This window comes from Lysobacter sp. Soil_N_51 (assembly GCF_057655755.1).
Genome location: NZ_JBDGLR010000002.1, coordinates 230,687 through 287,887, shown reverse-complemented (window position 1 = coordinate 287,887; position 57,201 = coordinate 230,687). Strand labels below are relative to the sequence as shown.

Genomic DNA, 57,201 nt, shown 5'->3' with positions numbered 1-57,201 from the left:
ACAGCTGCCAGATCAACGCCTCCTGGCTGAGCTCCTCGTTTTCGTCACCGGTGAAGTCGAAGCCGTCGTCTTCGTAATCGGATTCGTTGTCGGGTGAGGTCATGGTGGTCGCGTCGCAAGGGGAGTGCGCGCATGGTGCGACCTGGGGCGCGGCTTGAAAAGCCGGGCGGCGCAATCGCCGCGATCGGGCAAAGCGCGAGCGGCGAACTGCGCGGGCGGCGGGGCCGCGACCGGAAACGAAAAAGCCCGGCTTGCGCCGGGCTTTTCTAGCGATCCGCGGCTTGCGCCGCGAGTCGCGAGGTCATCACAGAACCGTCAGGTTCAGATGGCCTGGACCTGGTCGGCCTGAAGGCCCTTCTGGCCCTGGGTCACGACGAAGGAGACCTTCTGGCCTTCCTGCAGGCTCTTGAAGCCCTGGCCCTGGATCGCGCGGAAATGCACGAACACGTCATCGCCGCTCTCGCGGGAGATGAAGCCAAAGCCCTTGGCATCGTTGAACCACTTGACGGTACCGACTTCGCGAGCGTCCGACATATTGCTAACTCCTTGAAACATGGTGTTGGAATGCCGTTTTCACGGCGTTGGGGCTGGTAGCAAGGAGGAAGCGAGGTGGAACGATGGAGTGGATCTGTGAATCGACGATCTACGGCATCGGGTCACGGCCTACGGTGACCCTTGACTAACTCAGCTCGCACACCGTAGTAGCGTCTGACCCGAAAATCAATTGGCAAGGGCCACCGATGTTCAGCCGATTCGACAACTGGCGCACGGTTTGGCACATCCGTCTTTAGAACTCGGCCCGGTTTTCGCCCTGTTCCGCGACCCGCCCGCACGTCTAGCCGATTGATTTTGATGGCTTTAATTCCCCGGCGCCGGGCCGAAAAACCGATTTCGGCAAAGCCGGCGCGGCAGCGATGAATGAATGTGCCTGAACGGCACTAAAAATCGCCGGATCGGCGGTTTCGGGACAAATCCGCGCGGAACCGGTCGTCCCAGCGCGAACCGCGCACCCCGGCGTCCCGACCCGGCATCCGCGACGAGGCCCGGCTTGGTCGTGTGCCCGGCTCAGCCGCCCTCGCCGCTGTCGGCGTCGGCCCGGGCCTGGGCGCGGCGCCAGATGGCGTACTCGGCGCGGTTGAGGCGGAAGTCCTGCAGGGCGAAGGTCGCCGCGCCGCGGTCGGCGGCGCTGCTGGCCGGGTCGGCGGCGATGTCGAGCAGCGCCTCCTTGAGCCGGTCGCTGCGCAGGCGCGAGCCCTGCACGCCGGCGATCGCGCTGGCCCGCACCGGCGCGGACGGGTCGAGGATCGCGCGATGCAGCAGGTCCTCGGCCTGCTCGCTGTCGTCCCACTGCGCCAGTTGCAGCACCGCCTGCGCGCGCAGCGTCGGGTCGGGATCGCGCGCGAGCGCGGCCAGCTGCGCCACCACCGGCGCGGCGTCTTCGCTCGGCAAGGTCGCCGGGGTCAGCATCGCCACCAGTTCGGCCCGGCGCTGCGGATCGCCGCCCTGCTCCAGCTTGGCCAACAGGGTCTGGCGCACTTCGGCGCGGTCCATCGAGTACGCGCTCAGCAAGGCCAGGCCGTCGCGTTCGTCCTGCGCGCGGGTGCTGGCGCTCAGCGACAAAGCGAAGCGCAGCACGTCCTCGCCGGACACGGCGTTGAGCAGCGACAGCAGTTCGCCGCGCGCGGCCGGATCGGTTTCGTTGCGGAACCGCTGCAGCAGGTTTTGCAGGAAGGCCGGATCGCGACTGGCGCGCTGGCGCAGCGATTCGAAGCTGACCGGCGCGGCGCCGCCCAGCGACAGGTAATCGGGATAGGGCGAATGCGGCTGCGCGCCGTTTGCGCGATGCGCGTTCGCGTCGCTGTCGGCCACGGGCGGTTTCGCCGCGCTCGCCGCCGGCACCGTCGGCGCGCGATGCGCGACATAAGCGCCGCCGGCGAAGGCGCCGGCCACGGCCGAAACAACGGCGATCGACAGCGCGTGCTTGAAGTTCATCGGTTCGACGGCAAGGGAAGCGGATCAAGCATACCTGTCGCCTCGCGCGTCACGAATGAAAGGCCGGCGCAATGCCGCTGTTGCGAAAGCAGCGCGCGGCGGCGGCAGAGCATCCCCTCTCCGATGCACCGGAGAGGGGTGAGATGGAACCTTGTCCGGTTACTCAGCAATCCGGCGCGACCCGTCCGTCCGAGCCGGTGAAGGTATAGGCATCGGGAATGAAGCGGCCGCTGCCGATCCGGTTCCACAGATTGCTGGTGCCGTAGGTGCCGGTCACCGAGGTGCCGGTGGTCTGGCATTGGATCGTCACGCCCGCGCCGTCGCTGAGGCTGCCGACGATCGAGTACGAGGTGCCCGGGCCGGAGCGCACGTTGAGCGGGGTGCCGTTGGTGTTGACCGTGCCGCTCGCGCCGCCACCGCCGCCGCAGGAATTGCGGCTGGTGTAGTTGGCGGTGCCGAAGTAGGTGATCTGCGCGCCGTTGAACTTGATCTTCTGCGCGGTGCCGTTGAGGCGTTCCTCGAAATGCAGGTGCGGGCCGGTCGAACCGCCGGTGGTGCCGACCGTGCCGATCGACTTGCCGATCGCCACGCTCTGACCGACCGAGACCGAGTACGAATTCAGATGCGCGTACAGGCTGGTCCAGCCGCCGCCGTGATCGATCACCACGTACTTGCCGTAACTGGTGTTGCCCAGGTTGCGAACCACGCTGACCGTGCCGGCCGCGGCCGCGACCACGGTGTCGCCTTCGTCGTTGGCGCGGTTGAAGTCGACCGAGTTCTGCGGGCTGTGGTTGGTGCGGGTCTGGCCGGACCAGACCTGGCCGCAGGGAAACGGCATCTGGAAGGTCGGCGCGGCCTGCGCGGCGGTGCCGAACAAGGCGGCGAAAGCGAACAGCGCGACGGCGCCGGCGGTGCGATTGCGTGGATTCATGGCGGGATCACTCCGGATGAGGCCGCGCCGTTGCCGACGGCGCGACGGTAGGGACGAGACAACAACTCAGTGCGCGATCTGTACATCGTCGAGGTAGACATTGACGTCGAAGCTGGTCTGCTCGCGCAGCAGCCATACCGCATCCAGGCGAACGCCGGCGGCGTCGATCTGGCCGTTGCTCGCGCCGGCCCAGGCGTTCCACTGGGCCGGATCGTCCAGCGCCCATTCCAGGTAAGTCCATTGGCCGGTCGGGATGGTCCGCGCGATCGCGCGCTCGGTGCCGTCGCTGTCGTCGATGCTGAGCGACGCGCTCAGGCCGCTGCCGCCGGTGTAGATCCAGAAACCGACCTTGCCGCCGCTGCGGATCAATTCCAGATTGTTGGCCGCAGTGCCGCCGCCGGACAGCAGGCGCACCGCCCAGGCGGTCGCGACCGCCGGATCGTCCTTGAGCAGCACCCGCAGCGAACAACTGCCGTTCTTGCGCGTGGCGCAGTCCTGCTGGGCAAGCGAGGCGGTCGAGATGCCGGTGGTGCTGCCCGACAACGTCGGCGCACTGTTGAAGCGGCCGACGCCGCTTTCGAAGGCGTCGAACACGACAGCGTCGCCGCCCGGCGCGCCGCCGCCGTCGTTGGCGAGGAAGGCGTTGCGCAGGCCGGCCGGGCTGTTGTTGTTATTGAAGTAATGGTTGGCGATCCACTTCCAGTCGCGGCCGTTGTTGGCGGCCCAGCGCTGGCTGCCCCATTGGCTCATGCCGCGGCCGTGACCGAAACAGCCGCGCCCGCGCCCGACCTCGTCGGCGATGCACGGCCAGTTGTTGCGCGGCGAACCGTTGCGGCCGTTGCCGCAGCTCAGATCGTTGTTGACGCAGGACAGGCCGTCGCCCGGATCGTCCCAGGCGTTGTTTTCCGAGGAGTATTCGCTGAACGCCGCGGTCTGGCCGTCGCGGGTCAGCAGCACGCCGCGGGTGGCCGCGGCCGCGGCGACCGTCGCCGCCACGCTGTCGGCGCTGAACGCCTGGCACGAGGTGCTGCTGCAGATGTCGTAGCGGCTGTTGACCGGATGGGCGACGTAGTACGCGGCGTAACTGCGATAGGCGACCGCGCCGGCGGCGAGCGAATCGGGGTCCCACGACGGGATCCATTCTTCGTCGAGGCCGCGGCCGACATAGTCTTCGAACGCATACACCGAGACCCCGGTGCAGGAGCGGCCGGAGCAGTTGGTGCCGACGCGGATGCTGGACGGCACTGGCACGGTCGCGGCCTGCGCGGCGAGTTGTTTCGCGATCGCGACCGAGGCCGGCCGCTGTGGATCGAGCGCGGCATCGGCGTCGATGCGTTCGGCATCGGCCGCGTTGCGCGCCGCGTCTTCGGGCGAGATCGGCCGTTGTTGATCCTGGCGCTGGCGTGCCTGGGCCTGCACATGACTGCGATCTTCGCTCTCGCTGCCGGCGCCGGGGATCAGATCGACGATCAGATGGCGGCTGTCGTTGAGCAGCGGCAGACCGAGCAGGCGTTGGGTGCGGTGATTGGCCGCGGCGATGCTGAGTTCGATCGTCGCCGGCAATGCTTCGCTGTCGTGGTTGAGCGCGGCCGGCAAGGTGGCCGGCAGTTCGAAATAGCCTTGATCGTCGGTCTTGGTGCGCGTGCCCTGGCTGCTGCTTACCTGCGCGCCGTTGAGCGGTCGCCCACTGACTTGGTCATAGACATGACCGCTGAACATAGCGCAGCGCGCGCACGACGCGGCCTTGAGTGCGAGCAGGTCCAGCGCGTCGGACGGTTGCGACGGCGGCAGCCACAGCCTCAGCGGCAACGGCTGCGCGGCGTCGATGCTCACGCGCGTGCTCAGGCTGACGTGGTCGCTCGCGCTCACGACCAGTTCGTACTCGCCCGCGGCGAGGGTCGCGACGCGGCCGCCCGGACCGGTCACGCGCAGGTCGTGCACCCGCGCGGTGTCGCCGCGCGGGTGCACGAGCAGATTCGAGTCCAATGCGCGGCCGCTGACCGCGTCGCGCACGCGAATGTCGAGGCCGCGCTGGTTCACCGGCGCGGCGCGCGCGGCATCGGCCGGACTGGCGGCTGCGATCGTCGCGGGCGCGGCCGCGGCGCGCAGCCACTGCGCGAACACCGCGCCGGCGATCAGCAGCGCGAGGATCGCCAGCCAGGTCGGCATGCGCCGCGCGCGCTGCGGCCGGTCGCTGCCCGGATCCTGCGACGACGGCGGTGGGTTGGAGTCGTGCATCGGCGTTCCCCTGGAGGCCGGTCGGCGTTCATCGCTCGGCGCGTCGCGCATGATCGGCTTGCGATGTTGCAGTGGTGGCGGTGGCCGGGCATGCCGCGATTCGGATTGCGCGAAGCGCGACCCAAGTCACCCGGCGATCGCGAAGTCGTGCGTGCGTTGAAGCGAGCGCCCACGAACGACATCGCGTTCGCAATGCCACTGTCGCGTACGACGACGCTTCCCCGATTCCCGCGCGCCCATTCCACGACCGCGCATCCACCCGCCCTCGTTATGACCCAGACAGCGCGCGACCCGCCACCGGCGGATCGCGCGCCTCGACCTCAGTTCTTCACCTGCACGTCGTCGACGTACACGTTCACGTCGAACGAGGTCTGATCGCGGTAGAACCACACCGCATCGAGCTTCACCGATGCCGCGGTGATCGCGCCGTTGGCGCCGCCGACCCACGCATCCCATTGCGCGTCGTCGGTCAGGCTCCACTCCAGATAGGTCCAGGTATTGGCCGCAATCGCGCGGCTGAGCGAACGCTCGGTACCGTCGCTGTCGTCGATGCCGATCGCCGCGCTCATCCCGGTCGCGCCGGTAAACACCCAGAAGCCGACCTTGCCGTTGGCGCGGGTCAGGGCCGCGTTGCTGCCCGGATTGCCGCTGCCCGACAACAGCCGCACCGCCCAAGCATCGGCGCTGGCGGTGTCGTCTTTCAGCAACAGCCGCAGCGAACACTTGCCGTTCTTGCGCGTGGTGCAGTTGCGTTCGGCCAGCGAGGTCGCGGCGATGCCGGTGGTGCTGCCCGAATACGCCGGACTGGTATCGAAATGCCCGACCGTGCTTTCGAAACTGTCGATCACGCTGCCGCCGCCGGGCGGATTGCCCGGATTGAGCAGGTTGTAGTAACGCGCCCAATCCCAGTTGATGCCCGGATCGGTGTGGGTCTGGCTGCTGTAATGCTGATGGCCCTTGACCTTGACGCTGGCCGGCAACACGTTGATGCCGCTGCCGGCCGGGCCCTTGAACGCGCTCGCGCAGCTGATCGCGCTGTAGGTCGCGCAGAAATGCCGGGTCAACGCCGCCGAGGCGTTGTACATCGCCGCGGTGTACCAGCTGGCGTTGTTGACGAAGCCTTCGTGCTCGATGCCGAGCGTGGTCTTGTTATGCACGCCGACGTGATGGGCCGCGCGGTTCTCGCGCACCATCTGGGTGATCTGGCCGTCGGAGCTGCGGATCAGGTAATGCGCGCTGACGCTGTTGGGATTGTTCTGGAACCACGAGATGCTGCCAGCGTAATAGCCCTGCATCGTGTGGATGGTCACCGAGTCGTAAGACGTGCGCGTGGAGTGGTAAGGCGAAGCCACCCACAGCGCCGGGCCGTAATCGGTGCTCTTTTCGTCGGCCGCGCTCAGCGACGGCGCGCGCAGGGTTTCGCTGAGCGGATCGATCGCGAACGCGCCGTCGTCCTTCAAGCTACCGGCCTCGACCCGATCGCGGCTCACGTCCAGGCGCACGAACGGCGCGCGCAGTTGCACCAGCTTGCGCGCGTCGAAGGCGCGTTCCCACGCGACCGCGCGCATCGGCACGACGATGCCGCGATCGTTGACGCCCTTGTCCTGCGCCAGCAGCACGTCGAAGGCGAAACTGGAGCGGGCGTGATCCTGGATCGCGCTCTTGCCCGCGTTGCCGGCGAAACCGGCGTAACGCTCCAGCGCCGGACGCGTGGCTTCTATCGCCGACTTGGCGCCGACCGCGTCGGCGCGCAGCTCGCGATCGAGCAGCGCCGCCGAGGCGAGGATGTTGCTGAGCGGATCGCGCTGCACGCGCGCGGCCGGCACGCCGATCAGGCGCGCGCCTTCGCTGACTTGATCGGCGAAGCCTTCGCCGTGGTACAGGCCCATGACGCCGTACGAGCGCGGCATGTGCTGGTGCTGTTCGCCATAACCCGCGCCCGCGGCCGGGCCGGGTTGCAGTTGCTGCCAGCGGCTCATCACGTAGGCGACCGATTCCAGCGTGCCGACCGGGATCGACGGGTAACGCGCATAGGCCTGGCGGAAGTAGTCCGCGTACAGCGCGCGGTCGACGCGCTGCAGCGATTCCTCGATCTGCAGGCGCTGGGCCAGGGCGCGGTCTTCGGGCGCTGCCTGAGCTTGGGCCTGCGCGGCCCACGGCGCGGCGAGCGCCAGCAGGGCGACGGCCAGCGACCACGACAGCGAACGCACGCCGGTGCCAAGCCCGCGGCGCGCAATGGAATATTCGTTCATATCAAATCTCCCCAGAAGAATTAATAATTCCCTCGGGGCCCTTGTACTGCATTTGTCCGACCGGCAAGTGCTGTCAGGTCCGGTTTTTGTAGGGCGATTTCCGATCCGCGACCGCGATCACTTCGCGATTGCGCCGCACGGCCAATACCGCCCCCCAAACCGCCCGCCGCGGCCCTGTGGACGTGGTGCGCTGCGCCAAAATCATCGCGTTCACCCTGTTCATACTCGGGTTGGCCCCAGTTCCCCGGCGGCTCCGGCTTGCTTATCGTCTAGCGCTTACGCCGCACTGCGCGTGCGAAAACGACGACTTGAGGAATCAAAGAGATGAGCGGAATCGGTGGCGTCAGCTGGCAGGTCTACAAGAACCTCCCGCCGGAGGATCAGCAGGCGATCCGCGATGCGGCCGCCAAGCCGCCGCAGGTGCAGGCCGAACCGGCCGCCGACCCCGCGCCGCCGCCGGCTCCACCGCCGGCCAAGCCGGCCGATGCGCAGACCCCGCAGGAAGCGGTCGCCTCGATCAACGCCCAGCCGCTGCCGAAGAGCGACGATCTGGGCGGCATGCCCGGCCCGGTGTTCGATTCGATCTACAAGCCGCGGGTGGAGCAGTTCACCACCGCGCGCCGCGAGGACGCGCAGGCCGCGCTCGACCGGATGGAGCCCAAGATCGAGGACTTCCGCAACAGCGGCCTCAACGGCGCCACCGCGAACATGGAGTACCAGGAGTCGCGCAACGCGTTCAACAGCAATCCCTACGTCAAGGAATTGCAGCGCATCGTCACCGAGGCGACCGACAAGCCGACCCAGGTGCCGAGCTATCTGACCAATCAAAGCACCCAGGCCGATCCGAGCGCGGTGTCCAACCTCAAGCTCGACAGCGTGCGCACCGCGCTCGATACGCTCGGAGTGAAGCTGCCGGAGAATCCGACCCCGGAGCAGATCGCCTCGGGCTACGAACTGCTCGGCGCGTTGCCGCAGGACGTGCTGTCGTACGCGATCAATCCCGGAACCGCGGTCACTTACACCACCCCGGTCGCCGGCATCAGCACGCCGTCGTTCATCCCGGCCCGGGTCGGCGCCGACGTGGTGGTCGAGGGCAAGGTCGAGTTGTCGGACGTGCAGACCGGCGTGGACTTCAAGGAAACCCAGCAGTTCAAGGCCTCGGTGGAAGTGCGCGGCGAAGCCGGCCTGGACGTGGGCAAGACCCCGCTCAATCATCTGTACAAGGCCGCCACTTTGCTGCGCCAGGTCTCCGACGAGACCAAGCAGATGGTCGAAAGCTCGCCGCTGCTGCGCAACGTGGTCAAGGGCCTGCCGGTCTCGGGCCATCTGGTCGGGTTCGAAGGCACCCGCCTGAGCTACGAAGCCACGGTCACCCCGCAGCAGGGCGCCAAGCTCGACGCCGGCGACATGAGCGCGATGCCCAACCCGCTCGATCCGCAGGCGATGCCCGAGGGCACCTCGGTGCTGATGCGCGGGCAGAACCTCACCGGTTCGGACTTCGCCATCAACTACAAGATGTTCGGCGGCATCGGCGGCACCCACACCGAACTCGACGGCGCCGGTTTCGGCGTGCGCAAGATGGAAGGCTCGGTGGTCGAGGTCTACGCAGGTCCGATGGAAACGGTCGAGAACGCGACCATGTTCGGCCTGGGCAAGGTCGGCACCGCGTCGATCGGCCTGAGCGTGGAAACCAGCATGGAGAACCGTTCGCTGCAGACCGCGCGCATCGATCTGTCGACCGAGGAAGGCCAGCAGGCGTACCAGACCTTCATGAGCGGCGGCAAGATTCCCGACTGGAGTCCGCCGGGCGTGCAGCGCTCGGGCACCACCGAAGTGTTCAACGCCGAACACGCCGCGCGCCTGGGCATCGACCTCGGCCCGGTCTCGCTCGGCGTGGGCAACAGCAGCCAGCTCACCATCACCCGCAACGTCTGGCAGGACGGCAGCATCGACCAGACCAACAGCTATCAGGGCGCGAATCAGACCACCGAGGTGCAGTTCCAGGTCGGCGTCGACGGCAAGCCGGTCAAGGATTCCACCGAGTGGACCTTGGTGCTGTCCAACACCAGCGATGTCGCGGCTTCGTACTTCAACTCGTCCTATCGTCCGGGCGAGCTCAACAAGAAGTTCGACGGCGAGCAGCATCTGCAGTTCGAGTTCACCGACAAGGACCTGATGTCATTGCGCGATCGCGCCCGCGAGAGCGTGGGCAACCTGGGTGGCGACGAGCACGGCGGCGAGCGCCTGAAGGACCTGGATGCCGGCCGCATCACCCCGTTCCCGAACGACCTGACCGAGCAGATCGCGATCGCCAAGACCCCCGACGACGTATTCGCGGCGATCTCGCGCAGCGGCCAGGCCGGCTGCGAGGATTTCGTGACGATGATGATGTGGGGCGACCAGCGCAATACCGCGTTGCCGGGCACCTTCACCATCAAGGATGCCGGTTGAGTGCGATGAACCCATGCGGATCGCGCGGGTTGCGCGCGGCCGGATGAAACGCGAAACGCCCGGCGATGCCGGGCGTTTTGCCGTGCGGGGTTTGCAGGTTGATGGCGAACTGAGCCGAGAGCGTCGGGGCTGAAGCCCCTCCCACAAAAGTGGCCGTGGCGTACGAGGTCTTTTGTGGGAGGGGCTTCAGCCCCGACGCTCTTTTTTCAGATCGCCACGCTACTCATCGCCTCAAACCGGCGACGGATTGCGCTCGCCGAACCCGGCCTGGTGCCAATACGGATACGCCTTCGCCGTCGCGCTGGCCGCATCGAGCTTCGCGACCTGCGCAGGCGTCAGGTTCCAGCCGACCGCGCCGAGGTTCTGCTTGAGTTGCTCCTCGTTGCGCGCGCCGATTACCACGGTCGCCACCGTCGGCCGCTGCAGCAGCCAGTTCAACGCGATCTGCGCAACCGTCTTGCCGGTTTCCGCGGCGACCTCGTCGAGCGCATCGACCACGCGGTACACATACTCGTCCTGCACCGGCGGCCCCATGTCGGCAGTGACGTGCAGGCGGCTGTTGTCGGGCAGCGGTTGGCCGCGGCGGATCTTGCCGGTCAGGCGGCCCCAGCCCAGTGGGCTCCACACCACGGCGCCGACGCCCTGATCCAGGCCGAGCGGCATCAGCTCCCACTCGTAGTCGCGGCCGATCAGCGAGTAATACGCCTGATGGGCGACATAGCGCGACCAGCCGTGGCGCTCGGCGAGCGCGAGCGATTTCATCAGATGCCAGCCGGAGAAATTCGACACGCCCAAGTAACGCAGCTTGCCGGCACGGACCAGATCGTCGAGCGTGGACAGGGTTTCCTCGATCGGCGTGCGCGCGTCGAAGCCGTGCAACTGGAACAGGTCGATGTAGTCGGTGCCCAGGCGCTTGAGCGCGGCGTCGATCGAGCGGATCAGATGATGACGCGAGGAGCCGACTTCGTTCTCGCCGTCGCCGAAGCGGAAGGTGGCCTTGGTCGAGATCAGCAGGCTGTCGCGCGGGCGGCCCTTGATCGCCTCGCCGAGGATGGATTCGGCCGCGCCCTTGGAATAGATGTCGGCGCTGTCGAACAGATTGACCCCGGCCTCCAGGGCGATATCGAGCAGGCGCCGCGCGCCGGCGACGTCGGTCTGGCCCCAGGCCTTGAAGAAGTCGCCTTCGCCGCCGAAGGTGCCGGTGCCGAAACTCAACACCGGCACGCGCAGACCGGACGCGCCCAGAAAACGATGTTCCATGCCGCACTCCTGATGGGGGATAGGCGGGCATTGCACGCCAATGGGTGCGGGGGCTCAAGGGGATGGGTGGGATGGTGCGTTGTGGGATGGGCGGCCGGATCGGCCGGGCGGGTTGAGATGCGCTGGATGCGTGTCGGTCAAACCATTACGCACTCACCTACCGTCATTGCCGCGAAGGTGGGAATGGCGTTCTGGTGGGATGGCGCTTAAGACTTCGTGATGGCGACCTGAAGCGCCCCCCTCTACCTTGGAGGAGCCGAATGTCCAGCACCTTTAGAGTCATCTTTGATTCGTCATTCCCGCGAAGGCGGGAATCCAGGGACTTTCGTGCGAGAACGCATGAAGTCTTGGGGAAGAAAGTCGCTGGATTCCCGCGTTCGCGGGAATGACGAACTTGAGAGATGACGCTGAAGGCTCTGGATCCCCGCCTTCGCGGGGATGACGGGCTCAGGGGTTGCGGTTGCGGTTCAAACGATCTGATGACGCCACACGCTGGGAAAATGACGCTAAAGGCTCTGAATCCCCGCCTTCGCGGGGATGACGAGCCGAAGGCACGCGGTTACGGCCTCAGCGATCCGATGACGCCTTACTCCCCCGACACAAACTTCACGTCCGAAGGCGACACCGCCTCCATCGTCTGCATCGTCTCGCCCAACCGGCCGCTGCGCGGGTCGCGCTCGATCACCACCAGCGTATTGCTGTGCTGATTGGCCACCACCAGGTGCCGACCATCGGGCGACAGCGCGAACTCGCGCGGGCCCCGGCCTTCGGTGCTGCGGCGCTGCAGGGCGGTGAGCGTTCCATTGGCGGCGTCGACGGCGTACGCCGCGATGTGGTTGTCCTCGCCGCGGTTGCTTGCGTAAAGAAAACGGCCGTCGTCCGACAGGTGCAGGGCCGCGGCGGCGTTGCCGTCGCGCCGGCCCGGGTCCATCGCTACGGTCTGGACCGGCTGCAAGCGGCCGTCGTCGTAATCGAACACGACCAATTCGCCGGTCATTTCCAGGGTCAGGTACGCATGCCGCCCGGATGCGTCGAACAAAAGGTGACGCGGTCCGCTGCCCGGCGGCAGGTCCACCGACGCGGTCGTCGCGGCGAGCAACGGCCGCTCGGCGCTGCGGGCCGGATCGTAGCGGTACACATACACCTTGTCGGCGCCCAGGTCGGCGGCCAGCACGTAGCGGCCGTCGGGCGCGGGCACGACCGCGTGCACATGCGGCCCGAGCTGGCGTTCGCGATCGGCCTGGCTGGCGCGATGACTCAGCACTTGTACGCCTGCTTGCAAGCGGCCTTCGCGATCGATCGGCAACACCGCCAAGGTCCCGCCCGGCGATTGCGCGCCCGAGTAGTTGGCGACGAACAGGTAGCGGCCGTCGCGACTGACCGATGCGTGCGCGGGATCGTCGCCGAGGCTGTTGATCTGCGACAGACGACGCGACGCCGCCGACCCGCGCGCCAGCGCGAAGCTGCTCGCGCGTCCGACCGGATCGGCCGAGGCCGGGCCGTTCTCGTTGACCGCGAACAGCTGGCGTGCGTCCGCCGACAACGTCACCCAGGACGGATTATCGGTTTCGATCACTTCCAGCGGCTGCGCCTGGATCTGCCCGCTCGCGAGGCCGAAGCGGTAACGGCCGATGCCCTTGCAGCTCGCGCCGGTGTAGCAACCGACCAGCAGTTCGGCCGATCCCCCCGCCGTGCGCGGCGCGGCGTCGGCGGTGGCGAGGATCGAGGTCATGAGCAGACTCCAGGCAAGCAGGATGGATCGCGGGTTCATGGGGTTCTCCGGCGCGGCGGCGCGAGGGTCGATCCTGGAGCAGATGGGGGCAATAGCCAAGCCGCTTGGTTCGGAAATGCGTGGCGGTCGGGGGCGCGTGGGTGTCCGGATCGCAGTGATCACCCGTCACCGCAAAGCGCTTAGACCACGGCCGCAACTGCCACCACCGCACGCCCGCCCCCATCACCGCACCGCGCCGCCCGAGCGCGAATAGCGATACTCCACGTCGACCTGCGCGGTCACCTCGCCCGTCTGCGCCGGCGCCTCGGCCGCGTAGTTGTAGGCGCGCGCGCCGTACTGCCGCGCGGTCGGCGTCTGCGGCGTCCACCACGGCCGATCGTCCTCGAACTTCACCGCGGTGGCCGCGTCCAGCGTCCAGCCCAGTTCGGCGGCGATGAGCGCGGCCTTGCGCTTGGCATCCTGCAAGGCCAGGCGCCGCGCCTGGTCGGCGTACTCGGGCAGGCGATCGGACAAGGGACGCAGGCTTTCGAATTCGGCGACCCCGGCCTGGCTGAGTTGCTGTTGCAACAGCGCCAGGGCATCGTCGCCGCGCACCCGCAGCACGAAGCGGGTCGAGTAGCGATAGCCCGCCCCACTCCCATCGCCGCTGCGCGTGGTCAGGCGCGGCGCGTCGACCGACAGTTCGCTCAATGCGCTGCGATGCGCCTGCAGCACCTGCCGCACCGCGGCTACGACGGGCTGATGCTGTCGCAGGGCGGCGCTCGCATCGGCGGCATCGCTGACCACTGCGAACGACAGTTCGAACAGGTCCGGCTGATAGGCGACGCGGCCGAATCCGGCGACGTGGAAACGGCCGCCGTCGACGCCCTGCGCGCGGGCCGGCGGCGACAGCCACAGCAGGGCCGCGAGCAAGGCGAAGCCCAGGTTTTTCATCGGCGACTCCGGGCGCGGGCAATGGCCGGATTCTGCTGCCGGCGCGGGCCGGTGTCGATGCGCACCGGCGAATCGCGGGCATTCAACGCTCGTCCGCGGTCGGCCCGAGCCCGCCCGCACTGGGCCGCGCCGCGCCGCGCGCGTATCCTAGGCGCCGCCCGGCCGCTGCGCGCCCGCGGCCCTTTCGTACGTCCGCCTCAAGAGTCCCGCCATGACCGATACCCCGCCCGACCGCGTCTCCAACGATCCCCGCAGCCCGTTCTTCGATCCGTCCGTGGTCGAACGCGGCATCGGCATCCGCTTCAACGGCGTGGAGCGCACCAACGTCGAGGAATACTGCATCAGCGAAGGCTGGGTGCGGTTGCCGGTCGGCAAGTCGCTCGACCGTCGCGGCAATGCGATGACGATGAAGCACAAGGGCCAGGTCGAAGCCTGGTATCTGTCGCCGGCGCCGGACGCCGACAGCAAGTAAGCGCGGCTGGTTACGCGGCGACTTGAACGAAAAGCGTCGGGGCTGAAGCCCCTCCCACAAAAGGCTTTGCAGCCGCGCGGTTGGTTCGACAGCACCAACCCGGCTGGCGAAGCGGCGAGGTCTTTTGTGGGAGGGGCTTCAGCCCCGTCGCTTTCCTTTCAGATCACCCGAACCCACCCGGCTCAAGCCAAAGCGCTGTCGCGCAACTGCGCGCACAAGCGCCGCATATCGTCGGCCAGCACCGGCACCGGCTGCGGCAGGCGTAAGGCCGCCTCGATCGTCGCGCAGGCGCCGTCGCGGTCGCCCTCGGCCGCGGCGAGCAGGCCGCGCGCGTAAGCGCCGAGCGGGTCGGCCTGGACCAGCACCGGCTGCAACCACTCGCGCGCGTCCTTGGCGGTGCCGCGCATCACCAGCAACTGGGCCAGCTGGAAGCGCGCGACCACGAACTCCGGCACCACCGTCAACAGCGCGCGCAGGCGTTCCTCGGCGCGTTCGAACAGGCCGAGCTGGGCGTGCTGGATCGCCAGCAAATATTGCGCGTGCAGGTTGTCGGGCTCGCGCTCGAGCACGGTCTTGAGCAGACGCACGGCCTCGACGTCGCGCGCGCCCTGGATGGCGTCCAGCGCGTGACGCAACAAGGTCGCAGTGTCGGGCCGCTGATCGATCATGCGTGACTGCCGCGCCTGTCCGTCGCGGGCCGTTTCATGGCCGGGCATTGTGCCCCAGCCGGGGCCAACGAAAAACGACGGTCGTCATAACGAAAAGCGAAGACTCGCTTGCTTATGTTGCGCTCGCCTCGCCAAGGAATTCCCGACGGTCCAACCCCGTCGGGCCCCGGCCGGCGTTCCCAAGTCGCACAACCCGATCAATGGAGGATCACCATGTTGCTGCGCGCCACTCCCCGTACCGCCCCTGTTGCCGCGCTCGCGCTCGGCATCGCCGTCGTCCTGGCTGTCGCCGGCTGCGGCAAGAAAGTCGACCGCGCCGATGCGCCGGCGATGGATCAACCCGAATCGGTCGCGATGGCGGCGCCCGCGTCGGTCACGGAAACCTATTTCCTGCAGCAAGCGCCGGTCGCGACCAACACCGAAAACTACGAGAAGATCGCCGCCAACCCGATCCACCGCGTCGCCGAACAACCGGTGTCGACCTTCTCCATCGACGTCGACACAGGCAGCTACGCGAATGTGCGGCGCATGCTCGCCGCCGGCGAACTGCCGCCGAAGGACGCGGTGCGGGTCGAGGAACTGCTCAACTACTTCGATTACGGCTATCCCAAGCCGGCGTCCAAGGACACCCCGTTCCAGGTCACGACCGAGCTGGCGCCGGCGCCTTGGAACGCCAAGCACGTGCTGATGCAGATCGGCATCCAGGGCTACGACGTCGAGAAGGCCGAGTTGCCGCCGGCCAATCTGGTGCTGCTGATCGACACCTCCGGTTCGATGGACGAACCCGACAAGCTGCCGCTGCTGAAGAAGGCGTTCGCGCAACTGGTGCCGCAACTGCGCGCGAAGGACCGGATCTCGATCGTGGCCTACGCCGGCTCGGCCGGGCTGGTGCTGCCGCCGACCCCGGGCGACCGCGGCGGCGAAATCCTCGCCGCACTCGACAACCTGCAGGCCGGCGGTTCCACCAACGGCGGCGAAGGCATCCAACTCGCCTACGCCACCGCGCGCCAAGCCTTCGTCGACGGCGGCATCAACCGGGTGCTGCTGGCAACCGACGGCGACTTCAACGTCGGCATCGCCAACCAGGAAGCACTGGAAACCCTGGTCGCCGACCAGCGCAAGTCCGGCATCGCGCTGAGCACGCTGGGCTTCGGCACCGGCAACTACAACGATGCGATGGCCGAGCAACTGGCCGATGTCGGTAACGGCAACCACGCCTACATCGACAGCGCATTGGAAGCGCGCAAGGTGCTGGTCGAGGAGTTGGGTTCGACCCTGCTGACCATCGCCGGCGACGTCAAGGTGCAGGTCGAGTTCAACCCGGCCGTGGTCGCCGAGTACCGCCTGATCGGTTACGAAAACCGCATGCTCAAGCGCGAGGATTTCAACAACGACAAGGTCGATGCCGGCGAGATCGGCGCCGGCCACGATGTCACCGCGCTGTACGAAGTGGCCCTGGTCGGTTCCGGCGGGGAGTCGGTCGATCCGCTGCGTTACGGCAATGGCAGCGAAGCGGCCGAGGCGAAAGCGCCTCGCGCCGCGGCCGGCGATGCGAAGAGCGGCGAACTGGCCTTGCTGCGGCTGCGCTACAAGCGTCCGGGCGAGAACGACAGCCGTCTGATCGAAACCCCGCTGCTGCGCAAGGACATCGCCGGCGAACCCAGCGAACGCCTGCGTTTCGCCGCCTCGGTCGCCGCGTTCGGCGATCTGCTGCGCGGCGGCACTTACGTGGGCGATGACTTCGGCTGGAACGGCGTGATCGGCCTGGCCCGCGGCGCGCGCGGCGACGACCGCAACGGCTACCGCGGCGAGTTCCTGCAACTGGCGCAGACCGCGAGCAGCCTGCAAGCGAGCGGGCCGGTGAAGGGCGCGGCGGTCGCGGGCGAGTAAGGGCCCGCGTTTTCCAGGCGTACCGAAGAACGTTCAAGACCCCTCGGTCAATTCCTCTCCCGTTTACGGGAGAGGGTCAGGGTGAGGGCCGCTCCGGCCCGTACTCGAAAGCAAAAGCGCTCGCGCTGCGCGCTTCCCTCACCCCAACCCCTCTCCCGTAAACGGGAGAGGGGCTTTTAGAGACTCGACGATCAGGCCGACGGCGCCGCGCCATCGCGCTTGTTGATCCCGGTCGCGAAGTACAGCACCACCAGCAGGATCAGGAACGCCGGCCCGACGTACAGCGCCACGCGCGTATCCGGGAAATACGCCATCAACCCGATCACCAGCACCAGGAACGCCAGCGCGATCCACGAAGCGACCGGGTACATCGGCATGCGGAACGCCAGCGCCGCCTTGTCCTGCGCGCTCAGGCGCTGACGGAACTTCATGTGCGACACCAGGATCACGCCCCAGGTCCAGATCGCGCCGAAGGTCGCGATCGAGGTCACCCACACGAACACTTCCTTGGGCGCGACGTAGTTCAGCACCACGCCGACCAGCAACGCCACCACCGACACCAGCACCGCCGCGCGCGGCACGCCGCCGGCCGAGGTATTGGCGAAGAACGCCGGCGCCTGCTTCTGCTGGGCCAGGTTGTAGAGCATGCGCCCGGTGCTGAAGATTCCGCCGTTGCACGAGGACAGCGCCGCGGTCAGCACGACGAAGTTGATGATGCCCGCCGCCTCGCGGATGCCCAGGCGCTCGAAGGTCATCACGAACGGACTGCCGGTGGTGCCCAGTTCGTTCCACGGGTACAGCGACAGGATCACGAACAGCGCGCCGACGTAGAAGATCACGATCCGCCAGAACACCGAGTTGATCGCATCGGGAATCGACTTGGCCGGATTGGCCGCCTCGCCCGCGGTCAGGCCGATCATCTCCACGCCCAGGTAGGCGAACATCACCATCTGCAGCGACATCAGCACGCCCTGCGCGCCGTTGGGGAAGAAGCCGCCGTGCGCCCACAGGTTGCTGATGCCGATCGCCACGCCGTTGTTGCCGAAGCCGAACACGATCATCGCCAGGCCGGCCAGGATCATCACCACGATGGTCACGACCTTGATCATCGCGAACCAGAATTCGAACTCGCCGTAGGCCTTGACCGTGATCAGGTTCACCGAACCCATCGCGATCAGCGCGGCCAGCGCCCACGCCCATTGCGGCGAATCCGGGAACCACATCTGCATGTAGATGCCGACCGCGGTGATCTCGGCCACGCAGGTCACCAGCCACAGGAACCAGTAGTTCCAGCCGGTCAGATAGCCCGACAGCGGGCCGAGGTAATCGCGCGCGTAGCGGCTGAAGGAACCGGCGACCGGGTTGTGCACGGCCATCTCGCCGAGCGCGCGCATGATGATGAAGATCGCCGCGCCGCCGAGCAGATAGGCCAGCAGGATGCCGGGACCGGCGAGCTTGATCGCGTTGGCCGAGCCCAGGAACAGGCCCACGCCGATCGCCGCACCCAGCGCCATCAGGCGGATGTGGCGCTCGCTCAGGCCGCGCTGGAGTTGCTGTTGATTGGTCTGCATCCGCCGGACTCTCCGCAGGCTCCCGGCGCGACGGCGGCGCTGCGCTCAACGCGGCCGGTCCGGAATCGGCGAAGCATACTCCGGGTGTATCGGGAGCGGCGGATTTGCCGCGTCTGCCGCTTGCTCCCTCGCCTGCCCGCACTTGCTCCCTCTCCCGCCGCAGCTACTCCCTCTCCCGCTTGCGGGAGAGGGTTGGGGTGAGGGCACGCGCGCTGTAGTTGCGACGGCGCTCGCCCTCATCCGCCCTTCGGGCACCTTCTCCCGCCCGCGGGAGAAGGGACAACTTCAGCTCTTGAGCTTGTACCCGGTCCTGAAGATCCACCACACCGCGACCAGGCACACCACCATGAACCCGGCCGTCATGCCCACGCTCAAGACGATGTCCACATCCGACTTGCCGTAGAAACTCCAGCGAAACCCATTGACCAGATACACCACCGGATTGAACAGCGAGACCCCGCGCCAGAACGGCGGCAGCATGTCGATCGAATAGAAGCTGCCGCCCAGGAAGGTCAGCGGCATCACGATCATCATCGGGATCATCTGCAGCTTCTCGAAGCCGTCGGCCCACACCCCGATGATGAAGCCGAACAGGCTGAAGGTGACCGCGGTCAACACCAGGAACACCGCCATCCAGACCGGATGCACGATCTCGAAGTCGACGAAGCAGCGCGCGGTGATCAGCATCAGCAAGCCCAGGATCACCGACTTGCTCGCCGCCGCGCCGACATAGCCGCAGATCACCTCGACGAACGACACCGGCGCCGACAGCAGTTCGTAGATCGTGCCCGACCACTTGGGCAGGTAGATGCCGAACGAGGCGTTGGAAATGCTCTCGGTCAGCAGCGACATCATGATCAGGCCGGGCACGATGAAGGCCGCGTAGCTGATCCCGCCGATCTCGACCATGCGCGAGCCGATCGCCGAGCCGAACACGATGAAGTACAGCGAGGTCGACAGCACCGGCGTGGCGATCGACTGCATCAGGGTGCGGAAGGTGCGATGCATTTCGAAGAAATAGATCGCCTTGATCGCGTGCAGGTTCATACGCGCACCTCCCCGTTCGCATCGGCCGCGGACGCTTTGCCCGCGGGGTTCCTGTCCGCCTGCGGCGACTTGACCAGATTGACGAAGATTTCCTCCAGCGAGCTTTGGCTGGTGTTGAGATCCTTGAACTCGATGCCGTGCTCGGCCAGGCGCTTGAGCAGCGCGGCGATGCCGGTGTCCTCGGCCTGCGCATCGAAGGTGTAGACCAGTTCGTTGCCGTCGTCCGACAAGGTCAGCGCATCGCTGGCCAACGCCTGCGGCACCGCGTCCAGCGGCGCCTGCAACTGCAGGCTCAACTGCTTCTTGCCGAGCTTGCGCATCAGCACGCGCTTGTCTTCGACCAGCACGATCTCGCCCTGGTTGATCACCCCGACCCGATCGGCCATTTCCTCGGCCTCGTCGATGTAATGGGTGGTCAGGATGATGGTGACGCCGCTGTCGCGCAGGCGCGAGACCATCGCCCACATCTCGCGCCGCAGTTCCACGTCGACGCCGGCGGTGGGTTCGTCGAGGAACAGGATGCTCGGCTCGTGCGACAGCGCCTTGGCGATCAGCACGCGCCGCTTCATGCCGCCCGACAGCGCCATGATCTTCTCGCCGCGCTTGTCCCATAGCGACAGCTCGCGCAGGATCTTTTCCAGGTACGCCGGATTGGGCGGCTTGCCGTACAGGCCGCGGCTGAAGCGAACCGTGTCGTGCACGGTCTCGAACGCATCGGTGTGCAGCTCCTGCGGCACCAGTCCGATCGCCGAACGCGCGGCGCGGTAGTCGCGCACGATGTCGTGACCGTCGGCGAGCACCCGGCCTTCGCTGGGATTGACGATGCCGCAGACGATGCTGATCAAGGTGGTCTTGCCGGCGCCGTTGGGCCCGAGCAGGGCGAAGATTTCGCCGCGGCGGATGTCCAGGTCGATGCCCTTGAGCGCGCGGTAACCGCCGGCGTAGGTCTTGGTCAGACCCCGGATGGAGACGATGGAGGACGCATCCGCGGCTGGTGCGGCGGATGCACGAACGGACGTGGAATCGGACGGCATGGACTCTCCGTGGCGAAGGGTGCGTGGCGATGCTGCGCCGGAAACGGACGGTCGAGCGGAAGCGTGATGCGATGCGGGCGTGTATCGATACAGCGGCACGTCATTGCATCGCGATCGCGTGGGTGGCGGTCAGTGTACGGCTGACGCAGGGTAGAGCGATGCGACGACGGCGCGATTCATGCCGATGCGATGCACCGTTGCACGCATGGGCCCGACCGCGCTCAACGCTCGGCCAGATACGCGTCCAGGCGTTCGAAGCTTTCGCCCCAGCCCGCGACGATCCCGCGCGCCTGCGCCGCCTCGCGTTCGGCCTGGTTGGCGAACTCGATCCGCACGCTCAGCAGGGTCTGCTCCGGGCCGTGTGCGGCGAACAGCACGCTCACCCGCGACGGCTGCGACGGCCGCTCGTCGTCCCAGTCGTCGACGTAGACCAACCGCTCGGGTTCGACGACTTCTTCATAGAGGCCCTTGATCGGGTACTCGCTGCCGTCCGGGCCGACCGTGCAGATCCGGAAACGGCCGCCGACCGCGACGTCCATCTGCCGCACCACGCCGCGGAAACCGCGCGGTCCCCACCAGCGCGCGACATGGATCGGGTCGGTCCAGCCGAGAAACACCAGATCACTCGGCGCGTCGATGAGGCCTTGCACGGTGATGCCGCGTTCGTCGATGCGATGGCTGGTGCGCGCGAGCGCGGCGACGAGCGTGCCGGAACCGTCGGACGTCATGTCGAACTCCTGAGCTTGGATAACCGCGCCGGCCACGGCCAGGCCGCGGACCGCGCGCCGCGGCCGGATGCCGGCATGGATGCCGACGAGGAACCGGCCCGCTAATTAACCAATCGGGAAACTACAACCCGAAGGTGCAAGCGTCAAGCCGATCGGCACACAGAATCCACGTCTTCGTCCCACAGGCTGAGACGGAGAACCGCGGCGTTCGAACGGGGTGTCCGGGCATCGTGTCCAAGCGGGGGCATTGCCGCTTCCAGCACACAGGTGCGGGCCCGCTCATCGCGATAGCGGTCGCCCTCAATCCGCCGGCGTGGCCTTGCGCGGCCGCTTCGGCCCGGGCGCCGAATGCCGGCCCTGGGCCGCGTCGATCTCGTCGATCCAGCCCGCGCGCGATCCGGCGAAGGCATCGGCGTACGGCACGTACGGCTTGATATCGAGGATCGGCGTGCCGTCGAGCAAATCCACGCCGCGCACGATCAACGCCTGCGGCTCGACCCGCACCAGTTCCACCGCCGACAGTCCGAGCGGATTGGGCCGGTGCGGCGAACGCGTGGCCAGCACCCCGCGCTTTGGGCCGCCGCGCGGCGGCTTGACCTGGGGTGTCCAGCCCTGGCTGCGATGGAACGCGAAAATCAGCCAGATCCGCTCGAACCCTTGCAGATCGGCATACGCCAGCGCCGGCAGGTCGTCGACGAATTCCACTCGCGCCTCGATCGCTTCGCCGCTCTGCGTGCCCTGCACCACCGTCGATTGATGCGGCGCATCGATGCGCTGCGCATACGGCGAGCGCAGGTAGGCGATCGGGCGGCAGGTGAATGCGTCGGACATCGGGCCAGGGTTCGCTGCGGTGCGGCATGCATTGTCGCCGCCGCGAGCGCTCTTGTGGGAGGGGCTTCAGCTCCGACGCTGTTCGCTCAGCGACTTCGTACTTCCCGGCGATCTGAGCGAACAGCGTCGGGACTCAAGCCCCTCCCACAAAAAACTTCGAGCCTTATCGCAACCTGCGAGACCGCCGCGGCCCAGGCTGCGCCGCTCGACCCGCTCACCCACCGGCACGCCCGCCAGCGCATGCGTTTTGTCACTGCTGCACCCCACGCCGATGGCGGTATCCTCGGCGCCGAGCGCATGCGCCCCGGCCCCGCGCTGCCGCCTCCCCCGCCCGCCACGAGGACGCCATGAAATACCTGGTCATGATCTACAACGACGACAGCCTGATCGAAGCCCTGCCCGCCGGCGAATACGAAACCATGATGCGCGGCTGCATCGCCCACGCCGACGACCTGCGCGAGACCGGCGTGCTGCTGGATTCGCAGATGCTCGCAGCGCCCGCAAAGGCGACCTCGCTGCGCACCCGCAACGGCCGCACCACCTTCATGGACGGCCCCTACGCCGAAGCCAAGGAGTATCTGGGCGGCTTCAACCTGATCGAGGCGGCCGACATGGACGAAGCGGTCCGCGTCGCCCAGGAATTCCCCTGGAGCCGCACCGGCCGGATCGAAGTGCGCCCGGTGATGGATTTCGAACAAGTGCGGCTCGCGTTCGACGCCTGACCCGCCGGCACCACGTCACCACCGCGCACCACCCCAGCAAGCCGGCGCATGCCGGCTTGCTTGCGTTATAAGCAAGGCGGACGGACCCGCCGCACAGCCCGGTCCGGCCGAAAGGTCGATGTCGCGACACGGCATCGACCCCGAACCGCGACCCGGCGCGTTCGCAGTTGCATCGCGAGGCCGCCGACGCGCTTCGCCCACCGCCCGAACGCTACAAGGATGTCCGCATGAAACTGCCGTACCTGACCTGCTGGCTGTTGCTCGCCCTCGCCGCTTCGCTCGGCGCCGATCCGGCCGCTGCCGCGACCGCCGCCAATACAAAGACCCAGACGCTGCGCCCGTTCGCCAGCGAGCGCGAATTCCGCGCGTTCGTCGCGACCCTACGACGCAGCCAACCGGTCCACGAAGCGCCTGCGCCGCCGATGCCGGCGCCGATGCAGGCCGCACCGCCCGCGTCGGCGAAAGCCGAATCGACCACGCTCGACCGGATCCAGGTGACCGGCTCGCGCATCGCCGCCCCGGCCCCGGCCCCGGCTCCGGCCGCGGAATCGATCACCAACGTCCAGACCCAGGGCGTCGACGAAGGCGACATCGTCAAGAAACAAGGCGATTACCTGATCGTGCTGCGTCGCGGCCGCCTGTTCACCGTGCGCATCGGCGGCGACGCCTTGCAACCGGTGTCGTCGATCGACGCCTTCGCGCCGCATTCCGACCCGAACCACACCTGGTACGACGAAATGCTGGTCTCGCGCGACACCGTGGTGGTGATCGGCTACAGCTACGCCCGCGGCGGCACCGAGGTCGGCGTGTTCGATCTGACCGCGCAAGGGCAATTGAAGTACCGCGCCACCTATCAGCTGCGCAGCAACGACTATTACTCGGCCAGCAACTACGCCAGCCGCCTGATCGGCCGCACCCTGATCTTCTATTCGCCGCTGGAGCTGTACCCGGGCAGCGATCTCGCCCAGTCGATGCCGGCCCTGCGCCACTGGCACCGCGGCGCCACCCCGGCCGACTTCAAGCGCATCCTGCCGGCGACCCGCATCTACCGCAGCGCCGCGCCGGTCGACTACGACTACCTCACCCTGCACACCGTCGCCTCGTGCGATCTCGATGCCCAACGGATGCGCTGCACCTCCACCGCGGTGCTCGGGCCGGCGAGCCGCAGCTTTTATGTCTCGGAGGATTCGGTCTATGTCTGGACCTCGAGCTGGAGCCCGAAACCCGGCACGCCCAACGCCGCGATCCTGCGCATTCCGCTCGACGGCGCCGCGCCGACCGGCCTGCGCGCGAGCGGTTCGCCATGGGATCAGATGTCGTTCCTGCAACGCGATGGCTGGCTCAACGTGCTGGTCGGATCGAAAAGCGACGGCGAAGGCATGTGGTCCTCGCGCAGCACCGCCGGCGAACTGGCTTTGCTGCGGGTCAGGCTGGACAGCTTCGGCGACGGCCGCGCGGTCGCCGCGCGCAAGGCCTACCGCGTGCTGCCCGAACTCAATGGCGAAGACGCCGAGCTGCACGCGCGCTTCATCGGCGACTGGCTGGTGTATGGCGCCGGCGACAACTGGAGCCGAGAGGACGCGCCACTGCGCGCCTACGCCCTGCGCTATGCCGCCACCGGCCCGGTGGCGACGCTGGGGTTGAAGCACCGGGTCGAACGCGTCGACGCGCTCGGCGACGACGCGGTGCTGGTCGGCGGCAACGACGACGATGACCATCTGTATTTCAGCAGCGTCCGTCTCGACCGTGGCGCGCGCGTCGCCGACACCTACGTGCAACGCGACGCCAGGCAGGGCGACGAACGCACCCACGGCTTCTTCTATCGCTCCCAGGACGAGGAGCGCGGCATTCTCGGCCTGCCCGTGCTCAGCGAAGACGACAGCGACCGCGAGCAGGCCAGCGTGCTGTTCCTGCGCAACCAGCGACTCACGCTGAGCGCGCTGGGCCAATTGAGTTCGAAGAGCGACCCGAACGTCGACGACGGCTGCAAGGTCAGCTGCGTGGACTGGTACGGCAACGCGCGGCCGATCTTCATCGGCGAGCGGGTGTTCGCCCTGCTCGGCTACGAACTGGTCGAAGGCCGCGACGACGGCAAGCGCATCCGCGAGCGGCGCAGGACCGACTTCTCGCCGCAGGTCAAAGTCTCGCCCTGAGCGCAGGCGTGGCCGCCGCCCGCGCCGGGCCGCGTTGAACCCCCTGTCTCGCACTGATCGGGACAGGGGGACACGATGACATCGGTACGGATCGGATGGCTCGCGCTGATCGGGCTGTGTTGCGCGACGCAGGCCGGCGCACACGGCGGCGGTCTCAATGCCGAAGGCTGCCATCACGACCGCAAGCGCGGCGGCTATCACTGCCATCGCGGCCCCGCCGCCGGTGCGGCGTCGCTGCTGCCCGAGCCGACGCAGCGCCCGCGTCGGCCAATGTCGACGCAAGGCCTCGCACCGTCGGCGTTGACGGCCGAATCCGGCGCCGCCTACTACCGCAATTGCAGCGCGGCGCGCGCTGCCGGCGCGGCCCCGGTGCGACGCGGCGACCCGGGCTACGGCCCGCATCTGGACCGCGACGGCGACGGCAAGGGCTGCGAATGAATCGGGGCCCGGCGGCGCGACGATCGTGAATTCGCGGCAACGGCCGCGGCGTTTAACGCATTGCCGCTATGCAGTGCCGGTGGCGAGGCGGACAATCGGCCCGTCCCCACCGCATCGGAGCCCGTCATGACCCTCCGGACCGCATTCGCCATCGCCCTGTCGGTCGCCGTGCTGGCGGCCGCAGACGTCGGCGCCGCTTCCCGCACCGTCACCGATCCCGCCGCGCCACGCAGCCTGCCCGAGCAGGGCCCGGTCAGCGTGCGCTGGGAAGATCCGTCGAACTTCGCCGAGATCCGCCAAAGCCGCAACCGCTTCGACGCGCGCCGCGGCAACTGGGTCGAACAACTCGCCCAGCACCTGCGTACCCGCGCGCAGAAGCAGTTGCCCGAAGGCCAGACCCTGCAGGTCGACATCACCGACATCAAGCGCGCCGGCGACTACGAGCCCTGGCACGGGCCGCAGTTCGACGACACCCGTTTCATCCGCGACATCTACCCGCCGCGGATCGTGTTGAATTTCAAGCGCACCGACGCCAACGGCCAGGTGGTCGAGGAAGGCCAGCGCACCCTGCGCGACATGAGCTTCCTGATGGGCCCGCGCACCGGCACCGACAGCGACCCGTTGCGCTATGAAAAGCGCCTGATCGACGACTGGCTGTATCAGGAATTCAAGAGCCCGAGTGTGTGATCACGCCGAGGCCTCACCCGCCGGAGTCGGCCGCATGAAAAACCCCGCTCGCGCGGGGTTTTTCGTTTCCTGCATCGCCGCGCTTGGATCGCGGGAGCGCTTCAAGCCGCGCTGCCCGATCGGGGCGGCAACGAACGGCCGCAACCGTTCGCGCCGCCTCCCGCGCCGATCGCGCGATGGCTTACTGCTGCGCCGCGCTCGGGTCCGCATCCGGGTCCATGTAGAACACTTCCCAGGTATGGCCGTCCAGATCGTCGTAGGAGCGCTGGTACATGAAGCCGTAGTCCTTCGGCTCGTGCATCGTCGCGCCCGCCGCGGCGGCCTTCTCGGCCAATGCGTCGACCTCGGCGCGGCCGGGCAGGCTGACCGCGATCAGCGCTTCCACCTGCTTGCTCGCGTCGACCAGGGTCTTCTTGGTGAAGGACTGGAAGAACGGCTCGACCAGCAACATCACGAAGATGTTCTCGCCGACGATCATGCAGGTCGCGTTTTCATCGGTGAATTTGGCATTGAAGCTGTAGCCGAGCTGGGTGTAGAACTCGACCGCGCGCGGCAGGCTCTTGACGGACAGATTGACGAACAGTTGCGAGTGGGTGGTCATGGCGAGGGTCCTGGTTGGTGAGGATTGGATTGGCGGGCGGCGCAGGCCTGGATGACGCTGCGTTTACTGCCTGCTCCTGTTAGCGACGAGCCACGGTTGCGGGAATCGACAAGGCCGACAAAAAAATTTTCGCACCGGTTCCGGGGTCGGGTCCGGCCGCCGCGATCCGCCGGCCGCATCCACGCCCGCCCCCGCTCAACCGGCCGGAAGCGCTGTTTCTTCATGCGCACGCATCCGGCGCCCGGTCAGCAGTTCGGCCCAGCGCGTCAACAGCAGATCGGTATACGGCGCGGCGGCGATCCGGTACGCCCCGAGCGCATAGCCGTCGTTGACCTCGATCAGAGCGGTCCGGCCATCGGCCAGCACACCGAAATCGATCGCGTACGCCGCCGGCGCCTCGCCGCTGTCGCGAAAGGCCCGTACCGCCTGGGCGATGGTCCGGGCGCATGGTACGAGTTGCGCGTCGCCATCGTAGGGATCCAGCGCGACCACCTCAGTGCCGATCACATAGGCGCGGAATTCCGAGCGCCACTTCACTACCTGCGAGCACCACACCTTCTGCCGGCGCGACGCGGAACCAAGGAAATAGAGATCGGCGGTGCTCTCGAAGACGCGGCCGGTGAACGTCTTGATTCGCTCGGCCGGCTTGACGAACACCGGCTGCTGACAGTCGTCCCAGATCCGTTGTTCGATCTCGCCCAGGGTGGATTGCCAGACCTCGCGGCGCAGCAGATCGCGTAGCACCGGCGGATAATCGTTGGGTGGCGGCACCTCGATGCCGAGTTGTTTGATGGCGCCGAGCATCGCCGGCATCGCACCCATCACGAAACTGCGCTCGTCCAGCGGCAGGCTGCGCCGGTCGATCTGCTTGCGGGTGAAAAACTGTATGGCGATGCCGCGCCGCTGCAGCTCCCCGACGGCGCGCGCCTCCTCCTCGCCCAAGGGGCCGTTGCCCCGGCTCTCGATGTAGGCGATCTGGAACATGGCGCGGTTCGCGGCAGTGGGGCTGCATCCAGTGTAGCAACGGCTCAAGCGATTGTTCGGGCTTGACTGTGCGGCCCAAAACCGCTGGCCCGTTTGCGACGATGGCGACCCGAACCACGGGCCGCCATCGCCAAGGCACTACAGGTCATTCCCGCTGCTTCAGTTCTTTTCGATACCGAAGATCTTGCCGTTGCGCGGATCGAGCTTGAGCTTCACGTCGCGGCCGCCGGTGTCCTCGGCCTTGGCGTTCCAGATGCCCTCGTCGTAATCGACATCGTGGATGTCGGTGTAGCCGGCGCTCGACAGCGCCGCGCGCACGTCGCGCTCGCTCAACTGAGTGACCTGTTCGTTGGCGTACACCTTGCCGGTGCGCGGGTCCAACAGCACCTGCACGCGATTGCCATCGGCGCTGCGCGCATCGGCCTTCCACACGCCGTCGTCGAAATCGAGATCATTGACTTTGGTATAGCCCTGCTCGGCCAGGCGGGTGCGGATCTGATGTTCGGTCAGCGACGTCTGCGCCTGCGGTTCCTGCGCCGTGGCGGCGGCCGGAACGGCGATGGCCAAGGCCAGTGCCAGCATGATCGGTTTCATGGTGTGCTCCTGCTTGAGGAGGTTCCGATTGTGGCCAGCGCATGCAAACGCGAAATGAATACTCGCGTGTTCAGTCATGTCGAGCGCAGATTCGCCATGAGTGCTCACGGGTTGCATACGCGGTCCTTATCTCGAACTCATGCGGCACTCACCGCTCAATAACGTCTCACTGATTGGCGCTATGAAGTGGTCGCATCAGCGACAGGTGACGCGAAGCGGCCGCTGTCGGCCCAGGCGCTGCGGCGCATTGGCGCATTGACGCATTCGCCGTCATACCCACCACATGCGCCTGACTCGGCCGCGATCGGTCGCATTTCGCGGCATGGCAGGCACTCGCGATACGACTCGACCGCACCTGCTGACCCAGGCAACCGAAAACCCGTCCGCGCGACGCTTGGCTTCGCGCCCGCCAATGGCTAACGTGGCGGCAAGCGGCCGCCGGATGCGGCCCAGGGGAAAGGCAATGATCGCAAGGACACTGCTGCTGGCCGCGTTGCTGCTGCCAGCCGCCGCCGCGCAGGCCTGCATCAACTACATCGGCACCGATCACCAGGGATACGCGTTCTCACCGGACTGGATCGTCGGCGAGGAACTCAGCGAGCACTTGACCGAACAGGTGCGACGGCGCTGGCAGATGGAACGGGCCAAGGAGGTGATCGCCGACGCGCGCGCCAAGCCCACGTTCGAGCACCTCAACAACCTGGGCGTGCTGCTGATCTATCAAGGGCAGTACCCGCTCGCGATCCGGCATTTCCTGGCGATCGAGCGCTCCTCGCCGGGACGTTACGAGACCGCGGCCAACCTCGGCACCGCGCTGGAACTGGCCGGACACGATCAGGTCGCGCTGCGCTGGATCCGCATCGGCATGCGCCGCAACAACGACGCCCACCTGCGCTCGGAATGGCTGCATGCGCGGATTCTCGAAAGCAAGATCGCGTTGGCGCAGGATCCGAACTATCTCGCCAGGCATTCGGTCGCCGGAGTGAGCTTCGGCGATGCGCTGGTGCCGCCGATGCCGGCCATGCCGGCCGGCAACGACGGCACGCCAGTGACTGCGGCCATGCTGCAACGTTCGATGAGCTATCAGCTGTTCGAACGCACCCAGTTCGTCAAGCCGACCGATCCGATCGTCGCCAACGTGCTGCGCGACTGGGCGACCCTGCACCTGGTCGGCGGCTCGATCGAGAACGCGAACACGCTGTACGAACTCGCCGTGACCTATGGCGCGCCGCACGACGCGCTGATGAAACGTCGGCAGGCGCATATCCGCGCGATTCTGGCCAACCCGCGCAAGGACGGCGAGGACGGCTCGTGCGCGATCTGCGGCAGCCCCTTTTAGCCCCAACCCGCCGCCTTGATCGACCACGGCGCCCATTGCCCGTACTGGCTGAAAACGCCGCCGTGGATCGCGCCGCCAACCGACGACGCGACCTGACCACCCACCCGCGCCACCACCAAGGAACCGCCGCGATGATTCTTCGTACCGCTGTATTGACGCTGCTGTTCGTGGCCGGCGCGGCTCGCGCCGAGGCACCGGCCAAAGTCGCCGTTGCCGACAGCTATGGCCTGGCGAAGGAACAGGCCGTGGAGGTCTGCAAGCCGCGCGGCGAACACGAGTACCTCGCCCGGCTGGTCTGCCCGAACAGCGAGCATCCGACGTTCGACCGCCGCGGCAGTGTCGGCGAGCGCACGCCGCTGCCGGAGGATCTGAGCGAAGACGCCAGCAACCGGCTGGTCGAAGACATGATGGGCTATAAGGCCTTGCGCGCCGGCGAGACCGACTATCACATCGTCGACGGCTACGACGTGGTCTGCGGCGAGACCACGACCCGCGTCTACCTGGACATGTACCACTGCGATGCGCCGCGGCCGACGCGCGCGCCGTCGGGTTTCAGCATCATCAATTAAGCGCGCCGAAAATAAACATCGCGGCGCGCGATCCGGAATTACCGCGCCGACCAACCGCGTACCGACATCGAAAGCCACGAGCTATTCGTGGCTTGAGCGCAAGCTGTTGGACGCTACAAGCCCATCGCGACCCCGCGACTAAGCCACCGGCTCCTCATCGCCACGGCGCGTATCGATCGTCGCGCCCTCCTGCAAGGTCCGCGTCACCGGTGTCTTGCCCGCCACCTCAAGCAGACGCTGCCATTGCTCGTCGCTCAAGCCGGCGTCGCTATGCAGCACGCGTTCGATCCGGGTATCGCCTTCGCGATTCTTCAGCAACGTCAGTTCGACCCGCAGTTCGCCCAAGTCCCAGCCTTTGTTTTCGGCGTACATGCGCAAGGTGATCGCGGTGCACGCACCCAGCCCGGCGAGCAGGTAATCGTAGGGCGCCGGGCCGGCGTCCTGGCCGCCCGCGGCGACGGGCTCGTCGGCGATGAGGTCGTGCTCGCCGGTGCGGATGCGATGCCGATAATGCGGGCCGTCGGAGCGAACCAGCGCGGTCGAGATGGCTTTCATCCGCGTTGCGCCTTGAGATTGAGGTTGGCCGGCACCGGCGCGGGAATACGCTCCAGCGTGGTGCCGGGCACGTCGTCGAAGTAACGCCCGGCATTCCAGTCTTCGCTGGCCTGCAATACCTCCTCGGGCGTGCGCGCGACGAAGTTCCACCACATCAGCAAGTCTTCTTCCAAGGGTTCGCCGCCGATCAGCAACAACCGCGCAGCGCTGTCGCAGCGCAGCCGCAGCGTGTCGCGGCCCAGGCCCAGATACAGCAGCGTGTCGGCTTCGATGCGTTCGCCTTCGACTTCGATCTCGCCTTGCAGACACAGCACCGCGTGTTCGAATCCGGGCGTGAGCGGCAGCTCGGTGGCGGCCGCGGCGTCGGCAGCCAGATCGATGCCGACCAGCGGCGTGAACACCTGCGCCGGCGCGCGCTCGCCCAAGGCTTCGCCGGCCAGCACGGTGACGCGAAAGCCATCGCGCTCGAGGATCGGCAAATCGGGGTAATGATGGAACGACGGCTCGCGCCGACGTTCCGCCTCGGGCAGCGCGATCCACAACTGCGCCAGATGCACGCGGCCGGCATTGCCGTCGGGAGGCTCTTCGGCGTGCACGATGCCGCGGCCCGCGGTCATCAGATTGACCTGGCCCGGACGGATCAGCTGCTGCGAACCCAGGCTGTCGCGGTGCAGCACTTCGCCTTCGAGCATCCAGGTGAAGGTCTGCAGACCGATATGCGGATGCGGGCCGACTGAGGGGCCGGCACCGGGACCGTGCTGGATAGGACCGGCGTGATCGAGAAAACACCAGGCGCCGACCTTGCGCCGGGTCCGCGACGGCACCGCGCGATGCACTTCGAAGCCCGGCGCGATCTCACGGCTACGGGTGGCGATGCGTTCCAGGACGGGCCGGCCGGCGCATTGCGCGCCCTCGCTGCTGCGCACCGGTTCGGCGGATGCTTCGGGACGGCTCATGGCGAAGCGCCCGTGGTCGGCGCGGCTTCGTTCGACGCCGCAGCCGCCTGCAACGACGTCGCGATGCGCACCTCGCCGGTCAGCACCTTGTGGATCGGGCAGGCATTGGCGATCTGCAACAAGCGTTCGCGTTGTTCGTCGGACAGATCGCCGTGCAAGGAAATCACCCGGGTCAATTCGGTGCCGGCCTCGGGCTTACCGTTCGGATTGAACTGCAGCGCGACCCGCACATCGCTCAACGGCCACTGCTTGCGCGCCGCGTACATGCGCACGGTGATCGCGGTGCAGGCGCCCAGGCTCGACAGCAGCAAGCGCTCCGGCGACGGCGCGGTGTCGCCGCCGCCCAGGTCGGCCGGTTCGTCGGCTTGCCACGCATGGCCGAGGTCGTCGCGCAGGTCGACCCGGTACGGCGCGGCCGCGCTCGCGGCCTGCACGCTGGGAACAACGAGATGGGGGTCGGACATGGGATCTCCTGGCGATGAAGCGCATGGCCGGTGCCGCGCGTCGCTCGTCGACGCGCCGTGCCGAGCGATGCGGTTGTGGGCGCACCATATCGCAGACCCGGCCGCGTCGTGGGTGCTGGAATCTACACAGACAGTCCCATCCGCCGAACAATCGATCGACGCGGGCGTCGTGCCGATCGGAGTGCAGCGCCTGCCTCGGAGTCGCGGAAGGCTCGGCATCGCGACGCCGTCGCGCGAACGCGGCAGACCCCGACGAGCCGCTGGACTCGCACCATGCCGGATCGCGCCGCGGTTCGCGCGCGCCCGGCGCACCATGCGCCAGACCCGCGCGCCCACCTCAGCGCAGCGCGTCGCCGACACCGACATCGATTCGACCCGCGGATGCGCCTTGCGCAGTTCATCGGCGAAGCGCCTGGCATTTCCGGCCACGACGATGCTCGCGCCGTCCGGATCGAACGATCGCCGCGCCGCCTGCTGCACGGCCTGCGGCGTGACCCGCTCGACCGCCGCGATGAAACGGCCGAGTTCGCTCAAGGCCATCGCCTGCGCGGCGTGATCGCCGAGTGGCCGCGACCAGCGAACCGGGCTGGCGGGTCTGGCTCAACACGCTGCCGGGGGCGTAGGTCAGCGCGCGCTTGATGTGCATCGCACCGAGCCGACGCCGGCCGGCTGGCGCTACCAGCCTTCGCCGTGCCGCTTGCCCGGATCGCAGCCGTTCAAGGTCAGCATGCGCGCGACCCGCGCTTCGGCGTACTGCCGATCGTCGCCGTCCAGACCTGCGACGATCGGCTCCAGCAGCGCGCGGAACTGCGGCCAGAACTGCGCTTCGTGACGCATCGTCTCGCGCCAGTGCGGCAGCATCTGCTCCAGCCGGTCGAGTTCGATATCCAGTTGCAAGCGCGTGCTCATGAGGCCGCTCGAGGCCAAATCACTTCGACCTGATGCAATGCGCCGTCGTCGACCAGCGGGAAACTCATTGCGTCCTGGGCGACACCATCGAGTTTCACACCGGCAACGTTCTCATCACTACCGGGCTCGACCTGCCGCACCTGGATCAGATACGGCGTCTCGCGATAGCGGTAATGCATCTTGTACTGCGTCCAATCGGGCGGAATGCACGGCGCCAGTTCCAAGCGGTCGCCACGTCGATTCAGACCGAGCAGCGATTCGGTCAGCAAGCGATACATCCAGCCGGCCGACCCGGTGTACCAGGTCCAGCCGCCGCGGCCGGTATGCGGCGCCACGCCGTAGACATCGGCGGCGAGCACGTAGGGTTCGACCTTGTAACGCGCGGTCGCGGCGGCATCGGCGGTGTGATGGATCGGGTTGATCATGCGCGCGAGTTCCCATGCGCGCGCACCGTCGCCCAACTCGGCGAAGGCCATCGCCGCCCACACCGCGGCATGGGTGTACTGGCCGCCGTTCTCGCGCACGCCGGGCACGTAGCCACGGATGTAGCCCGGGTCCTTGACGGTCTTGTCGAAGGGCGGATCGAGCAACTGGATCAATCCGGCATCGCGCCGCACCAGATGGCGATCGAGTGAATCCATCGCTTGCCGCGCGCGGTCCGGATCGGCCGCGCCCGACAGCACCGACCAGCTCTGCGAGATCGAATCGATCCGGCATTCGTCGCCTTCATGCGTGCCCAGCGGGGTGCCGTCGTCGAACCACGCGCGCCGGTACCACTCGCCGTCCCAGGCGTGCTTTTGCAGATTGTCGCGCAGGCGCTTGGCCGCATCGACGCAGGCATCGGCGAAGGCGGCATCGCCGCGCGCGCGCGCGATCGGCTCGAAACGGTTCAAGGTATCGAACAGGAAGAAGCCCAGCCACACGCTTTCGCCGCGGCCGGCCAGGCCGACCAGGTTCATGCCGTCGTTCCAGTCGCCGCTGCCGATCAGCGGCAGGCCGCGCTCGCCGAGCAACTCCATGCCGCGCTGCAAGGCGAGCACGCAGTGGTCGTAGAACGGCTGGCGGCGATCGGTGGTCCACGGCCGGTCGTAGTACGACTCCTCGTCGGCGTTGAGCGCGCGGCCTTCGACGAAGCCGACCTGCTCGTCGAGCAGGCTCATGTCGCCGGTGACCTGCAGATAGCGGCAAGCCGCGAGCGGCAGCCACAGGAAATCGTCGGAGCAGCGCGTGCGCACGCCGCGATTCTGCGGCGGGTGCCACCAGTGCATCACGTCGCCCTGCGGGAACTGATGTTCCGCGCTCAGCAGCAGATGCTCGCGGCTCAGCGCCGGCCGCGCATGCACGGTCGCCATGGTGTCCTGCAGCTGATCGCGGAAACCGAACGCGCCGCCGGACTGGTAATAGCCGCTGCGCGCGACATAACGGCAGGCCAATGCTTGATACGGCAGCCAGCCGTTGACCAGCGCGTCCACGCTGGGATCGGGCGTCTCGACCCGGATCGCGCCCAGCGTGCGGGTCCAATGCATGCGCACCGCATCGAGTGCGTCGTAGGCCGCGGACTCGCCCTTGCAGCGATCGATCAACTGCGCCGCGCTCGCGGCGTCGCCGGCCGCGCCGAGGCGGAACACGATCTCGCGGGTTTCGTCCGGGGCCAGCGATGCCGGCACCTGGATCGCCGCGCACGGGTCCAGGCCGACGCCGAGGCGGCCGGACAGACGTTCGTTGAGCATCGCCGCCGGACGGCCCAGGTCGCCGTTGCGGCCGATGAACTCGGTGCGGTCGGCGGTGTAGGTGCAGCCGTCGCTGTCGGTGTCGAAGAACGCCATGCGCCCTTCGAACTCGGTGTTGTACGGATTGCGCGCGGTCAGCGCGCCGCTGGCCGGGTCGATTTCGCTGACCACGTGCATCTGCGAACGCGCGCGGATGTCGCCGAGCACCCATTCGACATAACCGGTCGCGGTGACCCGACGCGTGCGATCGGAGCGATTGCGCAGCTTGAGCACCGAGTATTTGACCGCGTCTTCCAGCCCGACATACACCCACAGCTCGCTGGCGATGCCGTCCTCCACATGCTCGTACACGCTGTAACCGAAGCCGTGGCGGGTGCGGTACGCGCCGCGGCCGCGACACGGCAGCGGCATCGGCGACCACACCCGGCCGGTGTCCTCGTCGCGCAGATAGAAGGCTTCGCCGCCGGTGTCGGCGACCGGGTCGTTATGCCACGGCGTCAAGCGGAACTCGTGTGCGTTCTCGAACCAGGTGTAACCCGGCGCGCTCTCGCTGACCACCGTGCCCAGTTGCGCATTGGCCATCACGTTCGACCACGGCGCCGGCGTGGGCTCGCCTTCGCGCAGTTCGATCACGTACTCGCGCGCATCGGCCGCGAACGCGCCGGTGCCGTTGGCGAAGTTCAACGATGCGCTGACCGGTTCGAACGGCCAACTGTCGAAGCGGCTGTCGTCGTCGCTGTCGACATGCTGCGGCGGCAGGCCCAGCAACACGCCCGACTCGTCGGTCGCGGCCGGTGCGGGCAGCGCCGCCCGATCCTGCGCAGCAAGTTCCGTCGCGACCGGCGCGCCGTCGGGCCATAGCAAGGCCGCGCCGCGCTCGGGCGGCACATGCCGGCTGACCTGCGCGGCGAGCGTGCCGCGCTTGTCGCTGATGATGACCCGCGCCACCGCCTGCAGCAGAATCCGGTCTTCCTGCGACATCTGCTGGATCGGCCGCACGAAGATGCCGCCGGGCCGGTCGAGCACGCTGCCTTCCGGGCCGGCCGAGACCAACCCCAGGATCTGTTCCTGCAACTGCTGGCGATAGCCGCTTTGTTCTTCGTTCCAGATCACCAGATCGACATTGAGCCCCTTCAGGCGCCAATACGCATGCGCCTGCACCATCTGCCGGACCAGCTCGATGTTGTCGGCCTCGCTGATCTGCAGCAGCACGATCGGGAAATCGCCGGAGATCGAATGCCCCCACAAACCCGACTGACCGCGGCGGTTCTGCAGCAGCACTGATTGTTCGGCGCGCAGGTAGGGATGCGCATACACCATCGAACCGGCCAGGCGCTCGTACAACTGCGCATCGGCCTGCGAGGCGTTGATCTGGCGGCGCACGACCTGGCTGTGCGTCCAGGCCAGATCGAATACGCGATCGGCCAGGCGCCGGTCGCGATAACGATCGATCAGCGCGGTGCAGGCGGCGCGATCGGCGCCGACGCCGGTGACCATGTCGATGATCGCGGTCTGGTCCGGCGCCAGTTCGATGCGGGTGCGGATCGCGACGATCGGGTCGAGCACCGAGCCGACCGAATCCGACAACGCGGCATCGCCGCTCATCGCCTGCGGCGTGCGCGGGGTGTTGCCGCGGCCAAGGAAACGCGCGCGATCGGTCTCGTAGGAAATCTGGCCGATGTCGGCGTCGTGGACCGCGATCAGGTGGAACATCCACGGCGGCACTTCATCGTGCGCGCGCGGCCGGCGCGTGCACAGCAAGGCCTGCTTGTCGCGGTCGATTTGCGACTGCACGAACAGATTGCTGAAAGCCGGATGCAGTTCGTCGGACAGCGCCGGCGCCAGCACCACTTCGGCGTAGGTGGTGATCTCGATGGTGCGGGTGCGGCGCGAATGATTGCTCACCCGCAGCCGGCGCAGTTCGATATCGTCCTCGGCGGAGATGGCGATCTCCAGATGAGTTTCGTAACGGTTCTTGCGCCCGCGGAACTCGGCCTTGGCGTCGGAGAAGATCGCCTCGTAATGCTCGACCGGCACGCAGGTCGGCTGATGGGTCGCCGACCAGTATTCGCCGGTGTCGACATCGCGCAGATAGCAGAACGCGCCCCAATGATCGCGGGTGGAATCCTCGCGCCAACGCGTGACCGCCATGTCGCCCAGGCGGCTGTAACCGCCGCCGGCGCTGCTCAACAGACCGTGGTAGCGACCGTTCGACAACAACTGCACGGCCGGCCGCGCGGTCGCGGGATTGCGGAACACCCGCAACTGGGTCTCGGTCACCGGCGGCGCGGCGCGCGCGCCGCTGGCCTCGGCTTCGTGCGGATGGAACACGCCGGTGCGCGGGATGCGTTCCTGCAACAGCAGCAAGGTCGCCTGGAATTCGGCGTCGGCGACGAAGCGTTTCTGCATCGGTTGGTCGCGCAGCAGATAGTCGAGCGCGAGCAGGCCCATGCCCTGGTGGTGGGCCATGAACGAACGCACCACCGCATGGGTCTGGCCGCGCGGCACCCGCGCCGGGGTGTAGTCGATCGCCTCGTACAGGCCGAATTCGCCTCCGAAGCCGAGATCGGTCAGACGCTGCAGGTTCTGGCAAGCCGCTTCGGGCATCACCATCAGCGCCATGATGCTGGCGTAGGGCGCGATCACCAGGTCCTGGCCGAGACCGCGCTTGAGCCCGAGTCCCGGCACGCCGAAGGCGCGGTACTGATAGTTCATGCGCGTGTCGACGGTGTTGTAGCCCGATTCGGAAATCCCCCACGGCACGTCGCGCTGACGGCCGTAATGGATCTGCGCCAGCACCGCGTGCTGCGCGGTCTGATCGAGCAAGGTGTCCGGATAACTCGGCATCACCAGCTGCGGCATCAGGTACTCGAACATCGAGCCGCTCCACGACAGCAAGGTCGCGCCGCTGTCGATCTCGGTCAGCAATCGGCCCAGCGAGAACCAGGTTTCCTGCGGCAACTGGCTCTGGGCGATGGCGACGAAGCTGGTCAAGCGCGCTTCCGATGCCAGCAGGTCGTAATAGCCCGCATCCAGGCGGCGTTCGTCGACGTTGTAGCCGATCGCCAGCAGATGGCGGCCGCGGTCGTACAGGAACTCGTACTCCATCAACGAGAACTGGCCGGCGATGTGCGCCAGGCGTTCGAGTTCGCGGATGCGGCGGCGCGCGCGTTCGCGCACCTCGCTGTTGTCCGATTGCCGCAGCAGGTCGCGCAGGCTGGGAATGGCGGCGGCGCCGAGCGTGGACTCGGGCTCGTCGGCGGATGGTTGCGCCGGCACGGCGTGCGCGGGCAGGAAGTCCGACAGTTCCTGCAGGGCGTCGCGACACGCGTCGATCAACGCGCGCGGCCAGCGCGAGGTGGTGTCGTCGTCGCTTGCGCTGTCGGGTACGCCGCGGCTCGATTCGATCGCTTGCGCCAGCGACAACAACTCCGATAGAACGCGTTCGATCTCGTCCGGCGCCCGCGGCGGTTCGGCCAGGATCGCGTCGATCCGCTCGCGGAATGCGGCCGCGGCTTGGCTTTGCGCCGGCGACTTGGCCGCGCCCTGCGCATTGCGCAGGTTTTCCTCGAGCACGCCGCAGGTGTCGGCCAGGCCCTGGAACACCACCGCGCTGAGCACCGGCTCGTCGATCAACCCGAGCAGGCCCTGACGCAAGGTCAGCAAATGCGCGGCGAGATTGCCGCTGTCGACCGTGGAGATGTAGCGCGGCGGCAGCGGCTGCAGGGTTTCAGTGTCGTACCAGTTGTAGAAATGCCCGCGATGGCGCGGCAGGGTTTCCAGCGTGGCCAGCGCCAGGCGCGTGCGTTCGACCACCGCGCCGGCCTGCACATAGCCCAGGTCGTAGGCGCTCAGGTTGGCCAGCAGCGACAGGCCGATATTGGTCGGCGAGGTGCGCCGCGCCACCACCGGCGTGGGGTGTTCCTGGAAATTATCCGGCGGCAGCCAATGATCCTCGGCGCGGATATGCACCTCGAAGAACGCCCAGGTGCGCCGGGCCAGACGGCCCAGAAAGCGCACCTGCGTATGCGACAACCCGGCGCGCCGCTGCTTGGGCGGACGCCCCAGCCACGCCATCAACAGCGGCGAGATCAACCACGCGGCGAGCCATGGCGCGGCGATCCACAGCGACGTCGGCTGCACCCGCGCCAACAGCACCGCGACCGCGATCGCGAACACCGGCGCGGACCACATCTCGCGCAGTTCGGCGCCGAAGCGATCGCCGAGACTGCGCTCGACCTCGCTGGACGGATTCCATTGCAACAGGCGGCGATGGCTGATCGTCATCCGCCACAAGGTGCGGGCGATCGCGCCGAGGGCGAAGAACGCTTCGAACGGCAGGCAGGCCAGGGTCACGAAGGCGCGTTGCAACTGCCGCGCGAGCGAACCGCCGACCTGGACCAGATGGGTCTCCAGCGCCATGTCGGACGGCCGCCGCAGCAGTTCCCAGCCGGCCAGCACCAGCATCGGCGCCAGCCACAACGCGAGCAGCCACAAGGTCCATGCCAACGGCTGCGGCAAGGTGGCCCAACCCCAGACCAGCAGCGCGAGCGCGGCGGCCGGCACCAGACTGCGGCGCAGATTGTCGAGCAGCTTGCCGCGCGACAGCCACGACAGCGGATTGCGTTCGAAGCCGCCGTGCATGCGCGGCACCCACGGCAGCAGCCACGGCAACAGCTGCCAATCGCCGCGGATCCAGCGGTAACGACGCTTCACGTCGGCCGCATAGCGCGATGGATAGTCCTCGAACAGGCGCACGTCGCTGATCAGACCAGCGCGCGCGTAGCAGCCTTCGAGCAGATCGTGGCTGAGCACGCGGTTGTCGGGCAGGCGGTCGGCCAACGTGTACTCGAACGCGTCGACGTCGTAGATGCCCTTGCCGACGAACGAGCCTTCCGCGAACAGGTCCTGATAGACGTCCGAGACGATCCGCGTGTACGGATCGATGCCCGCCTCGCTGCCGAACATGCGCGCATAACGCGAGCCGCGGCGTTCGCTCATGCCGCTGCCGACGCTCGGCTGCAGGATGCCGTAGCCGCGGGTGACGCGCTGGCGGCGCTCGTCGAAACGCGCCTGATTGAGCGGATGCGACAAGGTCGCGATGAACTCGCGCGCGGCATCGCGCGGCAGGCGCGTGTCGGTGTCCAGGGTGATGACGTAGCGCACGTTCTCCAGCACCTCGGTGTTGCCGGTGACTTGCGAGAACGATTCGCGCGAACCGCCGCGCAGCAGTCGGTTGAGCGCGGCGAGTTTGCCGCGTTTGCGCTCCAGGCCCATCCATTTGCGTTCCTGCGCGTTCCACAGGCGCGGCCGATGGAGCAGGAAGAACAGGTCGCCGCGCTCGCCGGCGTAGCGGCCGTTGAGGCGTTCGATGTGCTGCGTCGCGTGCGCGACCAGGGCTTCGTCGCCGGGCAGGGTCTGCTCGTCGGCGTCGAGGAAATCGGTCAGCAGAGCGAAATGCAGGTAGGTGTCGCGATTGGCGAGGAAGCGCACTTCCAGACCTTCGACCAGGCGATCGATCGCCTGCGCGCTGGTCAGCATCGCCGGCACCACCACCAGACTGCGCGCCTGCGCCGGCAGTCCCTTGGAATAATCAAGACGCGGCAACGGCTTGGGCGCGATCAACACCGTCGCCAGCCAATTGACCAGATGAATGCCCAGATCGCTGAAGGCGATGAAGGCCAGTGCCGCCAACACCAGCAGCGGCGCCAGGTTCATCGATACATCGCGGGTCTGCCACAGCAAGCCGTAACTGCACGCCGCCGCGACCAGCCCGATCGGCAGCAGGTACGCGCCCAGCGGCACCCGCCGCCGGCTCAGGCTCACCGGCTTGCGCGCGCGTCCGGATGCGGCCAGCGCGTCCTTGATCTGCGCGGTGCCGTCGTCGATCAGGTAATAGCCGACATGGGCCTTGCTGCCCTGCGCATCGCCGGCCGCGCGCGCCAGTTCCAGCACGATATCGGCCACGTCGGTCTCACTGGTGCCGCTGCGACGCGCGAGTTTTTCCACCACGTGCCGATACATGTCGCGGGTGTTGAAATCCATCAGCGCGTACACGCCGAGCGGATCCTGGCGCAGGGTGTGTTCGACCAGGCTCATGGTCTCGACGAACTCGCGCCAGTCCATGTTGACCAGGAATCGCAGGCTGCCGATGCTGTTGCTGATCGAGACCTGATCGGAGGCCTGTTGCTGGCTTTCCGAGCGCACCAGTTCCTCGACGCTGTGGCCGCCGTCGGTCAGCCATTGATCGATCCAGCTGATCGGCATCGCCAGCGCCGCGCTGCGGCCGTGCAGTCCGCGCGCGAGTTCGGCGACGAAGGCGCCGGTCATCGGCGGATCCGAACGCGCCATGTCGGCCACGATCAGGACCACGTCCTTGGGATTGTTGTCGGCGGTCTCGTTGAGCCGCTCCGACCATTCGGCGGCGCGGCGATGATCCAGGCCATCGCGCATTACCCGCGCCGCCATGCGCCGCAGGTTCTCGATCAGCGCCAACCGCAGCATGATCGGGATCGCCCACAACTCGCCGAGCTTGAGCGGGGTGACCGATTGATAGGCGGCGACGAAGCGGGTCATCGTCTCGGCGTCGATACGTCCGTCGCCGTGGGCGATCGCCTCCATCGCCAGATCGTAGACGCGCGGCATGCCGGTGCCGGGACCTTCGCTCAACGCCGGCAGTTCGCGGCTGTAGCCCTTGGGCAGATGCCGGCGCGCGGTGCGGATCTGTTCTTCGATCAGATAATAGTTGTCGAGCAACCACTCGCCGGCCGGGGTGATGCGGACTTCATCCTGCACCATTTGAGTCAGCAGCGCGCTGGCGTCGCCGAGCACGCCTTCGTTGTCCTTGAGCCGCGCCAGCAGCAGGTCCGAACCTTCCGCCGCCTGCACCCGATGACTTTGCGCGAGCGCCTTGCCGTGCTGCTCCATCTGCTCGGCGCTGAGCAGGCGCGACCGCAACGGCTCCTCGGCCAGCCAGGGCCTTCCCTTCGCTATCCGCCCCCAGCGCCACAAACGCCGGTGCAGGCGCAACCAATGACTGAGAATTCGCCACACATAGGACATACGATATCCAAACTTTAGCGGTCGCCAGGTTCAGCCAGACTCGGACGATGAAATGGTCGGGGCCGAAAACGTTGGCGTGCAGACCCAAGGAAGTACCGTAGATAAAACATCGAACCACGCGTCGCACGACCAGCCATCGACTGATCGCGCGGCGCGACGGGAAGAACTAATTGGTCGGCAGGTTGACCCGGTCGATACCGTGGATCACCGCGTTGCTCGAATAAATGTTCGGCAGCATGACCTTGCCGCTACCGAAGCTGACCTGCTTGTTGACCGACTGAATCGCGACGTTGCGACCGTTGACGGTCTTCAACGCATCCCATCGTTCGAACTCGACCACCGTCTTGCGCTTGGGCACCAGATGGCCATACAGCACGTCGGCGAGTTGTGATTTATTTTCCGGACGGAACAACGTCTCGAGCATGCCTTCGGGCAATTTGCCGAATGCGGCGTCGATCGGAATGAACGCGGTGAACGGGCCGTTGCCGTTGAGCAGCTCGGTCAGGCCGGCGCGTTCGACCGCATCGCAGAAGATCGAGAACGAGCCATGCGCGGCGGCGACTTCGAGCAGGTTTTTCGGCGCCGTCTCGGGCAAGGCACGGGCAGCGGAATCGGCCATCGCGCCGGCCGGGGCCATCGGGGTATTCATCAAGATTTCGCCTTCGCTACGATCCGTCAGAAACGGATCAATCAACGGCCTAAGCCGCATCTCCCACAAACGCGGGGAGTTCTAGGCTCGTGCGGTTGGGCAATGTCAATCGCCGCGCCTGAGTCACTGCCACGACGTTGCGTCGTGTCGCCGGCCTACACTGCGCCGCCGAGTGTTAGCTAACCGTGATCCGTGCGCGCTCGAAACGGGCGATCGTCACATGCGCGACGGCGGCGACTGCTATGGTGGTATCGCTGCAAGTACTCACGCGACCACGGTTCGTCGTTCTCACGCGTCGCCACACGCGCAGCCGGAACACTCATGCACTCGCGCATTCGCACGCACTTCAATCGCATCGACCGCCCGGCGCAATCGGCGGCGCGTGGCTATGCCTTGGCGGTTGAGATCGCGGAAAGCGAAGGCTGGCCGATGCGACCGGACTTGCCTGAGCGACCGGCGGCGACGAGGTCGGTCAAACATTACTTCGGCGACGACGGCGGGCCGATCGCCACTCAATTCCACGACGAGCAGGGGCGCTGGTCGGTCGTCCAATCGACGCGCGCATGGCTCGGGTGAAGCGGTCGATGCGGATGCGTCGACGGCTTGCGTTGCCGGTCGGCCTGGTTATCGAATGATGCATCGCGGCTGCGCCGCTGGTTCGCGATGGGCGCCAGCGACGGCATGCGTTCAGCGTCTTGCACGTCGCCTCATCTTGGGCCGCGACCGCGACATGCGATCGCGTGCACGACGCAAAGGCGAATCGATCAGGGCAGCGTGAACTTGCGCGTCGAGCGCAGCGGCCAGATCGAGGTGAACTTCGCGCCGCCCACCAGCCGGAACGCGGCCGACATGCCGTTTTGGATGCCCTTCGCTTCCAGGACATCCTTCGCGCGGCGGAACGAGTGGCGCGGGTCGGCGGTCAGCATGAACAGATTGATCTCTTTCGCGCTGACGTCGTAGCCCTCCAGCTCGACCGTCTTGCCCAGGACCGCCTTCAATTCGTCCTCGATCGTCGCCAGAAATGCTTCGTCGGCCAGCGACTTGCGCCAGAACTTGATGATGAGCTGTTGATCCATCCGGCGATTGTAGACCCAACGCGCGATCGGACCGATTCGCACGCACGCGATCGCCGCCGCTCTGCCGAAGGCGTGCGACGTCGCCGGACAGGACGCGCTTGGAACCCGCGGCGTCCGTCGCGCAATCCCGACATACATATAAGTAGGCGGGCAATCCGAACCGGCGAGCACGCCTTCGCCCACGCGGCGGCGCTCGAACCACCCCGCCCAGGCCAGACATCAGGTGCCACGCCATGGATGCAAAAATTACTTGACACCATGTAAAGTATTTTTTACATTCATCCCACCTTGAACCGAGGACGCCCACGTGTCGCACCGAGAGAAAACCGCCTGGTTGTCGCTGATCGCACTGGCCGTCACCTTCGGCCCCTACTTCGCCATGGTCGCGATCAATCCGCCCGGCGGATCGCTGCCCAATCTGCGCCAGCTCGGCCTGTACGCCACGGTGGCGATCGTGCAGTTGCTGATCCTGGGCGCCGGGCATCTGTACCTGCGCCGCGCCTCGCCCGAGGAAGCGCGCATGCCCGCGGACGAACGCGATCGCGCCATCAGCCAGCGCGCGACCACCTGGGCCTACTACGTGCTCATCGCCGGCATGATCGTGGTCGGCTGCATCATGCCGTTCACGACCGGCGGATGGACCTTGGTCAATACCGCGCTGGCGATGATCACCGCCTCGCAGGTCGTTCACTACGGCATCGCCGTGTTGAACTATCGCAGGCAGGCCTGATGCAAGGATCGATTTCGAACAACATCCGCGCCTTGCGCTTCCACCACGGCGAAATGTCGCAGGCCCAGCTGGGTCAGCACATCGGCCTGACCCGGCAGACGGTCGCCGCGATCGAAGCCGGCAAGTACTCGCCGTCGCTGGAGGCGGCGTTCCGGATCGCGCAGGTGTTCGGTGTGCCGCTGACGGAGGTGTTCCAGTGGCAGGCGGTGGCATCCGACTGACGCCGGCGCGGCGACGGCGCACGCGTCGATCGATCTGAGCAAAACGTGCCGGCCATCATCATCGCAACGCGAGCGGGTTCGGTATTTCGAGCTCGCGACCGCGGCCGCTTGCATGCAGCGGTGCATGCACGCTTCCTTGAAACCCGCTACCGCGCGCATTCATAGACACACACAGGCACGCATATTGCGCTGCAGCGTGCATGGATCAATTTGATCTGATTAGTCTAACGCCCGTTTCAATCCAGCCACTCAGACCGGGAATTGAAACGCCCTGTCGGCCGCCCGAGCTGAAACCCTCCGCGGATACCCGCCGTGAACAGTCACAGCCCTATCCCAGGCAACACCCGGGGGCGTCTGCTCGAAGCGGCGGAGCTGCTGTTCGTCAAGCACGGCTACGAAGGCATGTCGCTGCGCCAGATCACCAGCCACGCCAAGGTCAATCTGGCGGCGGTGAACTACCACTTCGGCAGCAAGGAAGCGCTGGTCCAGGAACTGCTGTCGGCGCGGCTGGACCGCTTGAATCAGGAACGCCTGGCGCTGTTGTCGCTGTGCGAGGCGCGTTACGGCGAAAACGCGATGGACGCCGCGGCGGTGTTCGGGGTGCTGTTCGTGCCGGCGGTCCGGATCAGCCGCGACCGCACCGGCGGCATGGGCTTCATGCGCTTGCTCGGACGCGTCTACAGCGATCCGTCGCAGTTCATCCGTGATTATCTGCACGAACATTATCAGCCGATCTACGAACGCTTCTTCGAAGCCTTCGCCCGCGCGCTGCCGCATCTGTCGCGCAACGAACTGGGCATGCGCCTGCATTTCGCCCTCAAGGCGCTGTCCGGCGTGCTCGCCAGCGAAGACATGGACGAGCTGATTTCGGCCTTGTGCATGGGCGAGCCGGTCAGCGATTCGCTGATGCTGGCGCGGCTGATCGCGTTTGTGTCGCCGATGCTGACCGTGCCGTTCGACAATCGCGAACACATCGGCGGGGTCGAGCAGATCATGGAGATGGCCGCGGCCGCCGCGCAGGCAGCCGATTCCAAGGTCGAGGCCGACGGTGCGTCGTCGGGTTCGCGCAAGCCGCGCGGGATCCTGCCGTTATGGGCCGAAAAAGTGGTGGGGACATGAAGGCAAACCAATACGGCGCGGCGTTGGGGAACGCCGGACCGCGCGTCACGACCGGCCATGGCCGGTCGTGGGCGAAACCCTTGCGCGAGCGACGGCAGCCACGGCCCGCGCCGTCGCGGCCGACGATATCGGCGGACGCCAGCGTCCATTCGCCGACCTGAGCGCCGGCGCCATTCCATGCGGTACGGGGAAGAGACAATGACCGATCCGGCGTCATGGCCGCACGATTCCGCATCGCTAGCCGATTACGGAGAAGACTGCGTCAAGCAATGGAACAACGTGTCGCTGCGTTATCGGGTGCCGTTGCGCGGCTTCTTCTCCAAGCGGGTGAAGGACAGCGCCGAGGTCGAGGACCTGACCCAGGAAGTGTTCCTGCACCTGATCCGGCGCGCCCGCGGCGGGCCGATCGAGCATGTCGAGCAGTACGTGTTCCAGGTCGCCGCCAACACCCTGCGCGACTGGGGCCGGCGCCGCAAGGCCCGCAACCAGGAGGCCCACGAGTCGTTCGACGCGGAAATTCACCAACCCGCTACGGATATTTCGCCCGAGCGCGTCTTACTGGGTAAGGAAGAAATAAAGCGGGTCAGCGCCGTGCTGCGCGCGCTGCCCGAGCGGACCCGCGACGTGTTCGTGCTGCGGGTGCTGGAGAAGAAGAAATATGCGGAAATTGCGGTCATGATGGCGATATCGGTGCGGGCGGCCGAAAAGCACATGGCCAAGGCGCTGGCGCAGTTGGGCGGCATCATGGGCAAGGCACAGGATCGGGACTGATCGGGGCGCGAACCGTCGCAGACGGCAGGTGAATCCGTGCATCGGCACTGGGTTCGGTTGAGCGACCCGTCACGGATCGGCATGCGGGTCGGGGCGGCGCTGGAAAACGCAAGCGGATCCTGCGAAGAGGTAACGGCAGATGAAATGCAAAATCCCGCAGTTGGGTGACGAAGCGACGGACCTCGCGCCCGAAGGCGTGTACGAGGTCGCGGCGCGCTGGAGCGAGATTCTGCGCGACGACGACAGCGCGATGACCCGCGAGGCGTTCGAGGCCTGGCGCGCGCAGTCGCGCGAACACGCCGCCGCGTTCGACCGGGCCCAGGCCGCGCACGCGCTGGCCTCGCTGCTCGCGTTCACCCCCGAAATGCAGTCGCTGCGCCACGAGACGATGGCGCGCATGGTCGACAGCAACGTGCGCCGCTCGCGCCGCACCCGCGGCTGGTCGATCGCCGCCTCGCTGTTCGTCGCCGCCGTGCTCGGCGCGATGGCGCTGGGCTCGCAGATGGACTGGAACCGCGCCGGCGACAGCCGCGAAGCGTCGGCCGGCAACGTCTACCAGACCGGGGTCGGCCAGCGCGCGGTGGTGACCTTGGACGACGGTTCGGTGATCACCCTCAATACCGACAGCCGCATCTCGGCGCATTACCGCGCCGGTCTGCGCGCGGTCACGCTCGAACGCGGGCAGGCGCTGTTCAAGGTGGCGAAGGATCACACCCGCCCGTTCGTGGTGACCGCGGCCGGACGCCAGGTGACCGCGCTCGGCACCGAGTTCGACGTGTATCTGTCCAAGCGCGCGTTCGAAGTGACCTTGCTGGAAGGACGGGTGACGGTCACGCGCGATCGCGCCGTTGCGTCGGCCAAGCCGAGCACCGACTCGCCGCTGGCCGAACTGCGTCCGGGCCAGCAGTTCGTCGCCATCGCCAAGACCCAGCCGCAGGTGCGCGCGGCCGACGTCAAGCGCGTGGTCAGCTGGCGCCACGGCCAGATCGTGTTCGAGAACGAACGGCTCGAGGACGCGATCGCCGAGATGAATCGCTATTCGAGCCGGCAAGTCGTGCTCAGCGATACGCACCTGGCGTCGCTGAAGATCAGCGGCGCGTTCAACACCGGCGATACCGGCACCTTCGTCGAAGCGCTGACCGCGTATTTCCCGATCGAACGCAGCACCGCGCAAGACGACACCATCGTGCTCAAGCCGCGTCCCGTCAGCCGCGGCTGAGCCGCCCGTGTCGCGTCGCGAATCGGATGCGTCATTCGCATCGCGCGACCGCGCCATCCCCTGCAGACCTTTCGTAGTGCGTGCCAACGCGCGCGCGTCCGCGCGTGCTCGCGACGCGCTGCTCGCAATGACACGCCTGCAATCACGCGCCCGCATCATCGGTGCTGCAGTGCAAAAGTGAACTCATGGGTTCAACAACACGCGAATACACATCGACACATCCGCAGGTTCGGGTTTTGCATGCGCTCGCGTCTGTACTAACTGAGGTCGCAACCAAAGACGACCCGAAACCGGAGGGGAGAGCGAATGCAAGTGCAAGATCCGAAACGTTCGTGGAAGCATGCGGCTCGGCCGTGCGTGTTGTTTCTCGCGCTGCTGCCCTTCCTGAGCGCTTACGCGGCCGATGGCGCCGGCGGCACCGCCAGGTTCGACATCCCGCAGCAGAAGCTCGACACCGCGCTGTCCGAGTACGCGCGCCAGAGCGGCACCCAATTGCTCTACTCGCCCGAACTCGCCACCGGCAAGAAGACCGGACAAGCGGTGCGCGGCGAGAAGACCGCGCGCCAGGCGCTGGACGAATTGCTCGCCGGCACCGGCCTGAACTACGCCACCAGCGCCTCCGGCGCGATCCTGATCAGCGACGGCAGCAGCCGCGGTGGCGGCGCGAGCGGCAAACCGCTCGACGGGGAGAAGCAGGGAAACGTCCAAGAGGTCGCCGAAACGCAGCCGACGGCGCCCTCCCCAGAATCCCAGGCAGACCAATCGGCGGCCGAAACGACGAGCGAAAACCCCGCTAAACGCTCCAGCGCCACCACCCTCGACACCATCGTGGTGACCGCGCAGAAGAAGGTCGAGAACATCCAGAAGGTGCCGATCGCGATCACCGCGTTCGGCGGCAAGGACCTGGGCGACCGCAAGATCGAGACCGGCGGCGACCTGGTCACCGCGACCCCGAACGTCACCTTCTCCAAGACCAATTTCGCCAGTTACAACTTCCAGATCCGCGGCATCGGCACGCAGGCCCTGTCGGTCACCACCGACCCGGCCGTGGCGGTCAGCTTCAACAGCACGCCAATGATCCGCAACCGTCTGTTCGAACAGGAATACCTCGACGTGGAACGCGTCGAGGTGCTGCGCGGCCCGCAGGGCACGCTGTACGGCCGCAACGCGACCGCCGGCGTGGTCAACATGATTCCGAATCTCGCCAACCCCGAAGCGTTCGAAGCCGAGGTCAAGGGCGAGGTCGGCAACTTCGACACCCGCCGGGTCACCGGCATGGTCAACGTGCCGCTCAGCGATACGTTCGCCTTTCGTGTCGCCTCGCAATACACCAAGCGCGACGGTTACGACGAAAACACCGTGACCAACCGCGACGTCAACGACCGCGACCTGCTGTCGGTGCGCACCTCGCTGGCGTTCAAGCCCAGCGAGCGCTTCAACGCCAGCCTGGTGTGGGAGCACTTCCAGGAAGACGACCGCCGCGCCCGCACCGGCAAGCAGCTGTGCCACAACGATCCGGGCCCGACCCAGGTCGGCGCGACCCCGGTCTCGGCGATCGACCGCAACTACATGAGCCAGGGTTGTTCGGACGGCTCGCTGTACGACAACGGCGCGTTCGGCGTTCCCAACGGCGCCAGCATCCCGTTCGTGCTCGGCGCGCAGACCACCGGCGTGGGCTATCTGCTCGATCCCGACGGCAATTTCCTCGACGTCGCCACCTTGATTCCGCGCGGCCTGGACCCGTACGCCGGCGTGACCCAGTCGCGCGACCTGCGCAAGATCGCGACGACCTACGATCCGAAGTTCAACGCCACCAACGACATCTTCCAGTTCAACCTGGAAGCCGATCTCAGCGATCACCTGCGGCTGATCTCGCAGTCGACCTACACCCGCGACCAGTACTATTCGACCCAGGATTACGGCCGCTTCCAGTCGCAGCCGATCTTCACCAACACCTCCACCGGGGTGTCGCAGTTCGGGCCCGACGGGGTGGAACCGGCGTTCAACTCGCTGCCCAACGGCACCTACTGCGATCCGCAGCTGGGTTGCTCGGACCGCTTGCTGATCGCCGACCTGGTCGATTCCGACAGCCGCCAGTGGTCGCAGGAATTCCGCCTGCAGTCCTCGTTCGACGGCGCCTTCAACTTCAGCCTCGGCGCGAACTACCTCGAGTACAAGGTCGACGAAAGCTACTACGTCTTCAGCAACGCCTTCACCGCCTTGGCCGACCTGTTCTTCAACGGCAACGGCGCCGGCAACGCGCCGGGCAAGTGCCCGGCCGGCAGCGCGACCCGACTGGATCCAAACTCGGGCGAGATGATTCCCTGCGTCTACATCGATCCCAATCCGCTGGGCTCGATCGACGGCAACGGCCACAACTATTTCCGCAGCCGCAACGTCGCCGAAACCCGCTCGGCCGCGATCTTCGGCGAGGGCTACTGGAAACTCAGCGACACGGTGCGACTGACGGCCGGCGTGCGTTTCACCAACGACCGCAAGATCACCACGCCGTATCCCAGCCAGACCCTGCTCGCCGATTCGACCGGCACCACCGGCGTTCCGCAGTTCTTCGGCGGCTATGTCGGCTACGGCTATCCGGCGCTGCCGAAGATCACCCAGACCTGGAACGAGCCGACCGGCCGGCTGGTGCTGGACTGGTCGCCGGACCTGTCGTTCACCGACAGCACCATGTTCTATGCCTCGCTCTCGCGCGGTTACAAGGCCGGCGGCACCAACTCGCCGGCGATCGGCGCCAACCCCGATGCGCTGAGCTTTCAGCAGCGCGATGTGGAGTTCAAGCCCGAGTTCGTCAACGCGATCGAAGTCGGCATGAAGAACGTGATGGCCGGCGGCAAATTCATTCTCAACGGCACCTTGTTCTACAACGACTACAAGGACTATCAGGTCTCGCAGATCCAGGACCGCTCCACCTTCAACGAGAACTTCAACGCCAAGACCTGGGGCGCCGAACTCGAAGCGGTGTGGCGTCCGACCGACGCGTTTCAGCTCAGCGGCAACGTCGGCCTGTTGCGCACCCGCATCGGTTCTGATCAGTACTCGATCGACGTGATGGACCGCACCGCCGGCAATTCCAACTGGATGGTGATCAAGCCCTGGCTGCAGCTGGCGTCCAACTGCATCGCGCCGAAGGAGTACGTCGAAGCGGTGCTGGCCGCGACCTATCCGCAGGACCCGCCGTTCAACAACGCCAGCAGCATCCTCAACAGTTTCTGCTCGACCAATCTGCCGCTGGCCGGCGCCGGCTTCTCGCCCGGCGGTCCGTACGACGGCGCCTACGGCTTCACCTACGATCCGGCCACCGATGCGCCCAACGGCGGCGCCGGCTTCGCCAAGAACGTCGGCGGCAACGAACTGCCCAACGCACCGCACATCACCGTCAGCCTGAGCCCGCAGTACACCTTCATGACCGCGCACGGCGACTTCACCGCGCGCGCGGACCTGTACTACCAGGGTCCGAGCTGGGCGCGCATCTACCAGGACAAGATCGACCGCCTGCACGACTGGGGCAACGTCAACGTCTCGTTGACCTGGACCAAGATCGAAAGCGACCTGGCGGTGCAGCTGTACGTCAAGAACGCGCTGGGCGGCAAGGCGATCACCGGCACCTTCGTCAACAGCGACGACACCGGCCTGAGCAGCAACGTGTTCATCCAGGACCCGCGCATCATCGGCTTGTCGGTGCGCAAGGGCTTTTTCTGAGTTCGCATCGTCGTCGCGGCGCTCGCGCGGCGCGACGACGACAAGGTCGCCCGACGGCTACGGACCGCTCACCGTAGCCGTCGGGCAGCGCAGCCACGGCGCCCGCTTCATTCCGTGACAGCACGTGTGGACACGCCCGTGTCCCTAAACATCGACGCCTCACAGGAGAACAACGCAATGTCGAAATTCAAGACCTCTCTGCTCGCCCTCGCTTCGGCGGCGGCCATCTTCGGCGCCACCGCGGCCAGCGCCGCTTCGTTCGAAGTGTGGAACGGTTCGGCCTGGGTCAGCACCGGCACCACCAACTTCACCGGCCCGACAACCGCTTCGTACCTCGGTAATCCGGCGCCGTGCGACGCCAACTTCGCCGTCTCGATCAGCGGCGGCGTCGCCACCGTGACCAGCGCGACCTTCACCGGTTCGTCGACCTGCACCGGCATCACCGCCTCCACCCCGTGGGCGATGTCGGCGCCGACGCCGTACACCGGCGCCAATCCGCCGTTCGCCGGCGCGCCGACGCTGACCCCGTCGCTGTACAACGTCTCGATCAGCGGCGTGCGCATCTACCTGCCGCCGCCGCTGAACGTCAACTGCCCGAGCGCGACCGGCACCAGCACCGTCACCGGCGTTCTGGATTCGGCCAACCGCTTCGTGTTCAAGTCGACCCTCGGTCCGTGCGCAGTGCAGACCCGCACCAACGCCGCGCCCAACGCGCTGGTGGCCAACCCCGCGGTGCGCGTGGTTCCCTGACCTGCCCCGGTCAACTCATCCGCGGTAACAGCGGATCGATGCAGCGGCCACTGGCCGACGGTGTCACCGGCTTGCATGCGTGAAAGGTGAGCACCGCCGAACCCCGCTAGACGGCGCGTTGCCTGGAGTTCGCGCGAAAGGATCTCTCGCACAAAGGGACTTGCCGCTGGGGAGGAACCTCCTCCTCCCCAGTTGTTCGCGATCCGCCCGGTTCGACCTCAGCCTGCCTTCCCGCGCGTCGTAGCACGACCAAGTCTGCCGTCGATCCGGCGGCCTTCGCCCTGTGTCGTCAGACCCAGCGGCCCACCCTAATTCTGGAGAATCCACCATGCGCAAGACGTCGCTTCAATACGCCTTGGCCGCGGCAGTGCTGGTCGTCGCACAAGCACCCACGGCGATCGCCGGCACGCCCACCGGCGCGTATGCCATGTTCAAGTATTGCCCGTACACCAATCCCTCGGTCGGCAGTTGCGTGATCAACACCACCAACTCCGGCGTACTCAAGATCGGCGCCACCACCATGCCGATCGACAAGCCGATCGTGCTGCAGGGCGGCATCGAGAGCATCGGCGCCTCGCCGCTGTACGCCGCGGTCGGCGGCCCGACGCTGTCCGCGCCGCCGGCCAAGGTGCCCGGCGGCCTGCTCGGCATCGTCAACCCCGCGCCCAACTGGCCCGGCCCGCTGTGGACCGCGTTCTGGGGCTTCGTCGCCACCTTCAACGACGTCACCGCGACGCTCGAACCGGTGCAGGGCCTGCAGACCAACTTCGGCAATGCGCTGTTTCCGCCGACCGACGGCAGCGATCCGACCGTGGCGCGCTTGGCCGTGCGCGTGCATCTGGAGAACCCCTTCCTCGGCAACAGCTGCTACATCGGTTCGGCGCAGAACCCGGTGGTGATCAAACTGCAGACCGGCACCACCGCGCCGCCGCTGCCGAACCTGCCGATCTCCGGCAGCCCGGGCACGGTCACCACCGTGTGGACCGACGAGCCGAACTTCATCGGCTACCTGCAGATCGACGACACCAGTCTGGTCGACAATTCCTTCGCCGTGCCGGCGGCCAGCGGTTGCGGCAATATTGCGCTGGGCCTGCCGATCATCACTCCGATCCTCGACGCCCTGGTCTCCGGCGCGGTCAACCTCAAGGTCGGTCTGCCGTCGGCCGCCGGCAAGAACACCGCGATCATGACCGGCAACGCGTCGATCGCTTCGTCGGCTTACGTACTGGACAGCGAAAACTGAGTGGAATGGGTGTCGATGCATCGAGTCGGTTTCATTCCGGATGCGCAGCGGTTCGCCAGAACCGCTGCGCAGTCGTAGCGCGATGCGCGGTCGCAGCGTAGCCGCCGCGATCGTGCTGGCCGCGGTCGCCGCGGCCGCCGGCTATTTCGGCGGCCGCGTTCAAGGTGCGCCCGCGGCGGATTCCGCAGCGGGCGATACCGAGACCGCTGCCGCGTCGCCTGAAACCAGAAACGATGCGGGCAATGCCACGCCGACGATCGCCGCCAACCCCGGCGCCGCGCAGAAACTCCCCGCCCCACGCACCCCGTTGAAATACGTATTCGCCGATCTGCAGGCGCGCGCCAACGCCGGCGACGCCGCCGCAGCGATCCGTCTGTACCGCGACCTCAACCTGTGCCGGCGCTACGAGCGCCTGGATCGCGACAACGCCAAACTCTCCGACGAACTGCTCGGTCAGGCCGTCGACCGCATGAGCCCGCAGCAACTGCAGAACTACCGCGCCCAGCTCGATGCGGTGGAATCGCGCGGCCAGACTCTCGGCGGACTGCGCGCGCTGTGCGACGGCGCCAGCGCCGACATGCTCGACAGTCTGGTGCCGAACCTGCAGCGCGCCGCGCAACTGGGCGATGCGTATGCGCGCGCCTGCTACCTCGACCGCGGCCCGAACTACGACCCGGCCAGCCTGCTCGATCATCCGCAACGTCTAAGCGATTACCGGCGCGAGACCCAACAGATGATCGATGCCGGCATCGAAAGCGGCGACTGGCAAGTGGTCAACCTGCTGCGCGGCGCCTACGAGCCCGGCGCGGCGAATCTGTTGTCGGCGGTGGTGGGCAAGCAGGCGTACCAGCGCTATCGCTATCTCAAACTGTTCCGGCTCGGCGCCGGATCCGACCGCTCGATCGCCGATCCGGCGCAGCTCGACCAGGACCTGCGCGCGGCGTCGATGAAACTCACCACGGCGCAGATCACCCAGGCCGACGCCTGGGCCGAACAGACCTTTACCCGCAATTTCCAGGGCAAGCCGATCGGCGCGGACGGACCGCTGTGGGATCCTTGCGTGTTTCCCTACGAATGACCATGCCCACGCTCGAGCGTGGGCCGACCCAGGCCGGCCGGACCTTATGCAGATGAAGCGATCGATCCTGTTGGGCGTGGCCGTGATCGCCGCGGTGACCGGCGCGTATTTCGTCGGCCGCGCGGATGTGAGCCTGCCGCGCGTAGCCGCGCCGATCAACGCGGACAGCGCTGGTGTCGCAGCGCCCGCACCTACGACCGATTTCGACGCGCCACCCAAGGTCATCAAAGGCGGCGTATTACCGACCGCCGGAACGCCGTTGAAAGACACCTTCGCCAAGCTGCAGGCGCGCGCGAATGCCGGCGACGTGGATGCGGCCGGACGGCTGATGCGCGATCTCAACCAATGCACGCATCTGCGCGCCACGCAGTGGAAGAACGCGAACGCGACCGACACCCTCACCCGCAAATCCACCGAAGGCATGAGCGCGGCGCAGCTACGCACCTACCAGATGCTGCTCGACGCGGTGGAACTGCGCCAGCAGGCGCAGCGCGACAGCCAGCAACTGTGCGACGGCGTCAGCGACGCGATGCTCGACAGCCTGGTGCCGAACATCGCCCAGGCCGCCCGCCTGGGCGACGAGCGGGCGCGCGCGTGCTATCTCGAACGCGGCCCGCTGTACGACGCGCGCAGCCTGCTCAAGCATCCCGATTCGATCCGCAACTATCGCGCCGCCGCGACCTCGATGATCGACGCCGGCCTGGCCAAGGGCGACTGGCGCGTCGTCGACCTGCTGCAGAAAGCCTACGAACCGGGCTCGCAAGGCTTGCTCGCCGGCGTGGTCGGCACCGATCCGGCGCAGCACTATCGTTACCTCAAGCTGTATCGCCTCGGCGCGGAACAACACCGCACCGCCCAGCTCGACCAGCAACTGGCCGCGACCGCGGCGAATCTGAGTCCGGCGCAACGCGCCGAGGCCGACGAATGGGCGCGCACGAAGCTGCGCGATTTTCGCGGGCCTTCCACCCAGACCACGCCACCGGGTTGGGACGCCTGCGAGTTTTAAGCATCGCGTCGAAAGCTTGGTGCACCGGATCGCTCGACTCCGGCAAACGACCGGGTTCATCGATGCCATCGGCCGTCGATTTGCGACGAGATGTCGTCGCTCAGCGGGCACTGCGTCTACAAGCGAAAAACGCCGATGGCGCGCGCGCCGACGTCCGTCCAGGATGGGAGACCGGACAGACCGTCCGGCATCCCACATGAAAAAGGAATTCGCCAATGAACAAGTTATCGAGCGCAGCGGCACTGATGGCGCTGTGTTTCTCGGCCGCAGCCGTCGCCGAGGGAGCGAATGAACGAGCCTCTGCGTTTCCCGCATCGTACTGGCACTGCATCTATCAGTCCGACAGCGGCGGCGGCGTATACGAATTTCTGTCGCGATCGCGCTGCGCTCCCATCGTGGATCACAACGTGTACGGGTATCTGACCTTGATCGACGCTTACTACGGTCCGGTGCAGTAAACGAGGCACGATGATTCGATCCACGCCGGCAGGGCGCTCGCTCTGCCGGCAGTCATTCGGCCAGCAACCGAACCACGTGTCGACCTCGCCAGACGGTGCATACGCCGCCTCGCGATCGACGCTTCGGACAACCTCGCGCTACCCCATTCGCCTATTCAGCAAACCTGTAACGCGTTCACTTACGACGCCAATCACAGTTTTCTCGGCGCCGCGGCAAGTGCTGCAACGCACCACCAAAATAACAGTTGACGCACATTGCGCTTCGCGCGCAGCGTACGGGTGCGGCGCAAAAAGCGCGTCCTGCCGACACTCGCAAAGCTTTGGCCGGATGCAGGCGCCGCATGCGTTGATACGCCACATTCGGAACGGTTCGACTCGCAAGCCGGGGAAGGGCTTGTCCGAATTCGCGCTTCTAAATGAACCCCAAAAGGAGATAGGGCAATGCAGAACAATGACGACGTCGTGTCCGGCTGGCTCAACGGTTCCGACAGCATCGACGGCCAGGCCAATCCGGCCGGTTCGCTCTACATCGAAGGTCAGGCCGTAGCCGAAGCGGCGCTCGGCAGCACCGACATGCGCGCCACGCTCGGCGTGTGCGGCACGCTCGGCGGGACCACCTGCAGCTACGGCGGCGGCTGCCTTTGCTGCTGATCGATGGCTGATGGCGCGCGGCCGGGCCTCGCGCCCGGCCGCGTGCTTTCGCCGCATGCTTTCGCCGCGCGCCATCGCCGATGACCGGTCGCGCGACGCGGCCGTTTCCGTCCCACCGCAAGGATCCGCAGTTCCGATGAGCGAAACGGCTTCAACGGATGCGTTCGCCCGCATCATCGATCATTTCGCAGCGCCCACGCGCGCCGCCTTCACCGCCCGGCTCGCGACCTTCTCGAGCCAGCTCGACGCCACGGAAATCGCCTCGATCCAGGCCGCGGGCAACGAAGCGCTGTACACCAACGCCAAGCTCAAGCTCAACCGCGTGCTGCTGCTGGAGCTGCATGCGGCGCGGCGCGCCGGCGAACTGACCGCGGCGGACGATGCCGGCTGTTTCGCCCAGTTCGTCGCGCATTGCCTGACGCCGGCGTTCGCCGAACACCTCGACCGCCGCTATCCGCCACTGCGCGAACGGCTGCAACGCACGCTCGACTTGCAGCGCCGGGCGATCGAAACCATGGTCGAACGCTTCATCGCCGATCGCGACCTGCTGACACCGCTGCTGGGCGCGCCCTGCGGACGGCTCACCGGCGTATCGCTGGGCCAGGGCGACCTGCACGACGGCGGCCAGACCGTCGCCAAGCTGTCGGTGCAGGGCGGCGCGATCATGTACAAGCCGCGCTCGCTGCACGTGGACGCCGTGCTCGACCAATTCCTCGC

At 67.0% G+C, this 57,201-nt stretch carries 49 protein-coding genes (2 of these 49 only partly in view); 24 read left to right on the top strand and 25 right to left on the bottom strand.

The window, feature by feature from the left end:
- The 6 genes from AC3A4T_RS04230 to AC3A4T_RS04205 form a co-directional block, all read right to left on the bottom strand.
- Positions 1 to 103 carry the 5' portion of a DUF6630 family protein gene (locus AC3A4T_RS04230; protein ID WP_487674247.1) on the bottom strand. It extends 449 nt beyond the left edge of the window, so only the first 103 of its 552 coding nucleotides appear in the window; its start codon is at positions 101 to 103; its stop codon lies off the left edge, out of view.
- A gap of 218 nt (positions 104 to 321) precedes the next feature.
- The gene (locus AC3A4T_RS04225) at positions 322 to 534 is read right to left on the bottom strand and encodes a cold-shock protein (RefSeq protein ID WP_036102375.1); all 213 of its coding nucleotides are present in this window, start codon (positions 532 to 534) and stop codon (positions 322 to 324) included.
- Between the two features lie 531 nt (positions 535 to 1,065).
- On the bottom strand, positions 1,066 to 1,992 hold the full coding sequence (locus AC3A4T_RS04220; protein ID WP_487674246.1) for a HEAT repeat domain-containing protein: 927 nt from the start codon (positions 1,990 to 1,992) through the stop codon (positions 1,066 to 1,068).
- Positions 1,993 to 2,155: 163 nt separating this feature from the next.
- The gene (locus tag AC3A4T_RS04215; RefSeq protein ID WP_487674245.1) at positions 2,156 to 2,923 is read right to left on the bottom strand and encodes a M23 family metallopeptidase; all 768 of its coding nucleotides are present in this window, start codon (positions 2,921 to 2,923) and stop codon (positions 2,156 to 2,158) included.
- A 66-nt stretch (positions 2,924 to 2,989) separates the two neighbouring features.
- Positions 2,990 to 5,161, bottom strand: a complete 2,172-nt coding sequence (locus tag AC3A4T_RS04210; protein WP_487674244.1) for a SpoIID/LytB domain-containing protein — start codon at positions 5,159 to 5,161, stop codon at positions 2,990 to 2,992.
- A 320-nt stretch (positions 5,162 to 5,481) separates the two neighbouring features.
- Positions 5,482 to 7,413 carry an N-acetylmuramoyl-L-alanine amidase gene (locus AC3A4T_RS04205; protein ID WP_487674243.1) on the bottom strand — a complete coding sequence of 644 codons (1,932 nt, stop codon included), beginning with the start codon at positions 7,411 to 7,413 and terminating at the stop codon, positions 5,482 to 5,484.
- Between the two features lie 324 nt (positions 7,414 to 7,737).
- Here AC3A4T_RS04205 and AC3A4T_RS04200 point away from each other — a divergent pair, with 324 nt between their 5' ends.
- A complete protein-coding gene (locus tag AC3A4T_RS04200) occupies positions 7,738 to 9,864 on the top strand; it encodes a hypothetical protein (RefSeq protein WP_487674242.1) in 2,127 nt (708 codons plus the stop codon).
- Between the two features lie 231 nt (positions 9,865 to 10,095).
- Here the strand turns inward: AC3A4T_RS04200 and AC3A4T_RS04195 are convergent, their stop codons facing one another.
- The 3 genes from AC3A4T_RS04195 to AC3A4T_RS04185 all read right to left on the bottom strand — a co-directional run bounded on the left by AC3A4T_RS04195 (position 10,096) and on the right by AC3A4T_RS04185 (position 13,789).
- Complete coding sequence (locus AC3A4T_RS04195) at positions 10,096 to 11,124, bottom strand: aldo/keto reductase (RefSeq protein WP_487674241.1); 1,029 nt, start codon at positions 11,122 to 11,124, stop codon at positions 10,096 to 10,098.
- 586 nt (positions 11,125 to 11,710) lie between these two features.
- Positions 11,711 to 12,895, bottom strand: a complete 1,185-nt coding sequence (locus tag AC3A4T_RS04190) for a lactonase family protein (RefSeq protein ID WP_487674240.1) — start codon at positions 12,893 to 12,895, stop codon at positions 11,711 to 11,713.
- Positions 12,896 to 13,078: 183 nt separating this feature from the next.
- Entirely contained in the window at positions 13,079 to 13,789 is a 711-nt protein-coding gene (locus AC3A4T_RS04185; protein WP_487674239.1) for an SIMPL domain-containing protein, read from the bottom strand.
- 211 nt (positions 13,790 to 14,000) lie between these two features.
- Here AC3A4T_RS04185 and AC3A4T_RS04180 point away from each other — a divergent pair, with 211 nt between their 5' ends.
- Entirely contained in the window at positions 14,001 to 14,261 is a 261-nt protein-coding gene (locus tag AC3A4T_RS04180) for a DUF3297 family protein (protein ID WP_036102402.1), read from the top strand.
- A gap of 182 nt (positions 14,262 to 14,443) precedes the next feature.
- Here the strand turns inward: AC3A4T_RS04180 and AC3A4T_RS04175 are convergent, their stop codons facing one another.
- Positions 14,444 to 14,929 (bottom strand): tetratricopeptide repeat protein, encoded by a 486-nt coding sequence (locus AC3A4T_RS04175; RefSeq protein WP_487674238.1) that lies wholly within the window; start codon positions 14,927 to 14,929, stop codon positions 14,444 to 14,446.
- A gap of 354 nt (positions 14,930 to 15,283) precedes the next feature.
- Between AC3A4T_RS04175 and AC3A4T_RS04170 the strand changes: the two genes are divergently transcribed.
- Positions 15,284 to 16,819 carry a vWA domain-containing protein gene (locus AC3A4T_RS04170; protein ID WP_487674454.1) on the top strand — a complete coding sequence of 512 codons (1,536 nt, stop codon included), beginning with the start codon at positions 15,284 to 15,286 and terminating at the stop codon, positions 16,817 to 16,819.
- Positions 16,820 to 17,010: 191 nt separating this feature from the next.
- Here AC3A4T_RS04170 and AC3A4T_RS04165 read toward each other — a convergent pair whose 3' ends face one another.
- The 5 genes from AC3A4T_RS04165 to tsaA form a co-directional block, all read right to left on the bottom strand.
- On the bottom strand, positions 17,011 to 18,390 hold the full coding sequence (locus AC3A4T_RS04165) for an amino acid permease (protein ID WP_487674237.1): 1,380 nt from the start codon (positions 18,388 to 18,390) through the stop codon (positions 17,011 to 17,013).
- Between the two features lie 285 nt (positions 18,391 to 18,675).
- The gene (locus tag AC3A4T_RS04160; RefSeq protein ID WP_487674236.1) at positions 18,676 to 19,437 is read right to left on the bottom strand and encodes an ABC transporter permease; all 762 of its coding nucleotides are present in this window, start codon (positions 19,435 to 19,437) and stop codon (positions 18,676 to 18,678) included.
- A complete protein-coding gene (locus AC3A4T_RS04155) occupies positions 19,434 to 20,471 on the bottom strand; it encodes an ABC transporter ATP-binding protein (protein ID WP_487674235.1) in 1,038 nt (345 codons plus the stop codon). Before AC3A4T_RS04155 ends, AC3A4T_RS04160 begins: the two co-directional genes overlap by 4 nt.
- A gap of 221 nt (positions 20,472 to 20,692) precedes the next feature.
- Positions 20,693 to 21,199 carry an SRPBCC domain-containing protein gene (locus tag AC3A4T_RS04150; protein ID WP_487674234.1) on the bottom strand — a complete coding sequence of 169 codons (507 nt, stop codon included), beginning with the start codon at positions 21,197 to 21,199 and terminating at the stop codon, positions 20,693 to 20,695.
- 300 nt (positions 21,200 to 21,499) lie between these two features.
- Entirely contained in the window at positions 21,500 to 22,030 is a 531-nt protein-coding gene (gene tsaA / locus AC3A4T_RS04145) for a tRNA (N6-threonylcarbamoyladenosine(37)-N6)-methyltransferase TrmO (protein WP_487674233.1), read from the bottom strand.
- Between the two features lie 347 nt (positions 22,031 to 22,377).
- Between tsaA and AC3A4T_RS04140 the strand changes: the two genes are divergently transcribed.
- The 4 genes from AC3A4T_RS04140 to AC3A4T_RS04125 all read left to right on the top strand — a co-directional run bounded on the left by AC3A4T_RS04140 (position 22,378) and on the right by AC3A4T_RS04125 (position 26,030).
- The gene (locus AC3A4T_RS04140; protein WP_036102411.1) at positions 22,378 to 22,752 is read left to right on the top strand and encodes a YciI family protein; all 375 of its coding nucleotides are present in this window, start codon (positions 22,378 to 22,380) and stop codon (positions 22,750 to 22,752) included.
- 227 nt (positions 22,753 to 22,979) lie between these two features.
- Positions 22,980 to 24,905 (top strand): beta-propeller domain-containing protein, encoded by a 1,926-nt coding sequence (locus AC3A4T_RS04135; protein ID WP_487674232.1) that lies wholly within the window; start codon positions 22,980 to 22,982, stop codon positions 24,903 to 24,905.
- A gap of 75 nt (positions 24,906 to 24,980) precedes the next feature.
- Positions 24,981 to 25,343, top strand: a complete 363-nt coding sequence (locus AC3A4T_RS04130) for an excalibur calcium-binding domain-containing protein (protein WP_487674231.1) — start codon at positions 24,981 to 24,983, stop codon at positions 25,341 to 25,343.
- Between the two features lie 126 nt (positions 25,344 to 25,469).
- Positions 25,470 to 26,030: a DUF3016 domain-containing protein gene (locus AC3A4T_RS04125; protein WP_487674230.1), complete on the top strand. Its 561-nt coding sequence runs from the start codon at positions 25,470 to 25,472 to the stop codon at positions 26,028 to 26,030.
- A 181-nt stretch (positions 26,031 to 26,211) separates the two neighbouring features.
- Here AC3A4T_RS04125 and AC3A4T_RS04120 read toward each other — a convergent pair whose 3' ends face one another.
- From AC3A4T_RS04120 to AC3A4T_RS04110, 3 genes are all read right to left on the bottom strand, one after another.
- Positions 26,212 to 26,631, bottom strand: coding sequence for a VOC family protein (locus AC3A4T_RS04120; protein WP_056115745.1), 420 nt, complete (start codon positions 26,629 to 26,631; stop codon positions 26,212 to 26,214).
- Positions 26,632 to 26,826: 195 nt separating this feature from the next.
- Positions 26,827 to 27,615 (bottom strand): ATP-grasp domain-containing protein, encoded by a 789-nt coding sequence (locus AC3A4T_RS04115; protein ID WP_487674229.1) that lies wholly within the window; start codon positions 27,613 to 27,615, stop codon positions 26,827 to 26,829.
- Between the two features lie 159 nt (positions 27,616 to 27,774).
- Complete coding sequence (locus AC3A4T_RS04110; protein ID WP_487674228.1) at positions 27,775 to 28,209, bottom strand: PepSY domain-containing protein; 435 nt, start codon at positions 28,207 to 28,209, stop codon at positions 27,775 to 27,777.
- Positions 28,210 to 28,672: 463 nt separating this feature from the next.
- Between AC3A4T_RS04110 and AC3A4T_RS04105 the strand changes: the two genes are divergently transcribed.
- Together AC3A4T_RS04105 and AC3A4T_RS04100 are read left to right on the top strand one after the other, a co-directional pair.
- Positions 28,673 to 29,548: a tetratricopeptide repeat protein gene (locus AC3A4T_RS04105; protein WP_487674227.1), complete on the top strand. Its 876-nt coding sequence runs from the start codon at positions 28,673 to 28,675 to the stop codon at positions 29,546 to 29,548.
- 131 nt (positions 29,549 to 29,679) lie between these two features.
- The gene (locus AC3A4T_RS04100) at positions 29,680 to 30,117 is read left to right on the top strand and encodes a hypothetical protein (RefSeq protein WP_487674226.1); all 438 of its coding nucleotides are present in this window, start codon (positions 29,680 to 29,682) and stop codon (positions 30,115 to 30,117) included.
- A gap of 138 nt (positions 30,118 to 30,255) precedes the next feature.
- On the opposite strand, the gene AC3A4T_RS04095 is transcribed toward AC3A4T_RS04100, so the two are convergent.
- Genes AC3A4T_RS04095 through AC3A4T_RS04085 form a run of 3 tightly spaced genes read right to left on the bottom strand, consistent with a single transcriptional unit; the run spans position 30,256 to position 32,092 of the window.
- Positions 30,256 to 30,672 (bottom strand): OsmC family protein, encoded by a 417-nt coding sequence (locus AC3A4T_RS04095; RefSeq protein WP_487674225.1) that lies wholly within the window; start codon positions 30,670 to 30,672, stop codon positions 30,256 to 30,258.
- Positions 30,669 to 31,628, bottom strand: a complete 960-nt coding sequence (locus AC3A4T_RS04090) for a pirin family protein (protein WP_487674224.1) — start codon at positions 31,626 to 31,628, stop codon at positions 30,669 to 30,671. Before AC3A4T_RS04090 ends, AC3A4T_RS04095 begins: the two co-directional genes overlap by 4 nt.
- Positions 31,625 to 32,092, bottom strand: coding sequence for an OsmC family protein (locus tag AC3A4T_RS04085; RefSeq protein ID WP_487674223.1), 468 nt, complete (start codon positions 32,090 to 32,092; stop codon positions 31,625 to 31,627). Before AC3A4T_RS04085 ends, AC3A4T_RS04090 begins: the two co-directional genes overlap by 4 nt.
- On the opposite strand from AC3A4T_RS04085, the gene AC3A4T_RS04080 reads away from it, so the two are divergent.
- Complete coding sequence (locus AC3A4T_RS04080) at positions 32,091 to 32,648, top strand: hypothetical protein (protein ID WP_487674222.1); 558 nt, start codon at positions 32,091 to 32,093, stop codon at positions 32,646 to 32,648. The two genes, AC3A4T_RS04085 and AC3A4T_RS04080, sit on opposite strands and share 2 nt — an antisense overlap.
- A 119-nt stretch (positions 32,649 to 32,767) precedes the next feature.
- Here the strand turns inward: AC3A4T_RS04080 and AC3A4T_RS04075 are convergent, their stop codons facing one another.
- From AC3A4T_RS04075 to AC3A4T_RS04065, 3 genes are all read right to left on the bottom strand, one after another.
- Positions 32,768 to 33,001 carry a hypothetical protein gene (locus tag AC3A4T_RS04075; RefSeq protein WP_487674221.1) on the bottom strand — a complete coding sequence of 78 codons (234 nt, stop codon included), beginning with the start codon at positions 32,999 to 33,001 and terminating at the stop codon, positions 32,768 to 32,770.
- Complete coding sequence (locus AC3A4T_RS04070; RefSeq protein ID WP_487674453.1) at positions 32,998 to 41,658, bottom strand: GH36-type glycosyl hydrolase domain-containing protein; 8,661 nt, start codon at positions 41,656 to 41,658, stop codon at positions 32,998 to 33,000. Before AC3A4T_RS04070 ends, AC3A4T_RS04075 begins: the two co-directional genes overlap by 4 nt.
- 301 nt (positions 41,659 to 41,959) lie before the next feature.
- On the bottom strand, positions 41,960 to 42,442 hold the full coding sequence (locus tag AC3A4T_RS04065) for a fasciclin domain-containing protein (RefSeq protein ID WP_487674220.1): 483 nt from the start codon (positions 42,440 to 42,442) through the stop codon (positions 41,960 to 41,962).
- A gap of 321 nt (positions 42,443 to 42,763) precedes the next feature.
- On the opposite strand from AC3A4T_RS04065, the gene AC3A4T_RS04060 reads away from it, so the two are divergent.
- Positions 42,764 to 43,018 (top strand): hypothetical protein, encoded by a 255-nt coding sequence (locus tag AC3A4T_RS04060; protein WP_487674219.1) that lies wholly within the window; start codon positions 42,764 to 42,766, stop codon positions 43,016 to 43,018.
- Positions 43,019 to 43,206: 188 nt separating this feature from the next.
- Here the strand turns inward: AC3A4T_RS04060 and AC3A4T_RS04055 are convergent, their stop codons facing one another.
- On the bottom strand, positions 43,207 to 43,701 hold the full coding sequence (locus AC3A4T_RS04055) for a hypothetical protein (RefSeq protein ID WP_487674218.1): 495 nt from the start codon (positions 43,699 to 43,701) through the stop codon (positions 43,207 to 43,209).
- A 124-nt stretch (positions 43,702 to 43,825) separates the two neighbouring features.
- Between AC3A4T_RS04055 and AC3A4T_RS04050 the strand changes: the two genes are divergently transcribed.
- The 13 genes from AC3A4T_RS04050 to AC3A4T_RS03990 all read left to right on the top strand — a co-directional run.
- A complete protein-coding gene (locus AC3A4T_RS04050; RefSeq protein WP_056115712.1) occupies positions 43,826 to 44,248 on the top strand; it encodes a DUF2178 domain-containing protein in 423 nt (140 codons plus the stop codon).
- On the top strand, positions 44,248 to 44,469 hold the full coding sequence (locus tag AC3A4T_RS04045) for a helix-turn-helix transcriptional regulator (RefSeq protein ID WP_487674217.1): 222 nt from the start codon (positions 44,248 to 44,250) through the stop codon (positions 44,467 to 44,469). Before AC3A4T_RS04050 ends, AC3A4T_RS04045 begins: the two co-directional genes overlap by 1 nt.
- A 312-nt stretch (positions 44,470 to 44,781) precedes the next feature.
- The gene (locus AC3A4T_RS04040) at positions 44,782 to 45,588 is read left to right on the top strand and encodes a TetR/AcrR family transcriptional regulator (protein ID WP_487674216.1); all 807 of its coding nucleotides are present in this window, start codon (positions 44,782 to 44,784) and stop codon (positions 45,586 to 45,588) included.
- Positions 45,589 to 45,867: 279 nt separating this feature from the next.
- The gene (locus AC3A4T_RS04035) at positions 45,868 to 46,359 is read left to right on the top strand and encodes an RNA polymerase sigma factor (protein ID WP_487674215.1); all 492 of its coding nucleotides are present in this window, start codon (positions 45,868 to 45,870) and stop codon (positions 46,357 to 46,359) included.
- A gap of 139 nt (positions 46,360 to 46,498) precedes the next feature.
- On the top strand, positions 46,499 to 47,578 hold the full coding sequence (locus AC3A4T_RS04030) for a FecR family protein (protein ID WP_487674214.1): 1,080 nt from the start codon (positions 46,499 to 46,501) through the stop codon (positions 47,576 to 47,578).
- Between the two features lie 306 nt (positions 47,579 to 47,884).
- Positions 47,885 to 51,298, top strand: a complete 3,414-nt coding sequence (locus AC3A4T_RS04025; protein WP_487674213.1) for a TonB-dependent receptor — start codon at positions 47,885 to 47,887, stop codon at positions 51,296 to 51,298.
- A gap of 177 nt (positions 51,299 to 51,475) precedes the next feature.
- Positions 51,476 to 52,048 carry a hypothetical protein gene (locus AC3A4T_RS04020; protein ID WP_056115694.1) on the top strand — a complete coding sequence of 191 codons (573 nt, stop codon included), beginning with the start codon at positions 51,476 to 51,478 and terminating at the stop codon, positions 52,046 to 52,048.
- Between the two features lie 328 nt (positions 52,049 to 52,376).
- Entirely contained in the window at positions 52,377 to 53,291 is a 915-nt protein-coding gene (locus tag AC3A4T_RS04015; protein ID WP_487674212.1) for a hypothetical protein, read from the top strand.
- Between the two features lie 82 nt (positions 53,292 to 53,373).
- Complete coding sequence (locus tag AC3A4T_RS04010; protein WP_487674211.1) at positions 53,374 to 54,369, top strand: hypothetical protein; 996 nt, start codon at positions 53,374 to 53,376, stop codon at positions 54,367 to 54,369.
- Positions 54,370 to 54,421: 52 nt separating this feature from the next.
- Positions 54,422 to 55,375 (top strand): hypothetical protein, encoded by a 954-nt coding sequence (locus AC3A4T_RS04005; protein WP_487674210.1) that lies wholly within the window; start codon positions 54,422 to 54,424, stop codon positions 55,373 to 55,375.
- A gap of 215 nt (positions 55,376 to 55,590) precedes the next feature.
- On the top strand, positions 55,591 to 55,833 hold the full coding sequence (locus AC3A4T_RS04000; protein ID WP_487674209.1) for a hypothetical protein: 243 nt from the start codon (positions 55,591 to 55,593) through the stop codon (positions 55,831 to 55,833).
- Positions 55,834 to 56,274: 441 nt separating this feature from the next.
- Complete coding sequence (locus AC3A4T_RS03995; protein WP_487674208.1) at positions 56,275 to 56,484, top strand: DUF6229 family protein; 210 nt, start codon at positions 56,275 to 56,277, stop codon at positions 56,482 to 56,484.
- 136 nt (positions 56,485 to 56,620) lie between these two features.
- On the top strand, positions 56,621 to 57,201 hold the beginning of the coding sequence (locus AC3A4T_RS03990) for a type 2 lanthipeptide synthetase LanM family protein (protein ID WP_487674207.1). 2,260 nt of this gene lie beyond the right edge of the window; 581 of the gene's 2,841 nt are visible here — the first part of the coding sequence; it begins with the start codon at positions 56,621 to 56,623; its stop codon lies beyond the right edge, outside the window.

Excerpts from the sequence above, each read along its gene's own strand:
- AC3A4T_RS04225 (WP_036102375.1), bottom strand. The coding sequence starts at position 534 with ATGTCGGACGCTCGCGAAGTCGGTACCGTCAAGTGGTTCAACGATGCC.
- AC3A4T_RS04220 (WP_487674246.1), bottom strand. The coding sequence starts at position 1,992 with ATGAACTTCAAGCACGCGCTGTCGATCGCCGTTGTTTCGGCCGTGGCC.
- AC3A4T_RS04215 (WP_487674245.1), bottom strand. The coding sequence starts at position 2,923 with ATGAATCCACGCAATCGCACCGCCGGCGCCGTCGCGCTGTTCGCTTTC.
- AC3A4T_RS04210 (WP_487674244.1), bottom strand. The coding sequence starts at position 5,161 with ATGCACGACTCCAACCCACCGCCGTCGTCGCAGGATCCGGGCAGCGAC.
- AC3A4T_RS04205 (WP_487674243.1), bottom strand. The coding sequence starts at position 7,413 with ATGAACGAATATTCCATTGCGCGCCGCGGGCTTGGCACCGGCGTGCGT.
- AC3A4T_RS04200 (WP_487674242.1), top strand. The coding sequence starts at position 7,738 with ATGAGCGGAATCGGTGGCGTCAGCTGGCAGGTCTACAAGAACCTCCCG.
- AC3A4T_RS04195 (WP_487674241.1), bottom strand. The coding sequence starts at position 11,124 with ATGGAACATCGTTTTCTGGGCGCGTCCGGTCTGCGCGTGCCGGTGTTG.
- AC3A4T_RS04190 (WP_487674240.1), bottom strand. The coding sequence starts at position 12,895 with ATGAACCCGCGATCCATCCTGCTTGCCTGGAGTCTGCTCATGACCTCG.
- AC3A4T_RS04185 (WP_487674239.1), bottom strand. The coding sequence starts at position 13,789 with ATGAAAAACCTGGGCTTCGCCTTGCTCGCGGCCCTGCTGTGGCTGTCG.
- AC3A4T_RS04180 (WP_036102402.1), top strand. The coding sequence starts at position 14,001 with ATGACCGATACCCCGCCCGACCGCGTCTCCAACGATCCCCGCAGCCCG.
- AC3A4T_RS04175 (WP_487674238.1), bottom strand. The coding sequence starts at position 14,929 with ATGATCGATCAGCGGCCCGACACTGCGACCTTGTTGCGTCACGCGCTG.
- AC3A4T_RS04170 (WP_487674454.1), top strand. The coding sequence starts at position 15,284 with ATGGCGGCGCCCGCGTCGGTCACGGAAACCTATTTCCTGCAGCAAGCG.
- AC3A4T_RS04165 (WP_487674237.1), bottom strand. The coding sequence starts at position 18,390 with ATGCAGACCAATCAACAGCAACTCCAGCGCGGCCTGAGCGAGCGCCAC.
- AC3A4T_RS04160 (WP_487674236.1), bottom strand. The coding sequence starts at position 19,437 with ATGAACCTGCACGCGATCAAGGCGATCTATTTCTTCGAAATGCATCGC.
- AC3A4T_RS04155 (WP_487674235.1), bottom strand. The coding sequence starts at position 20,471 with ATGCCGTCCGATTCCACGTCCGTTCGTGCATCCGCCGCACCAGCCGCG.
- AC3A4T_RS04150 (WP_487674234.1), bottom strand. The coding sequence starts at position 21,199 with ATGACGTCCGACGGTTCCGGCACGCTCGTCGCCGCGCTCGCGCGCACC.
- tsaA (WP_487674233.1), bottom strand. The coding sequence starts at position 22,030 with ATGTCCGACGCATTCACCTGCCGCCCGATCGCCTACCTGCGCTCGCCG.
- AC3A4T_RS04140 (WP_036102411.1), top strand. The coding sequence starts at position 22,378 with ATGAAATACCTGGTCATGATCTACAACGACGACAGCCTGATCGAAGCC.
- AC3A4T_RS04135 (WP_487674232.1), top strand. The coding sequence starts at position 22,980 with ATGAAACTGCCGTACCTGACCTGCTGGCTGTTGCTCGCCCTCGCCGCT.
- AC3A4T_RS04130 (WP_487674231.1), top strand. The coding sequence starts at position 24,981 with ATGACATCGGTACGGATCGGATGGCTCGCGCTGATCGGGCTGTGTTGC.
- AC3A4T_RS04125 (WP_487674230.1), top strand. The coding sequence starts at position 25,470 with ATGACCCTCCGGACCGCATTCGCCATCGCCCTGTCGGTCGCCGTGCTG.
- AC3A4T_RS04120 (WP_056115745.1), bottom strand. The coding sequence starts at position 26,631 with ATGACCACCCACTCGCAACTGTTCGTCAATCTGTCCGTCAAGAGCCTG.
- AC3A4T_RS04115 (WP_487674229.1), bottom strand. The coding sequence starts at position 27,615 with ATGTTCCAGATCGCCTACATCGAGAGCCGGGGCAACGGCCCCTTGGGC.
- AC3A4T_RS04110 (WP_487674228.1), bottom strand. The coding sequence starts at position 28,209 with ATGAAACCGATCATGCTGGCACTGGCCTTGGCCATCGCCGTTCCGGCC.
- AC3A4T_RS04105 (WP_487674227.1), top strand. The coding sequence starts at position 28,673 with ATGATCGCAAGGACACTGCTGCTGGCCGCGTTGCTGCTGCCAGCCGCC.
- AC3A4T_RS04100 (WP_487674226.1), top strand. The coding sequence starts at position 29,680 with ATGATTCTTCGTACCGCTGTATTGACGCTGCTGTTCGTGGCCGGCGCG.
- AC3A4T_RS04095 (WP_487674225.1), bottom strand. The coding sequence starts at position 30,672 with ATGAAAGCCATCTCGACCGCGCTGGTTCGCTCCGACGGCCCGCATTAT.
- AC3A4T_RS04090 (WP_487674224.1), bottom strand. The coding sequence starts at position 31,628 with ATGAGCCGTCCCGAAGCATCCGCCGAACCGGTGCGCAGCAGCGAGGGC.
- AC3A4T_RS04080 (WP_487674222.1), top strand. The coding sequence starts at position 32,091 with ATGGGATCTCCTGGCGATGAAGCGCATGGCCGGTGCCGCGCGTCGCTC.
- AC3A4T_RS04085 (WP_487674223.1), bottom strand. The coding sequence starts at position 32,092 with ATGTCCGACCCCCATCTCGTTGTTCCCAGCGTGCAGGCCGCGAGCGCG.
- AC3A4T_RS04075 (WP_487674221.1), bottom strand. The coding sequence starts at position 33,001 with ATGAGCACGCGCTTGCAACTGGATATCGAACTCGACCGGCTGGAGCAG.
- AC3A4T_RS04070 (WP_487674453.1), bottom strand. The coding sequence starts at position 41,658 with ATGGAGCAGCACGGCAAGGCGCTCGCGCAAAGTCATCGGGTGCAGGCG.
- AC3A4T_RS04065 (WP_487674220.1), bottom strand. The coding sequence starts at position 42,442 with ATGAATACCCCGATGGCCCCGGCCGGCGCGATGGCCGATTCCGCTGCC.
- AC3A4T_RS04060 (WP_487674219.1), top strand. The coding sequence starts at position 42,764 with ATGCACTCGCGCATTCGCACGCACTTCAATCGCATCGACCGCCCGGCG.
- AC3A4T_RS04045 (WP_487674217.1), top strand. The coding sequence starts at position 44,248 with ATGCAAGGATCGATTTCGAACAACATCCGCGCCTTGCGCTTCCACCAC.
- AC3A4T_RS04030 (WP_487674214.1), top strand. The coding sequence starts at position 46,499 with ATGAAATGCAAAATCCCGCAGTTGGGTGACGAAGCGACGGACCTCGCG.
- AC3A4T_RS04025 (WP_487674213.1), top strand. The coding sequence starts at position 47,885 with ATGCAAGTGCAAGATCCGAAACGTTCGTGGAAGCATGCGGCTCGGCCG.
- AC3A4T_RS04020 (WP_056115694.1), top strand. The coding sequence starts at position 51,476 with ATGTCGAAATTCAAGACCTCTCTGCTCGCCCTCGCTTCGGCGGCGGCC.
- AC3A4T_RS04015 (WP_487674212.1), top strand. The coding sequence starts at position 52,377 with ATGCGCAAGACGTCGCTTCAATACGCCTTGGCCGCGGCAGTGCTGGTC.
- AC3A4T_RS04010 (WP_487674211.1), top strand. The coding sequence starts at position 53,374 with ATGCGCGGTCGCAGCGTAGCCGCCGCGATCGTGCTGGCCGCGGTCGCC.
- AC3A4T_RS04005 (WP_487674210.1), top strand. The coding sequence starts at position 54,422 with ATGAAGCGATCGATCCTGTTGGGCGTGGCCGTGATCGCCGCGGTGACC.
- AC3A4T_RS04000 (WP_487674209.1), top strand. The coding sequence starts at position 55,591 with ATGAACAAGTTATCGAGCGCAGCGGCACTGATGGCGCTGTGTTTCTCG.
- AC3A4T_RS03995 (WP_487674208.1), top strand. The coding sequence starts at position 56,275 with ATGCAGAACAATGACGACGTCGTGTCCGGCTGGCTCAACGGTTCCGAC.